At 69.8% G+C, this 49,846-nt stretch carries 55 protein-coding genes; 14 read left to right on the top strand and 41 right to left on the bottom strand.

The features are described 5' to 3' along the window. Positions 1–519: 519 nt before the first annotated feature. The 6 genes from P3T39_RS31640 (at position 520) to P3T39_RS31615 (ending at position 7,943) form a co-directional block, all read left to right on the top strand. Positions 520–1,344 (top strand): helix-turn-helix domain-containing protein, encoded by an 825-nt coding sequence (locus tag P3T39_RS31640; RefSeq protein ID WP_280702671.1) that lies wholly within the window; start codon positions 520–522, stop codon positions 1,342–1,344. A gap of 32 nt (positions 1,345–1,376) precedes the next feature. Further along, positions 1,377–1,736, top strand: a complete 360-nt coding sequence (locus P3T39_RS31635; RefSeq protein WP_280702669.1) for an SDR family oxidoreductase — start codon at positions 1,377–1,379, stop codon at positions 1,734–1,736. Between the two features lie 715 nt (positions 1,737–2,451). Beyond that, positions 2,452–3,705 (top strand): hypothetical protein, encoded by a 1,254-nt coding sequence (locus tag P3T39_RS31630; RefSeq protein ID WP_280702668.1) that lies wholly within the window; start codon positions 2,452–2,454, stop codon positions 3,703–3,705. 941 nt (positions 3,706–4,646) lie between these two features. Then, complete coding sequence (locus tag P3T39_RS31625; protein WP_280702667.1) at positions 4,647–5,423, top strand: cytochrome P450; 777 nt, start codon at positions 4,647–4,649, stop codon at positions 5,421–5,423. Positions 5,424–5,580: 157 nt separating this feature from the next. Next, entirely contained in the window at positions 5,581–6,459 is an 879-nt protein-coding gene (locus tag P3T39_RS31620) for an XRE family transcriptional regulator (RefSeq protein ID WP_280702665.1), read from the top strand. Between the two features lie 287 nt (positions 6,460–6,746). Next, on the top strand, positions 6,747–7,943 hold the full coding sequence (locus P3T39_RS31615) for an epoxide hydrolase (RefSeq protein WP_280702664.1): 1,197 nt from the start codon (positions 6,747–6,749) through the stop codon (positions 7,941–7,943). A 58-nt stretch (positions 7,944–8,001) separates the two neighbouring features. Here P3T39_RS31615 and P3T39_RS31610 read toward each other — a convergent pair whose 3' ends face one another. The 14 genes from P3T39_RS31610 to P3T39_RS31545 all read right to left on the bottom strand — a co-directional run bounded on the left by P3T39_RS31610 (position 8,002) and on the right by P3T39_RS31545 (position 21,020). Continuing rightward, positions 8,002–9,357 (bottom strand): cytochrome P450, encoded by a 1,356-nt coding sequence (locus tag P3T39_RS31610; protein ID WP_280702662.1) that lies wholly within the window; start codon positions 9,355–9,357, stop codon positions 8,002–8,004. A 55-nt stretch (positions 9,358–9,412) separates the two neighbouring features. Continuing rightward, positions 9,413–10,540 (bottom strand): selina-4(15),7(11)-diene synthase, encoded by a 1,128-nt coding sequence (locus P3T39_RS31605; protein ID WP_280702674.1) that lies wholly within the window; start codon positions 10,538–10,540, stop codon positions 9,413–9,415. Positions 10,541–10,782: 242 nt separating this feature from the next. Next, positions 10,783–12,168 (bottom strand): cytochrome P450, encoded by a 1,386-nt coding sequence (locus tag P3T39_RS31600; RefSeq protein WP_280702673.1) that lies wholly within the window; start codon positions 12,166–12,168, stop codon positions 10,783–10,785. Positions 12,169–12,814: 646 nt separating this feature from the next. Further along, the gene (locus P3T39_RS31595; protein ID WP_280702672.1) at positions 12,815–13,315 is read right to left on the bottom strand and encodes a cyclic nucleotide-binding domain-containing protein; all 501 of its coding nucleotides are present in this window, start codon (positions 13,313–13,315) and stop codon (positions 12,815–12,817) included. Between the two features lie 139 nt (positions 13,316–13,454). Next, complete coding sequence (locus P3T39_RS31590; RefSeq protein WP_280702661.1) at positions 13,455–14,234, bottom strand: hypothetical protein; 780 nt, start codon at positions 14,232–14,234, stop codon at positions 13,455–13,457. Between the two features lie 68 nt (positions 14,235–14,302). Continuing rightward, positions 14,303–15,559 carry an ATP-binding protein gene (locus P3T39_RS31585; protein WP_280702660.1) on the bottom strand — a complete coding sequence of 419 codons (1,257 nt, stop codon included), beginning with the start codon at positions 15,557–15,559 and terminating at the stop codon, positions 14,303–14,305. A 68-nt stretch (positions 15,560–15,627) separates the two neighbouring features. Continuing rightward, positions 15,628–15,759 (bottom strand): hypothetical protein, encoded by a 132-nt coding sequence (locus P3T39_RS31580; protein ID WP_280702659.1) that lies wholly within the window; start codon positions 15,757–15,759, stop codon positions 15,628–15,630. Then, on the bottom strand, positions 15,749–16,156 hold the full coding sequence (locus P3T39_RS31575; RefSeq protein WP_280702658.1) for a hypothetical protein: 408 nt from the start codon (positions 16,154–16,156) through the stop codon (positions 15,749–15,751). Before P3T39_RS31575 ends, P3T39_RS31580 begins: the two co-directional genes overlap by 11 nt. A 109-nt stretch (positions 16,157–16,265) precedes the next feature. Next, positions 16,266–16,850 (bottom strand): zf-TFIIB domain-containing protein, encoded by a 585-nt coding sequence (locus tag P3T39_RS31570; RefSeq protein WP_280702656.1) that lies wholly within the window; start codon positions 16,848–16,850, stop codon positions 16,266–16,268. Further along, complete coding sequence (locus P3T39_RS31565; protein WP_280702655.1) at positions 16,847–17,290, bottom strand: hypothetical protein; 444 nt, start codon at positions 17,288–17,290, stop codon at positions 16,847–16,849. The genes P3T39_RS31570 and P3T39_RS31565 overlap by 4 nt, the downstream gene beginning before the upstream one ends. Positions 17,291–17,292: 2 nt before the next feature. Then, a complete protein-coding gene (locus P3T39_RS31560; protein ID WP_280702654.1) occupies positions 17,293–17,463 on the bottom strand; it encodes a hypothetical protein in 171 nt (56 codons plus the stop codon). 800 nt (positions 17,464–18,263) lie between these two features. Then, on the bottom strand, positions 18,264–18,998 hold the full coding sequence (locus tag P3T39_RS31555; RefSeq protein WP_280702653.1) for a hypothetical protein: 735 nt from the start codon (positions 18,996–18,998) through the stop codon (positions 18,264–18,266). A 311-nt stretch (positions 18,999–19,309) separates the two neighbouring features. Beyond that, on the bottom strand, positions 19,310–20,092 hold the full coding sequence (locus P3T39_RS31550; protein ID WP_280702652.1) for a hypothetical protein: 783 nt from the start codon (positions 20,090–20,092) through the stop codon (positions 19,310–19,312). Positions 20,093–20,153: 61 nt separating this feature from the next. Then, entirely contained in the window at positions 20,154–21,020 is an 867-nt protein-coding gene (locus P3T39_RS31545) for a hypothetical protein (protein ID WP_280702651.1), read from the bottom strand. Positions 21,021–21,328: 308 nt separating this feature from the next. On the opposite strand from P3T39_RS31545, the gene P3T39_RS31540 reads away from it, so the two are divergent. The 3 genes from P3T39_RS31540 (at position 21,329) to P3T39_RS31530 (ending at position 23,222) form a co-directional block, all read left to right on the top strand. Further along, positions 21,329–21,499 (top strand): hypothetical protein, encoded by a 171-nt coding sequence (locus tag P3T39_RS31540; protein ID WP_280702650.1) that lies wholly within the window; start codon positions 21,329–21,331, stop codon positions 21,497–21,499. A 99-nt stretch (positions 21,500–21,598) separates the two neighbouring features. After that, positions 21,599–22,741, top strand: coding sequence for a hypothetical protein (locus tag P3T39_RS31535; RefSeq protein WP_280702649.1), 1,143 nt, complete (start codon positions 21,599–21,601; stop codon positions 22,739–22,741). A gap of 1 nt (position 22,742) precedes the next feature. Then, the gene (locus P3T39_RS31530) at positions 22,743–23,222 is read left to right on the top strand and encodes a hypothetical protein (protein WP_280702648.1); all 480 of its coding nucleotides are present in this window, start codon (positions 22,743–22,745) and stop codon (positions 23,220–23,222) included. A gap of 515 nt (positions 23,223–23,737) precedes the next feature. Here P3T39_RS31530 and P3T39_RS31525 read toward each other — a convergent pair. Next, complete coding sequence (locus P3T39_RS31525) at positions 23,738–24,091, bottom strand: hypothetical protein (protein ID WP_280702647.1); 354 nt, start codon at positions 24,089–24,091, stop codon at positions 23,738–23,740. A gap of 80 nt (positions 24,092–24,171) precedes the next feature. Between P3T39_RS31525 and P3T39_RS31520 the strand changes: the two genes are divergently transcribed. Next, positions 24,172–25,230, top strand: a complete 1,059-nt coding sequence (locus P3T39_RS31520; RefSeq protein WP_280702646.1) for an IS630 family transposase — start codon at positions 24,172–24,174, stop codon at positions 25,228–25,230. A gap of 1,146 nt (positions 25,231–26,376) precedes the next feature. On the opposite strand, the gene P3T39_RS31515 is transcribed toward P3T39_RS31520, so the two are convergent. The 22 genes from P3T39_RS31515 to P3T39_RS31410 all read right to left on the bottom strand — a co-directional run bounded on the left by P3T39_RS31515 (position 26,377) and on the right by P3T39_RS31410 (position 40,091). Beyond that, complete coding sequence (locus tag P3T39_RS31515) at positions 26,377–26,856, bottom strand: hypothetical protein (RefSeq protein WP_280702644.1); 480 nt, start codon at positions 26,854–26,856, stop codon at positions 26,377–26,379. Beyond that, positions 26,853–27,107, bottom strand: coding sequence for a hypothetical protein (locus tag P3T39_RS31510; RefSeq protein ID WP_280702643.1), 255 nt, complete (start codon positions 27,105–27,107; stop codon positions 26,853–26,855). The genes P3T39_RS31515 and P3T39_RS31510 overlap by 4 nt, the downstream gene beginning before the upstream one ends. Before the next feature lie 112 nt (positions 27,108–27,219). Continuing rightward, positions 27,220–28,542 carry a hypothetical protein gene (locus tag P3T39_RS31505; RefSeq protein ID WP_280702641.1) on the bottom strand — a complete coding sequence of 441 codons (1,323 nt, stop codon included), beginning with the start codon at positions 28,540–28,542 and terminating at the stop codon, positions 27,220–27,222. 58 nt (positions 28,543–28,600) lie between these two features. After that, entirely contained in the window at positions 28,601–28,966 is a 366-nt protein-coding gene (locus tag P3T39_RS31500) for a hypothetical protein (RefSeq protein ID WP_280702640.1), read from the bottom strand. Between the two features lie 320 nt (positions 28,967–29,286). Beyond that, positions 29,287–29,586, bottom strand: a complete 300-nt coding sequence (locus tag P3T39_RS31495; protein ID WP_280702639.1) for a hypothetical protein — start codon at positions 29,584–29,586, stop codon at positions 29,287–29,289. Positions 29,587–29,731: 145 nt separating this feature from the next. Next, the gene (locus tag P3T39_RS31490) at positions 29,732–30,088 is read right to left on the bottom strand and encodes a hypothetical protein (protein WP_280702638.1); all 357 of its coding nucleotides are present in this window, start codon (positions 30,086–30,088) and stop codon (positions 29,732–29,734) included. Beyond that, positions 30,085–30,549: a hypothetical protein gene (locus P3T39_RS31485; protein WP_280702637.1), complete on the bottom strand. Its 465-nt coding sequence runs from the start codon at positions 30,547–30,549 to the stop codon at positions 30,085–30,087. The genes P3T39_RS31490 and P3T39_RS31485 overlap by 4 nt, the downstream gene beginning before the upstream one ends. A 286-nt stretch (positions 30,550–30,835) precedes the next feature. Next, on the bottom strand, positions 30,836–32,017 hold the full coding sequence (locus P3T39_RS31480) for a hypothetical protein (protein WP_280702636.1): 1,182 nt from the start codon (positions 32,015–32,017) through the stop codon (positions 30,836–30,838). Further along, positions 32,017–32,484 carry a hypothetical protein gene (locus P3T39_RS31475; protein ID WP_280702635.1) on the bottom strand — a complete coding sequence of 156 codons (468 nt, stop codon included), beginning with the start codon at positions 32,482–32,484 and terminating at the stop codon, positions 32,017–32,019. Before P3T39_RS31475 ends, P3T39_RS31480 begins: the two co-directional genes overlap by 1 nt. Before the next feature lie 19 nt (positions 32,485–32,503). Beyond that, positions 32,504–33,490, bottom strand: coding sequence for a hypothetical protein (locus P3T39_RS31470; protein ID WP_280702634.1), 987 nt, complete (start codon positions 33,488–33,490; stop codon positions 32,504–32,506). Next, on the bottom strand, positions 33,487–33,618 hold the full coding sequence (locus P3T39_RS31465) for a hypothetical protein (protein WP_280702633.1): 132 nt from the start codon (positions 33,616–33,618) through the stop codon (positions 33,487–33,489). The genes P3T39_RS31470 and P3T39_RS31465 overlap by 4 nt, the downstream gene beginning before the upstream one ends. A 76-nt stretch (positions 33,619–33,694) precedes the next feature. Then, entirely contained in the window at positions 33,695–33,868 is a 174-nt protein-coding gene (locus P3T39_RS31460) for a hypothetical protein (protein WP_280702632.1), read from the bottom strand. A gap of 255 nt (positions 33,869–34,123) precedes the next feature. Next, the gene (locus P3T39_RS31455) at positions 34,124–34,363 is read right to left on the bottom strand and encodes a hypothetical protein (RefSeq protein WP_280702631.1); all 240 of its coding nucleotides are present in this window, start codon (positions 34,361–34,363) and stop codon (positions 34,124–34,126) included. 188 nt (positions 34,364–34,551) lie between these two features. Then, on the bottom strand, positions 34,552–36,498 hold the full coding sequence (locus tag P3T39_RS31450; protein ID WP_280702630.1) for a hypothetical protein: 1,947 nt from the start codon (positions 36,496–36,498) through the stop codon (positions 34,552–34,554). A gap of 134 nt (positions 36,499–36,632) precedes the next feature. After that, on the bottom strand, positions 36,633–37,088 hold the full coding sequence (locus P3T39_RS31445) for a hypothetical protein (protein ID WP_280702629.1): 456 nt from the start codon (positions 37,086–37,088) through the stop codon (positions 36,633–36,635). A 65-nt stretch (positions 37,089–37,153) separates the two neighbouring features. Then, positions 37,154–37,615: a hypothetical protein gene (locus P3T39_RS31440; protein WP_280702628.1), complete on the bottom strand. Its 462-nt coding sequence runs from the start codon at positions 37,613–37,615 to the stop codon at positions 37,154–37,156. Position 37,616: 1 nt separating this feature from the next. Continuing rightward, complete coding sequence (locus P3T39_RS31435) at positions 37,617–37,865, bottom strand: WhiB family transcriptional regulator (RefSeq protein ID WP_280702627.1); 249 nt, start codon at positions 37,863–37,865, stop codon at positions 37,617–37,619. Between the two features lie 145 nt (positions 37,866–38,010). Beyond that, entirely contained in the window at positions 38,011–38,166 is a 156-nt protein-coding gene (locus tag P3T39_RS31430; RefSeq protein WP_280702626.1) for a hypothetical protein, read from the bottom strand. Between the two features lie 85 nt (positions 38,167–38,251). Continuing rightward, the gene (locus P3T39_RS31425; protein WP_280702625.1) at positions 38,252–38,428 is read right to left on the bottom strand and encodes a hypothetical protein; all 177 of its coding nucleotides are present in this window, start codon (positions 38,426–38,428) and stop codon (positions 38,252–38,254) included. Between the two features lie 888 nt (positions 38,429–39,316). Continuing rightward, positions 39,317–39,487 carry a hypothetical protein gene (locus P3T39_RS31420; RefSeq protein WP_280702624.1) on the bottom strand — a complete coding sequence of 57 codons (171 nt, stop codon included), beginning with the start codon at positions 39,485–39,487 and terminating at the stop codon, positions 39,317–39,319. Then, positions 39,487–39,714, bottom strand: coding sequence for a hypothetical protein (locus P3T39_RS31415; RefSeq protein WP_280702623.1), 228 nt, complete (start codon positions 39,712–39,714; stop codon positions 39,487–39,489). The genes P3T39_RS31420 and P3T39_RS31415 overlap by 1 nt, the downstream gene beginning before the upstream one ends. Continuing rightward, entirely contained in the window at positions 39,711–40,091 is a 381-nt protein-coding gene (locus tag P3T39_RS31410) for a hypothetical protein (protein WP_280702622.1), read from the bottom strand. The genes P3T39_RS31415 and P3T39_RS31410 overlap by 4 nt, the downstream gene beginning before the upstream one ends. A 367-nt stretch (positions 40,092–40,458) precedes the next feature. Here P3T39_RS31410 and P3T39_RS31405 point away from each other — a divergent pair, with 367 nt between their 5' ends. The 4 genes from P3T39_RS31405 to P3T39_RS31390 all read left to right on the top strand — a co-directional run bounded on the left by P3T39_RS31405 (position 40,459) and on the right by P3T39_RS31390 (position 46,730). Next, positions 40,459–41,205, top strand: coding sequence for a GntR family transcriptional regulator (locus tag P3T39_RS31405; protein ID WP_280702621.1), 747 nt, complete (start codon positions 40,459–40,461; stop codon positions 41,203–41,205). Between the two features lie 176 nt (positions 41,206–41,381). Next, positions 41,382–42,614 carry a tetratricopeptide repeat protein gene (locus P3T39_RS31400; protein WP_280702620.1) on the top strand — a complete coding sequence of 411 codons (1,233 nt, stop codon included), beginning with the start codon at positions 41,382–41,384 and terminating at the stop codon, positions 42,612–42,614. 1,066 nt (positions 42,615–43,680) lie between these two features. Then, positions 43,681–46,200 carry a hypothetical protein gene (locus tag P3T39_RS31395; protein ID WP_280702619.1) on the top strand — a complete coding sequence of 840 codons (2,520 nt, stop codon included), beginning with the start codon at positions 43,681–43,683 and terminating at the stop codon, positions 46,198–46,200. A 2-nt stretch (positions 46,201–46,202) separates the two neighbouring features. Further along, on the top strand, positions 46,203–46,730 hold the full coding sequence (locus tag P3T39_RS31390) for a hypothetical protein (protein WP_280702618.1): 528 nt from the start codon (positions 46,203–46,205) through the stop codon (positions 46,728–46,730). A gap of 52 nt (positions 46,731–46,782) precedes the next feature. On the opposite strand, the gene P3T39_RS31385 is transcribed toward P3T39_RS31390, so the two are convergent. From P3T39_RS31385 to P3T39_RS31370, 4 genes are all read right to left on the bottom strand, one after another. Beyond that, positions 46,783–48,105, bottom strand: coding sequence for a competence protein CoiA (locus tag P3T39_RS31385; protein ID WP_280702617.1), 1,323 nt, complete (start codon positions 48,103–48,105; stop codon positions 46,783–46,785). Positions 48,106–48,124: 19 nt separating this feature from the next. Beyond that, complete coding sequence (locus tag P3T39_RS31380) at positions 48,125–48,349, bottom strand: hypothetical protein (protein ID WP_280702616.1); 225 nt, start codon at positions 48,347–48,349, stop codon at positions 48,125–48,127. A gap of 32 nt (positions 48,350–48,381) precedes the next feature. Then, a complete protein-coding gene (locus P3T39_RS31375; protein ID WP_280702615.1) occupies positions 48,382–48,765 on the bottom strand; it encodes a hypothetical protein in 384 nt (127 codons plus the stop codon). A gap of 436 nt (positions 48,766–49,201) precedes the next feature. After that, positions 49,202–49,480 carry a hypothetical protein gene (locus P3T39_RS31370; protein ID WP_280702614.1) on the bottom strand — a complete coding sequence of 93 codons (279 nt, stop codon included), beginning with the start codon at positions 49,478–49,480 and terminating at the stop codon, positions 49,202–49,204. Between the last annotated feature and the right edge of the window lie 366 nt (positions 49,481–49,846).

The raw sequence follows: 49,846 nt of genomic DNA, 5'->3' as shown, positions 1-49,846 counted from the left end.
CCAGCGCCCACTGCTCATCCGACAGATCAGATGGATACCCGCCCCCAGCACCGCTCACGGTGAGCTCAACGAAGGCCTCAGCAGCGGGACACGGCTGATCTCAAACGCGGTCTGAGCGCTCCAGGCGTGGGTACTGGCGGGGAGCCGGGTTCATCAGCGCGGCGACGTCGGCCTGGCTCAGGCCGTCAGCCTGTCGGCCACGCCCCTGCTTCCTGGGCGGCAGGCCCACGTCTTCAGGGTTCAACCTGGCGCGCTGCCTGATCAGGAGTTACTCAGCTTTGTCGTATTTGTCTGGTTGATAACATCTTGTCCGCTCATGTCCCCACCCCACGCCCTCACTGTCAGCTGACGGGCGCCGTTCACTCCTCACTCTGATTTAGGTGTACGCGAATTGACTACAAAAACATGTCCTCTAAGAAACCTTCCGTTCGGTCCGCTCCGGTGGCCAGAATCGGACCTCCGGAGGCAAGTGGATCACTAGCCGCCGTGTCATGTCCGTGCCGCAAGGGGGATTGCGCCATGCTGCAGCCTGCACAAAAACCGACCACGACCAACCGTCGGCTCACGCTCACCCTGCTGCGCACTCTCGGCGACCTCGGCGAGGGAGCTCACTCGCTCCGCGAGATCGCAAGCCAGTCCCGCATGCCATCATCGACCGCTCATCACATCCTGCGGGACGCGGCCGACTTCGAGATGGTTGAGCAGGTCGGCCGGGGCCAATATTCGTCAAGACTCGTCCTCGTCTCGCCATCGGCCCCCCGGGCGGTGGGCGCCCCCCTGAACGTTCCCGCGTCTGCCTCACAGGCAACACGCGACGCGCTCGTCACACTCCAGTCCGAGTCCTCCGGGATTGCCCTGCTCAGCATGCCCTTTCTGGTCGGCGAGCCCGTCCGGGTCTGCATCGACCGGACGATGGGCGACCACGAGCGCGAGCGCGAACTCGCCGCAGCCACGCCCAAGGCCAAAGGCGCCCTGTGGCGCGCCCCGCTGGGCGCCGACGCCGCAGGAAAAGTGATCCTCGCTCACCTCGACCCGTCCGGCCGCTCGGTCGGCCTCCCACCCGGCACTCCGCCGGCGGGGATGGCACGCATCCGCGAGGAACACGCCGAGATCCGGGACCGCGGATACGCCCGTGGGCCCGCACCGATTGACAGCTTCGAGCTGGTCGCCGCGCCCATCTGGTGCGGCCCCGCCTGCGCGGGCTCGGTCGCGGTGCTCGTCCCCTCCTACCGTCTGGCATCGACCGTGCGACGCAACCGCGTGGCGACGGCAGTCATGCAGGCGGCACACATCCTCAGCCTTCAGTCCATCGGCGCAGGCGCACCGACCAGCCACGCCAGTTGAGCCCGTACGACCCCGCAGAGGAGCACCCCGTCATGCAGCGAACCGTCCTCGTTACCGGCGGAAGCCGCGGCATCGGCCTGGCCACGGCCGAAGCATTCGCCCTCGACGGCCACAGAGTGGCCGTCATCTCGCGAAATGGAGACGCCCCCGCCGGCCTTCTCGGCGTCAAGTGCGGCGTAGGCGACATCGTCATCCCTGGCCTCGTCGGCATCGACATGTCCGCCGGAACGACCGCGGACGCCCGCGCCCACGTTCTCGGCCAGTCACCACTCGGCCGCACCGGCACCCCAGAGGAGGTAGCGGCCCCGATCGCCTTCCTCGCCTCCGACGAAGCGTCCTACATCACCGGCGCCGTGATTCCCGTCAACGGCGGCGCAGGCATGGGGCACTGACCCGTGGCAGCTCAGCTCCTGTCAGCCGGACACGGCCAGGCGCAGCCATGCCGCCAGCCGTTGTGACGTCTGCTCTTCCGCTGAGCTCCGATGGCGAGCCGCTGGGCGCGGGAGGGCTGCGACGCCGTACTCGCGCGGTCTTCGCGGACTCAGTTGGAGAGACGAGTCGCGCCGCGAACCGCCAAACGGTGGGAGTTAGGGAGAGCGCCTGATCATCGGCCCCCGGTGCGCTACCGGGGGCCTGCCTGACAACTGCAGAACGCGAGGCTTCAGCGCCAGCACCCCACGGCGACCAAACCAGTCGTACTGAACGAGGCTCGCTCTTGATCCCAGATGCCTACCCGCCACGCGGGCCTTTCTCATGCCTGGGACCGCATCCCAGACCTCGGAGCAGATCATAACAACAGCGCCGTCGGTCGATTCCGTTGTGCCCTCGAACGGCGTGTTCACCTACGACCGAGGGCCGGACTTCGACTGTGCCCAGAGCCATGTGACGCCCTCGCGCGCCCCTGTCCCCCGACCACGGCGCCGCCGGGCGGGACCTCGGCCTGTCCAGGCCGCGCCGCTTCGAGGCACCTGTGACTTCCTGGTGTGGGACGAAGAGCTGCAGCAGGTTAGTACAACGGCATCGCGACGCCTGGCACCAGCCGAGTTCCGCTCCTGCGTCCGCTGGCTCGTCGAGCGACGAATGCACCCCCGTGCGAACGGCACGACGATGCGTGTCGCCGACTCGCTCGCGGGCGGCATGGGCCGCCGAGGCCACGTGGCCTACTGCAAGGTGGCCCGGGCTTCCCTGCTGGGCATCTCCGAGCGCACCCTCGCCCGCCACGTCCGCTACCTGCGCGAACTCGGGGTCCTGGTCTGGATCGAACGCGGATCAAAGAGGAACACCCGGACACCCGATGAGGGCGGGTACGCCGGCACCGCCACCATCTACGCAGCCGCTGCGCCGCGTTGCTGGGACGAGGCGATGGGGAGGCGTATCGACGGCGAGGGTTACGAGGCCCGCTTCGTCGGGGTTGACGAAGCCGGCCGTCAGCTGGCCGTCAAGGAGGCCAGGCGGAAGGCTCGTGGTCGACGTCGTGTCACCCCTTCCTTTCGGGTGGTTAAGAAACTCACTACAGCTGATGACGATGGTGGTTTAACTACACCTGCGCGAGCGCGGGCTGGCCGAGGTACTTCCCGTCCGAGGGACACCCGTCCCGCCAACCGGTCGTCCGGGCAGCGTCGTTCGAGTTCGGTGACGCCTGCCCAGGCCCGGTTCGGCATGACCGTCGCCCAACAGGTCCAGGCCACGGTGCGGTGGACCCGCTTCAGCGACGTGCGCAGGATCGCGTTCGCCATACGTCCATGGCTGCAGGCAGGTTGGGGCCCTGACGAGATCGTCACCGAGCTCTGGTCATGGCACCTGTCCCACTTGCCGCCAGCGGATCCCGCGGCCTACATCATCGGCCGCCTGAAGGCTACGAATCCCACTGCTCCCCGGGTCGTCTCCGATGCGGACGAGCTCCCGCCCCGCCGATTGCCCGTGCCCACGCCATGGTTGGAGGGCGGACGCAGCGACCTTGGCCTCAGCTCCGTTGAGGAAGACTTGCACCAGTGGCGGGTCCGGGAGCTCGTCTCGGTGATGGGACGCCAGATCAGGACTTCGTCCCTGCACCACAGCTCGTGTTCGGTCTCGCATCCGCAAGTGCCGTGGTTGCGGGAGTCCGAGCACGACTTCGCCACCTACCTTCAGCGTTTGCAGCACCAGGAGGTCGCGGATCCACTGGCCGTCTACCGGGCCCGGGCGGCGGGCCACGCCGTCGTTCCCGGTTGTCCAACGTCCGAGGAAGCGGCAGCCGCCACCTTGGAAGCGGCACGGGCGGCGGACCATGCGGCGGCGAGCATCGCCTTTCGGGTACTGCGGGAGGAACTCGACCAGTACGCCCGCGCCCACATCACCGCAGGGTGGTGGGCTGTCGGGTGAAGCTTCCCCGTAGACCTGGGCACCTGGAGACTGGGACGTCAGGTTTCAGAGGAAGTGGAGCCAGGTGAGCAACAAGCAGGGCAAGCGGTACTCGGGGGAGTGCAAGCGGGTTACGCGATGGAGTATCTCAGCCCCCGCGACCAGGAGTGGGCCCGATCCTTCGCGGCCGGTGCGGGCATCCTCTGGGACGAGGGCGATTCCTCGCTGGCGGATGGTCAGAACCGGCTGTGCGCGCTGCGCGCGGCGGGTGTGCTGGTCGTTCCCGTCTTCGGCCGCTATCTGCCATGCGGTGACACGGCCGGGAGGACCACCGCTCGACCGTCCCGATCCCCCGCCCAGGAGACTGTGGACCGCTTCTGGGTCCAGTGGACGTCCGACCACATCGGGCCAGGCGCGTCGGCACGTTGGCTCGGCTGGGTCGTTGCCCGTTGTCCCTGGTCGCGGAGATTTCTCCCCCGGCCGGACAGGGATCGTGACTGACTGTGGTCCAGGAGGGAGAGCGGGCGGGCCCGGGCGTGAGGTAAATGTCGTCGCACTGCTAGGTCGGACTTGGCAAGATCGGCTGGAGCCAGTAGGTTGCCGTGCCAAGAACGGCGAGCTGGCGAATCGTAGACCGTCGATACTCGCTGCTCACGGAAGGCGCCATGGACCTTACCCGCCCACTCTTCTCCATCAGCCTTGGGGCCAGTGATCCTCACTGCGAGGGCCGGCGGCTGAGACAGGCTGGGCCGGTGGTACCCGTTGAGCTTCCTGGCCTGGGCGCGGTGTGGGCGGTCACCACCGATGCCACAGCACGCGCGGCCATGACCGACTCGCGCCTGACCTCCGACATCCGGTGCCGGGGTGGCAGCCAGGGCACCGGGACTCTCTCCGACCGAGATCTGATAGCCCGGCCTGGGAACGCGGGGGCGCTCCACCCTCACGGTGGCGACTACGAACTGATGGGCCGGCCACTCACAGCCAAGCAGGTCGAGGACCTGCGCCCTCGCATAGAGGCACACGTCGAGCAGGCTCTTGATGGCCTGGCTGCCCAGCCTTCCGGCCTGGTGGACCTGAAGGAGTTCTTCGCCTACCCGCTGTGTCTGCGGATCCTCGCAGAGCGCCCCAGCCTCCCCAACCTGACCGCGGTCAGTCCGCTCGTACCCGTGTCCAGCACCGATGGTCAGCCCGAGGCTGCCACTGCTGCCGACGCCGATGCCACATCGCGGCTCATCGTGAACGCCGTTCGGGGCCTGCTGAGATTTCCCTACCAGCTTGAGCTGCTCACCACCGGCCGGTACTCCTGGGCAAGCGCCGTAAAGGAAACGCTGCGGTGGGATCCACCCGTCGCCCACGTGCTCCGCTACGCCACCGAACACCTCGAACTTGAAGGCGCGCTCATCCGCAAGGGCGACCCCGTACTGATCTGCCTGGCCGCCATAGGCCGTGACGAGGCCCACTTCGACGCCGAGCGCTTCGAAATCACCCGCAGCCCCAACCCCAACCTCGGCTTCGGCCACGGAACCCACGGCTGTCCCGGGGCGCCTATTGCACTGCTCATAGCCACGGTTGTCTTACCTGCCCTCTTCACCCGGTTTCCCCGCCTCGCTCGCGCGCCCCGCGCCCAAGGCCTGCCCTCCATGACCGTCGACACCCCGCAGCCTTGCCTCGTGGTTGTGAACGCGCACCTGCGTGACTCGCTCGACGAGGAGATCGAACGGCTTCTGCGTGACGTGTAGCCACCGGCGGCAGCCTCGCCGGGCCGTTCATCGAAAGGGGCGCCATCGGGTGGCGGATGCCGTCGACGAGGCCCAGGGCTGCCACCGAGGCGGGCGGGACACCCAGATAGCGTGTCAACGAAAGCATGGGCCGAGCGCCCATCATGAGGGGGTCGACATGACGACAAGTGGACTGCAGGAGCTACTGGCCTACCACCGGTCGCTGATCGATCCGACCGAGTACGGATTCGAGGCGAAGAGCGGGGGGCGCGGTCGTCCGGTAGAGGGTCTGCGCCAGGGGCAGATGGACCAGTTGCTAGTGCGCTGGCCGGCCGGAATGTACGGACGCCTCGAACGCGGCAAGATCGCCTGCCCACCTACCGAATTCCTTGATGACGTCGCACGGATTTTGAGGCTATCCGAGCAGAAACGGAAGAAGGTGTGGCAGCTCGCCCTTGACGGCGCGGTACCACCACACCCTCTGGACCCAGACGCAGCTCCCGACGTCAGCCTGGGTTGGCAGCGGGTCCTCGACGGCTTCTCCCACATGGCGTGCATCACGGATCTGGCTGGGAACGTGCTCGCGCACAACGAGGCGTTCCCGAGGATGTTCCCCGGTCAGGCCCCTACCAACATCCTCGAGTGGGCAGTCCTGACAGATGTCGTACGCAGGGACTGGCTTCCGCACTGGAAGGAGTGCTGGGGTCCCTTGGAACTGGCCCAGCTGCGCGCCCGGCTGCGTCAATATCCCACTTCCACCCACCTGCTAGACCTCGCGGCCCGGGTGAAGGCCGATCCGTTCACCCGGGCCATCTACACCGACCCGGCACTCGATCTCGTGGAGCCTGAAGGTGACGACTGCCGCCCGCTGCGTCACGCCCAGCTCGGCGAGGGCATGGTCACGGTATGTTCCTCCAATCTGCCGGACGATCACCTCATCCTGGTGAATCTTCCGTTCCAGCCCGGTCCCATGCACGTGCCTGAGAACTCCTGGACCGGCAGCGGGTCTGGCGCCGACAACGATCTGTATGCGGGGTGGTCGCCGACCGGCTGGTAGATCCTCCACCCCCACCCCCAGCCCCAGCCTCGCCTTGCCCGCGGCAGCCGGACGGTGCCCATCAGAATCGTGGCTAGTCAGCCAGGCGCTACACCATCACGAGCGATTAAACCGCAAGCGTTTGCCTGTAAATAGATGCCCCTTCAAAACCCTTCCGCCGGTGTTCGAGGGGCCGGAAAATCGGACATCCAAAGACTGTTCGATTACTGAGCCTTCGGGTCTGTCCATACCGTGAAGGGGACGCGCCGTGCACAGTCTGCGATCAGACCGATACTGAGGAGAAGCCCATGGAATCGCGCTACCCAGGACAATCCCTGCTGGGGGCCGGTGCCGACGAACCTGGCAAACCCGACGCGGACAGGAGTGTCCAGCCCTTCCGCAAGAGCTTCCCTCAGTCACAGATCACGGACCTGAAGCAGCGTCTGAAGCGAGTGCGCTGGCCGCATGAGGTCAACGTCGGCGACGACAACTGGAGTCAGGGGGTTCCCCTCAGCTACATGCGCACGCTGGTCCAGTACTGGACGACCGAGTACGACTGGGAGATCACACAGTCCAAGTTCAACTCGATCGCCCAGGTGCAGACACGCATAGACGGCCTGATGATCCACGCCTTCCACGTCCGATCGCGCCACGCCAACGCGATCCCGCTCATCTTGACGCACGGGTGGCCCGGTAACGTCCTGGAGTTCCTGAACGTGATCGGACCGCTTACCGATCCGACCACCTACGGGGGCCGCGCCGAAGACGCCTTCCACCTCGTCATTCCCTCGATCCCTGGATTCGGGTTCAGCGAACGTCCCACGGATCCGGGCTGGACGGTGGAACGCATCGCTTCCGCGTGGGCGGAGCTGATGACTCGCCTGGGCTACCCGAAGTTCGGTGCTCAGGGCGGGGACTGGGGGTCGATCATCTCCACCAGCCTGGTCCAGCAGGTGCCGGAGCGGATCATCGGCTTTCACACCAACATGCCGTGGGCGCCGGGCGACCTCAGCTACACGGCCGACCTGAGCGCGCGCGAGCAGTTCGGCGTGAACCGTTTCACCGATTACATCGCCACCGGGTCCGCATACGTGGCGTTGCACAACACGCGACCGCGGACCGCTGGCCTACTGCTCGCGGACTCGCCGGTCGCGCAGGCCGCCTGGATCGTCGAGAAGCTGCACGAGTGGGTGGACCCCCGCAGCAGGATCGAGGCCGACGACCTTCTGGGGATCATCACACTTACGTGGCTCACCAACACCGGCGCCTCGTCAGGACGGCTGTACCACGAGAGCCCGGTACCGAACATGGACCCAGTTCACGTGCCAGCCGGCTTCTCCATGTTTCCCTACGGGGTCATTCAGTTCCCCCAGTCGTGGGTGGAGAACCGGTTCAAGGACGTCCGGCTGTTCGAGGAGGTTGAGCGTGGAGGACACTACGCCGCCTTCGAGGTACCGGATTTGTTTGTCGACGGAGTGCGCAAGTTCTTCCGGCTTGTGCGCTAGCTAGAAGCGCCGTTCAGCTGCCCGGGCCAATCGACCAGTTGGCCCGGGCAGCGGGCGTTCAGGCCACCACCGGCGCTTTTCGCGGAACTACTGTCATGGGAACGCGGTCGGGGTGGGGCATCGCGGCGACTGCCTCCCGGGGGGCACGACCAGGAACGGGTCGCAGTCGCCAGCGGGCCAGAATCGTGGCCAGCGTGATGGTCATCTCCGCGGTGGCAAAGGCGTCGCCGATGCATTTGCGGGCACCAGCGCCGAAGGGGAGGAAGCCTTCGCGGGGCAGACCGACGCGCCGGTCCGGTAGCCAGCGGTCGGGGTCGAAGTGGGCGGGCTCCTCGTAGACGCGCGCGTCTTGGTGCAGGGCGTAGAGGCTGAATGCGACCTCGGTACCCGTGGGGATAGTGACGCCACCGAGGTTTACCGGCGCGATGGCCCGGCGCATCAGGAGTGTGACCCCGTGCAGCCGGATCGTTTCGTCCAGTACCTGGCGCGTGTAGGTCAGCTTGGCCACGTCTTCGAAGTCAACGGGCCGCTCCCCCACCACCGCGTCGATCTCAGCGAGCAGACGCTCCTCTACCTCGGGATGCCGCGCGACCTCGTAGAAGGCCCAACTCAGGGTGGAAGCTGCGGTCTCCGTGCCGGCAAACAGAATTGTGACCAATTCGTCCCGAACTTCGGTGTCGCTCAGCCCCTCACCGCTGTCCGCATCACGGGCTGCCAACAGCGTCGACAACAAGTCGGCCTGCTCGGCGTCACCCGAGCTGCGGGTTGCGGCGACCACGTCGTCGATGACCCGACGCAATCGCGCTGCTGCCTCATCGAATCGGCGGTTAGGACCGAGCGGCAGCCGGTCCAAGACCTTGGGAGAGACGGCGCGCAGCAGCAGAGTCTTCATGATGATCGGCACATCCCGCCGGACCGCCTCCACAGCCGGCCGGCCAAACTCGGCCGAGAACATCGTCTCCGCCAGCATCCCGATCGAAAGCTCTCCCATCACCTGGTTCACGTCGATGCGCTGGTCCGGGCGCCAGCTCTGCGCCAACTCCCAAGCCCGCGTGCTCATGATGCGGCAGTAGCTGGCGACCCGCTCCCGATGGAAACTCGGCTGCATCAGCGTGCGGTGCCGACGGTGGACCTGCCTGGTGGCCGTAGCCAAGCCGTCGCCCACCAAGGGGCGTACACGGTCGAAGAGCCGGCCCTTCTCGAAGCTGCGCCCGTGCACGACCATCACATCGTGGGCGAGTTGAGGACTGGTCACGACGACCACAGGCAGGGTGCCCAGGTCGAGACGGACCAGATCGCCCGTCGCGCTGAGGGACTTTAGCAAGCCCAGCGGATCACGCCACAACGACCAGACATGGCCGAGAAACGGGAACCCTCCGGGCGCTCGTGGGATTGACTCCAGTGCGGCTGACATCCCGCCACTCCTCTCTATTCACCGCAGAACCTCCGCGTTGCTCTGCGGTCTTCTGCTACGCCGATCGAAGGAGCGCGGAGCCCCGGAGTGCATACACCCTCGACTGCTCGTGCGCGCCCGCGATGGCAGAGTTCCGGGGAAGGAGGTCCCACCACCAGGAGATCGCCGGAATGGGCAGGGGCTCCTGGCTGTCGTCCGTAGGTGAGTCACCGAAGGTCGTGGGGAGGTCTGCGGGGTCATTGGGCGTGGTGTAACGCGGAGAGTCGAGCTCCCAGTCCTGGGCGGCGCGGATGAACGCCGCCAGGCTGTCGAGGTACTTCCGCAGCTCCGGGCTGCCATCCGTGCGCATGTAGTCGCAGTGGCGGACGAAATGGCACACCACGCGGTCACGTTGGGCGATAGCCATGGAGATGGCTTGGTCGGAGGTGATGCGGTAGGTGTGTTCAAGCACCCGGATCACGTTCAGGTAGTAGCCGCCCTTCCTGCTCTCCTTGTGGTGGGAGAGCAGGTCGTTGTCCCAGCCGATGACGAAGTGCGCCATCTCTTCCACAGCGCGCACGGCTGGCCGGTCCCGTTCGTGCGGCGGGAGCTCGTACGCATGGCCCATCTCCAGAAGCGGCAGGACGACCGACGTCGCGCCGTTGTAGAGGCGCATGAGCGCGTAGTCGTTCAGGTCGGGCACCGCCTCCCGACTGCGATGCTCTGCTTCCCAGGTCACCGCGAGGAAGTACTCGCGCAGGGCGTCCACCCACCGCCGGATCTGTCCGTCCGTCCCGTACCGAGACATCCGTCGCTGCAGATCACGGACGCCCTGTGCCAGCGGATCGCCCAACAGCATCGGGGCGTCGGGATTCTGAGCGACTCGCAGCAGTCGGGAGAGCACGCCGAGGAGCTCTCCCGGGCGTCTGCCCAGCTCGCCCTCTTCGCAGTAGCCGTCGTCGACGCCGAAGAGCCAGAGGACGAAGTCAGCGAGTATCGCGACTACTTCCTCGTCGCCCGTGGGTAGTATTCGTGCGGCAAAGGTGCCGATCTTGTGGGTAACGAGTCGGCTGCGCAGCTCGGCGGAACCGATCTCGAACTCGGCGGCCCAAGCGGCCGTGCGCCGGTCGAGGGCCTCGTGTCGTGGGTGGATGGCAGGGCGGAAGGGGGAGAAGAGCGGCGGAACCGCACACAGCTGATTCATCGTCACCTCGGTCGCATCGGAGCTCCCACTGGCGCCCTTGGCGTCCTGTCGCGAACACCTCAAGCCAAAGTGGATCACGCGCAGATATCATCGGGAGTCGCCGATTCCGTCAAGGGTGCAAAATGCGCCAGTGGCTCAAACGCGCACCCTTGCACGGTCTGTTCGATGACTGTTCGATCGGGTCGTCCCGCGCCGGAGAGGTGCGACCCCGGCACGGGACCTTCGCCACTCCATGCCCTGCTTTACTGACGCCGCAGCAACCCAGTCAGCACGTCCCACAACGTCCGGCGTGGTTCCGAGCCGATCCGAGTGGCAACCGTGTCCGGCGTAGCTGCGGGCTCCGGGGCAACGGCGTATGCCGACTCGGGCTTCCCGGGCGGGGGTACGTCGCCGACCCCAGCGGCCCCGCGCGCGTCCTTCGACTTCCGCGGGCGCGGCGTGAACTCGACTGGGAGCTCGCGGAGGTGGCTGGCCATCCAGGTGGCGGCAACGCTCAGGTCGGTCTCGTCGACAGCCAACTGCAGATCGGGCAGCCGGACCAGCACCCTGTCGATCGCCTCCTGCGCGATGGCGCGCCCGATGTCCTGGCCCGGACACTCGTGCGGGCCGGCGCCGAAGGCCAGGTGCGAGCGGTTACCGTACAGGGCCCTGTCGCCGTCCGGACGAATCTGGGGGTCGACATTTCCGGCCGCCAGACCGAGTACCACCATGTCGCCCTCCTTGATCCGCTGGCCACCAAGGTCGGTATCACCGGTGGCGTAACGGCCCGGAGCCAGCAAGAGCGGAGGAGAGTCCCACAACACACGTTCGAGAGCGTCCGGCAGGGTCATCTGGCCGCCGGTCAGGTCCAAGCGGAAGCGGCGGTCGGTGAGGACCATCCGCAACCCGTCCGCGATGAGGTTGACGGTGGTCTCATTCCCCGCCACGAGAATGAGCCGCAGGTGTTCCACCAGTTCGTCGTTGTTCAGGCCGGCCTCATGCTGCAGCAGCCACGACGGGAGGTCCTTGCCCGGATTGATCCGCTTGCTCTCGATGAGCTCCTCGAGCATCTTCACGATGTAGCCGTTGCTGGCGACGGCGGTTTCGGTGCCCTTCAGCAGGTCCCGGACGGCCTCCACCATCCGGGACCCGTAGTTCTCGGGCATGCCGAGAAGCTGCGTCATGACAAGCAAAGGCAGGTGCTCTGCGAACTGACTGACGAGGTCGGCCGTCCCGGCGGCGGCGAAGTTGTCGACCAACTGATCAGCGAACCGCGCGACATAGCGCCGGATCCCCCGGCGGTCGAAGGCCTCCAGGCTGTCGGTGACCGCCCTGCGCAGACGCCTGTGCTCCTCGCCGTCCGCGAACGCAACCAGTTCCTGCCAACCGACCACCGGCAGCAGCGGGGAATCCGGCTTGACCCACCCCTCCCTGAATGCGTTCCAGAGGCGCGAGTCCTTGCTGAACCGGGACGGAGTGCGCGCCACGACCAGGTTCTCCTGGTAGCCGAGCACCAGCCAGACAGGTATTTCACCATGCAACAGCACAGGTGCAACTGGGCCATACTCAGCGCGCAGCTTCTCGTAGAGACCCCTCGGATCGGCTTCGGCCTCTGGACCGTACAACCGGCGCGGGCTTCCCGAGCCCAACCCGTGGGCAGGGCACTGAGGAGGGGAGACGGGCGCGGAACCGCTGTGGGCCTGAGGGGTGGTCACTGTTCCTCCGTGGTCACGGTGAGGGGGAGCGGCCAGCGCATTTGCAGTCGCCAGGCATCCCCGCCGCAGTCGTCCTGGCGAGATCCGCGGTCCACGCCGGTTCGCTGATACATCCTCAACAAAGTCTTAGAACGAGCAGGTTGCGGCACTGCTGGCAACCGCATGGCTGCCCACAAGAACCCATCTGCGGCTGCAGGGCGGAGCCTTAGCCATAGAACTGCCACCCGCGCTGATCGGGAAATAGCATAGCCGTTCGCCCTCCAGCCGACGCCCAGAGGACTCGCTCACCACGGTCCGGAGTGGCAACCCATCGGCAAGCAGTGAGGTGACGCAGTGCAGCGCCGGCGACTGAGGCGGATAGGTTCGCGGGTGCACACCAAGCGAGGATGGAAAGGCCCTGAGTATCAGTCAGATGACGCAGGCGCAGGGCCCTGCAGCAGCACGTTGCCCGTCGACCTCGCGGTAGGCAGGTTCGTTGCCGGGATGGCCGCTGCCGCCGCAAACCGTACAGGCGGCATCGGCGCCGGGGTCGCGGGCCCAGTCCTTCTCGCAGTCCAGGCACCTCACGCAGTCCACGTAGTCATCGGGTGCCGGTGATCGCGTGCCCGTACTCCTCGACGTTGGTCGAGCCGCAGTGCGGGCAGGTGATCACGTACGCCTTCTTTGGGTAGGTGCCCTTCGTCTTCTTGATGGCGTCGTCCCGCTTCCTCACGGTCTGGCGGGCCATTCGTGCGGATTCGCCGAGCTTGGCGAAGTTGCGGTGCGCGGGGTCGTTCCACGCCAGGATCTGGTCGAGGCGGGCGTTGACTACGGCCTCGGCCAGCCTGGCGGCTTTCTTCGCGGCGACCCGCTGCCGCGGCGCGTGGCGGCCGCGTTGCCGCGCCCTGGCCGACGGTGGCCGGGTCCTGCCGGTGAGCGCGGCCTGCTCCCCGATGATCTCGGGCGGCTCCCGCAGGGTGAGGACGATCTCCATTCCGTCCTCACCGCGCAGCAGCACCTTGGCGGCGCCGCTGCGCAGGGCCAGCACGTGGTCCGAGAGGTCGTCCTGACGGATGATCGTCTCACCGGCGCCGAAGCGCAGCAGGGTGCCCTTCTCGGCGAAGAACTCCTCCAGGACGGCCTCGGTGCTGGTTCGGTCACGGGTGGCTTCCTCGTGGGGTTGGTCGGGCGCTCGCCCACAACGTAGAGCACCGCGCGGACGGCGGGCGGGTGAATGCTGCTCACCGCGTCGCCCAGGGGTCGTCGTCGGTGCCGGGGAAGTCGGCCGGGTCGGCCTCGATGTAGCCGAGGCACGCGAAGGGTTCGCCGGCGTTGTCGGTGCCCCGGCCGGTGCCCCCGCAGGCGCAGCCCTCGGGGTGGGGCGCGGTGGGGATGCCGCGGTCGCACTCGTCCGGCTCCTGGTGGACCGCGGTGCCGTCCTCGTAGTCGTAGGTCATGACGATGCCGGTGCCGCCGCATCCGCCGGGGCAGTCCCAGCCGTGGGGGCCTTCGTGCAGCCAGGTGCCGTAGGTGACCCGCAGCCAGGTCCGGGCCCTCTCCTGCTCGGCGACGCCGATGCCGTCCAGCAGCCGCAGCTCGTTGGCGGTCGCGGCGCACTGGAGGGCGCTGTGGATGTCGCGAGGGCTCTGGAGCGCCACGATGTCCAGGGCTACCGCCCGGAAGAGCAAGGCGGTGTACTCGTGCTGGCGCAGCCGGTCCTGGTCCACGATGCCGGGCGTGCGGCTGTTGGCGGCACGGGCCTGCTCCCACTGGTGGTACTCGATCGCGTAGTCGGTCATGAGGCGGCCCACGGACGGCGTGTCGGGGTAGGCGTGGCGCACGGCGGCGCAGGCGAGGGCCTCGGTGATGGGGTCGCTCTCCGGGTAGTAGCGCACGGCGACTGCCGGGCTGCCGAGAACCAGGGTGATCGGTTCGCGGCGGGCGGCGCGGGTGCGCACCGTGTAGGCGAGCTGGCGGTCGTCGGTGTCGCTGGTGATCGGGTCGGTGGTGAAGGCGGTCACGGGAACTCCCTTGATGGCTGGGCGGGCCCGGGTGCGGCCCTGGACGGGGCCGCACCCGGGGGGGCAAGTCAGGGGCAGAGGCAGGTCGACTGGACGGGGTAGCTCCCGGCACGGGCGTCCATGAGGTCGGTGGCGCAGTAGACGCCCACCCACGCCGGTCCCCCGCAGTCTGGGCAGGCGATCTTCATCTGGTGGACGATCTGGTCCGGGTCGTCCTGCTCCACCCACCGGATCGTCAGCTCCTGGCCGCCGATGGCGAAGGTGCCGTTGCCCAGGCCGTTGTTGCTCTCGCCGTCGCGGCGGGTGAACAACCGGGCGAGGTCGCGGCCGAAGGCCCGCTCGACGTGCAGCGCCGGGTTGGTCTTCTCCTGTTCGGCGCAGGCCCTCAGGAGGACGTCCATCACCGGCAGGTCGCGGCTGTGGTGGACGGCGGTGAAGCCCTCCGCGAGCAGGCCGGACAGGTCGCGGGTGAGCTCGGCGTGCTGGGCGGTGACGACCTGGTCGCGGACCCGCAGGGCGGCCGGGCGCGCCGCGTTGCGGGCCAGCGCCTGCTCCAGGGTCGCGTCGACGACCAGAGCGACGACCGGCATGCCGTGCAAGTGGCCCGCGGCGATGAGCTTCTTCCTGGCCCAGGCCTCGGAGTTGACACCGTCGACGACAGCGGAGCGGTGCTCGCTCAGCATTCGGTCGAGACGGCGGTGGAGGAGGTCCCAGGCGGTGGTGGAGACGCTCTGGTCGAGCGGATCACCGGTGAGGGCCTCACGCAGCCGGTCGGCGTTCAGCACCGATCCGGCCGGGAAGAGACCGGCGAGAGTGGACTTACCGCTGCCGGAGGCACCGATGAGAACCACGAGACAGATTTCGGGCAGGCCCAGTGCGGCGAGCACCTGCCGGGTCGCGGCGACGGCTGGCGCATGGTCCTGCTCCACCTTGCCAAGGGGGCGCAGGAGTTCCATCGTCTGGCCCTGGAGCTGGGTGGCGGCCCACGCCCGGGCTGCCTCCGCCTCGACGTCCTCGTCGGCGTCGCGGCGGTACTGCTCGGCGACGGCGGCGCAGACGTCGGAGTCGCACAGCACGCGCGCCACCGCGTCGGCCCCTCCCGTGGGGTGCTCGGTGACCTCGATGTCGGCGTCGGTCAGCTCGGCGGCGACGCACTCGGAGACCATGCGCAGACCCCGACGGGCGTTGTCCTCCAGCTGCGCGAGGTGGTCGGGGGTGAGCACCGGCGAGACGTTGGGGACGCTCCAGCGCACGCGGTGGACGTGGACGGTGAAGTAGCGGTCCGGGTACCCCGGACGGAGGACGAGCGGCACGGACAGCGGCATGGGTCAGCCCCTCTGGCGGGTGGTTGCGGTGCGGGCGAGCTTGGTCAGGAGGTCGAAGTCCTCGTCGGTCAGCGGGTGTCCGTCGGGGCGGCGGGGCCGATGGTGATGCGCGGGCCGCTTCGGGCCGGGAATTCGAGCCGTCCGGGGCCGGGGCGGGTGGCCGGAGCCGGGGACGAGTAGTGGAGTTGGTCAGTTCTCACGGCGCTTGGCCTCCGCCTCGTGTCGGTGGAGCGCGCCGGCGGGGTCGGTGTCGGTCGTGCGCCAGCGCCGGTGGTCGTAGCCGCTCTGATCGGCCCAGGGCCGGGCGGCTTCGACCAGGCAGTTCCAAGCGCGGTTGAGCCTGTAGAGGCGGCTGGTCCAGAAGTCGTCCTGCCGAGGAACCTCGGAGAGGGTCTCCAGCCAGATCGTCGCCTGGGCGACCTGGTCGGTGATGATGGACATCAGCGCGCTGGCGGCCCGTTGCTCCTGGCTGCCGTCGGGGTGGTGGTCCAGTTGGAGCACCTGGCCGCGCAGGAACGCGTGGATTCGCGCGATGTCGGTGGCGGTCAGGTCGACGGCGTAGTGCAGGGTCTCGCTGGATGGGGTGGCGGCGGTCACGGGCAGCGGGTCCTTCCGGGAAGGGATCAGGGGTGGAGTGCAGTCGGATCGTTGGCGGCCGGCTCGCTCAGCGCCCGCCCGGCGTACCGGGCTTCGGGCCCTGCGCGGCTTAGTACGCGTCTTCGTCGTCCGGGTCCGGGCCGTCCTGCGAGGCCAGCTCGGCGGTGGCCTCCAGGTCGACCTCGCCGTTGCCGTGGTAGATGAACACGGTGCCGTCGGGTTCGGTCTCCGTGTACGACGGCAGGTCCACGTCGTCCTCGTCGCCGGTGCCGTAGGTGCGGCGCCCGCACGCGGGGCAGCGCCAGATGTCCTCGCCCTGGACGGTCAGCGGGAGGGTCGGGCCGGAGCACTCCGGGCAGGCGGGAGAGGAGACCAGGAGCGAGAGGCGCTGGTTGTAGTGGATCTCGCGGACCGACCAGCCAAGCTGCCGCAGCAGGTCGGCGTAGGCCGAGGCGAAGACGTGAACCTCGGCCTCCGCGTCGGCGAAGGTCAGCCCGCTGAGCACGCCCGGGAAGCGGGTGTGGTGGACCACCCGGGCCTGCGCGCGGCCCGGGGCACCCGGGCCGGAGCTGAATCCGGCGGTGGCGACCATGCCCGCCGGGTCGTGCTGGGCTTCGGGGTACCGGGTCAGGAGGACTGCGCGGACTGCGCCGGCCACCGCTTCGTCGAGGTCCAGAACGCTGGGCTCTGTCATCCCGTCTCCTCGGTCAACCGGTCCACGGCGGCGGCCAGCTCGCCGTTCGCGGCGGCTTCGTCCGCCTCGACCAGACGGCTCAGGGCGTCCACCACGGTCACCTTCGGGTCGATGCCCGAGGCGTCGCGGAGCGGCCCGTACAGAGCCTCGTGGCCGGTGACCCAGCCCTGGTGGTAGCGGCACAGGTCCCCGGATTCGTGGCAGGCCGGGCAGTCCTCCCAGTCCGGGCTGTAGGGCACGATCTCCATCGGCGCGGTGCCGCCGGGCGGCAGCTCCAGCGCGGCGTGCGCCCGGGCCAGGCCGAGGGCACGCATGGTCCAGTTCTCCGGCAGCGCCCGCAGCTGCATGGCGATCGCGGCGGCGACGGCCGGCTGGTACTCGGTGAGCTGCTGCCACAGCGTGTCCGCCGTGGCCACCGGATCGTACGCGGGGGTGGCCACGGCTACTCCCCCTGGGCCAGGTGGGCGCGGGGGCTGCCCGCGCACCGGGCGCCTGGCTGGCTGTCGTAGTCGGCCTCGCCGATGAGGGCAGCGGCCTTGCGCAGCAGCTGCTCCGCCTCGTTCAGCCTGCCGAGCGGTTCGTGGCGGTCGGCGGCGAGCAGGTCGGTCTGCATGTCGGCGAGCAGGTCGGCGAGGGATTCGTCCGGCGGGTTCGTTGGCCATGCCGTCCATCCAGTCGGCCAGGCGGTGGGCGGCGTCGTCGAAGGCTCGGGTGTCGGGCCGGCGCGGCTGCCTGCCCGTCGGCCGGGTCGCCCCGGCCGGGGCGGGCCGGGGCGTGCGCAGGGTGGTCATCGGAGGTGGTCCTCTCGGCTGGGCCGGTCGCCCGGGGCGGAGTGCCCCGGGCGCTGGAGGGGTGATCGGGCGTCAGGCCTGCTGCTCGGCGGCCCGGGCCGCCGCCTGCTGCCCCGGGGACGGAGCGGGGTGCCGTGGTGGTGCCGGCCTCTGTCGGCACCACCACGGGCTCGGCGGCGGGGTCGAGCTGCCGCCGCCTGCAGAGCCGGGACGGGCGTGGTGACCGACTGGCCCCTGCGGCTGGGAAAGCGCTGCGGGCGGGTGGTCTGGGCTGCGGCGGTTCCGGGCGGGTGGTCTGGGCTGCGGCGGTTCCGGGCGGGTGGTCTGGGCTGCGGCGGTTCCGGGCGGTGCGCGGAGCACAGCCTGTCCGGGGAAGGGGCAGCCTGGCGGCCGCTACGGGGTCCGGATGGGAGCGGTTGTGGTGGTGCCCGCATCGGCGGGCACCGCCACTTACTCCTGCGGCGTCCGCTGCCGCTGTCGTTGTGGGCCGGGTCGTCGGTATTCCACTGCTTCAGCCGTCCGGGTACGTTCTCGCCGCTGTAGCCGGGGCCGGTCCGGTCTGCCAGCTACAGGGCTCGGCACGCTCGGAGGCCGCGGCTTGGCGGCTTGCGGTTCGGCCGGTTCAGCGCCGGTGGGCTCGCAGGTGGCGGATCTGCGCACACGGCCCGGCCGTGGAGCAGCGCGACTCCCAGGTGACCACCGGGTTGTTCACCCCGTACTTTTCGTTGGCGACCGCCGTGACGGTCTCTACGATGCGGGGATCGATGGGGCGGCACCGCTGGTCGTGCTGGCGGATGTGCACGCGGGCGTTCCGTGCCGTCCAGCGACGGTCTTGCGGCTCGCGGTTGGCTTGAGCGCTCTCGTGATCACGCTCGGGTTCGTTGTGGCAGTGCTCACAGTGGAAGGCGACCATCGGGGTCTTCTCGCCGTCGGCGCCGGCCTTGAGGTACTCGTACACGGTGACCTTGCCGCCGAGCGGGTGGTCGAACTCGGTGACGATGCCCTCCCCGCCCGGGTTCCAGGTGTTGGCGGGCAGGTACTTGTCCCAGCCCTCCCCGTGCGGCCAGAAGGCGTACGTCACGCCCTGGGAGATGTCGAGCACGGCGGTGCCGTCGGTGTTGGCGGCACGGTACTCCTCGATCTGGTGGACCGAGCCGATGTAGGTGGCCGAGTGCTCCTCGCTTTCCAGGAACACCAGCCCGTACCCCTCGGGGCACCGGTGCTCGGGCAGGACGTACTCCTGCATCTCCTCGAACTGCGGGTGCGTCGGGGTGAGGATGCCGACGAACGGCATCCGGTATCGGTTTGCGCCGTTGACGTAGGTGGGGTTGGTCTCGCTGACGGTGTGCCCGTTCATGCAGAGCGTCCTTCCGGTCCATGGGCGAGGGATCCCGCTGCGGCCTGGTGGCCGCCTCCTGGTGGTAGTCGTACCCTCGCATTTCCGAACCTGACTTGTCAACCTAGCTTCGGAAGTCAGGTTGTGAACTTGGATTCGATATCGCCATACTGGGGGTATGAGCAGACAGAGCGAGCAGCCCGACTTCCCGGCGGTCGCCGCCGCCCGGAAGCAAGTCGAAAAGCTGGAAGGCGACCTCAAGGACGCCCGGGAGGCGCTGGTGGAGGCAGCCATTGCTGAGGTCATGGCCGAACCCGGCGCCTGGGGCCGGATCACGAAGGTTGCAACAACGGCCGGCTTCTCGGACACCTACCTCGGCCAGCGGCTCTCCGCCGAGCAACGCGAGTTGATCGCCAGCGCTCGGGCGGCCGCGAAAGCTGCCAAGAACCGCTGACCGTATGGGTTGGCGCGGTACGCCCGAGTGCTGGCCGGGCCCGGCCGACCGGAGGCGGTGTTCTGTCAGCTGCGGTCGGGATGCGCCGCGAGCACGATGCCGGGTGGCACCCACAGCCTCCACGATCACGGCTCTCCGGCTCCCGACCGGAGGTGTAGCGCAGCCAGGCCAAGGCCTCGCGCGCGTCCTCCGGGGCCAGACCCGCCAGACGGCGCAGTCGGTTGGCCGCCGCCACGCACTCGGCCTCCGTACGGGGATCGCCGCCGTCGCGCAGTGACGCCAGGTCCAGCGCCACCGCCTGCGGCAGGACGTAGGCCTGCTGCAGGGCCGCCAGGCGCCGCTCGACGTCACGCTGCGGGTCTCGTCCGCTGTCGGCGATCGCGGTCTGCCAGAGGTGGAAGGCGGCAGCCGACTGCCGGATGAGCAGCGCGATCGAGGGGAATTCGCCGTAGGCGTCCAGGACGGCGCGCTCCCCCGCGTCGAGTGGCCGGGCCGGGAGGGCGGTGGCCGGGTGGTAGACGACCTCCGTGCCGTCGGCGAGCTCGACGGCCAGGCCGAGCCGCGCCTCGGCCAGGAGGATCACGGTGTCCCTGGCCTGTTCGGCCGACGTGGTGAGCGTGATGGAGGCGGCGGTGACGGGCAGGTCCTGGTCGTCGGTCACGGAGGCTCCCTTGGGGTAGTGGCGGGGCTGGGCTTGTGGGTGGGCGGTTACGCCTCGGCCCCTACTCGCCGATGACCGTCCGCGACGGCCTGCGAGGGGGGCGCTTGGAGACTGTCGGCTCGTCGGTGTCGGGAGCCGGAGCGGCGGGTGCGTGGTCCTCCAGCGGCCAGCAGCCGGGCTCGGTCGCCGGGACGAGGGTGAGGTCGAACAGGGTCTTGCCGTCGGCCAGGCGCTGCACGTAGGCGAACAGCTCCGCGCCGGTCGTCACCACGGCTTCCTCGCCGCCGGCGGCGAGGACGAACCGCCCCTCCAACTGCTCGCCGGTGCGCGGGTCCACCAGCAGCTGGTTGGGCCGGTAGTGCAGGACGGCACCGAAGGGCAGGTCGTGCGTGGCCGTGCCGTCCGTCGCTCCGGTCCAGCCCCGCCTCTCCCACAGTGGGCCGCTGTTGCCCAGGATGTTCCAGGAATGCAACTGCGCCTCGTACGCCGCCGCTGACGCGGCCGCGGCCTCGACCTCCTGCATCGGCGTCAGCTGCGCCGGGGCGGCGGCGCCTTCGGCGGCGGGAGCCGGGGCCGGGGGCAGCGTCGCGAACTGGGGGCCGTGGCGGTCACGGATGCGCCAGCGCAGTCCCTCCAGGGCGGCGTCCAGGGTCTCCTGGAGGAGCACGGCCGTGCCGATCGCAGCGACGGCGGTGGCCGCGTTTCGCCCGTCGGCCGGCAGCCGGCCTCGCAGAGCGCGGTGGGCGGCGAGGCCGGCTGCCGTCGCACCGGCAGTGGTGACCAGGCTCTGGGCACTGCCGAGCGCGACGAGAAGGACGTCGAGGCGGTGCAGCTGCCAGCCGGTGCTGGGCGGCGGGCCCCGCTCCGGCGGCCGGCAGGAGCCGGAGGCGTGGTGGACGGTGCGGCCAGACGTCCTATGGGCCCTCATACGCGACGGCCGCACCTTCGAGATCACCGCCCCGCCCAGCCGTGCTCGGCTGACACGCTCACAGTGAGTCACCAGACGGGCTTGACAACCTCATTGGGAATTCTTTCCTGCGGGGTGACCCAGCTTCTGCAGGCCAACAGTCACGCTAACTACCGCTACCGCACCTGCGGCGACGGCCCCGATGATGGCGCTTCCTGCCTCTGGCGAGCCGGTGGTCCGGTCGGTGTTCGCCGGAGCGGACATCGCCGCCACCGCCCGCCTCGCCTGGCGGGACGGGCACCCGCGGCCCCGTTTCGAGGACGACGTGTTTGCACGAGCGCCGGATCACCACGCTCGCCGCCGTCACCCAGGACCACTGCGAGGCGTTCCTGCGCGAGCACGGCGTCGTCCGGGACAGGGATTCCGGCGCCGTCCTGCGGGACAAGGCCGGTGGCTCGCTGCGGTCGGTGGTGTCGGCCATGCAGGACATCACTGACTAGGGCGAGCTGCTGTCCGCGGACCGGCACCGTCCCGGGTTCCGGCCCTGGGGCAAGCGTTCACCCCGCGTCGTCACCGGGGCACCGTCCCGGCCTCACGTGGTGATCAAGACGGAGCCCCTGGACGACGAGATGCTGCGGCCGCTGCTGACGGCCTGCTTGCACCTGGTCGACGTGCTCGGTCCGCACATCGTGGATCTGTGGACCGAGCTGCAGGCCGAGCGCGAGGCCCGGCGGAAAGTCGAGTGGTCGCGGAATCTGCGGGACGCCGACAAGCTCGCCGCACTGGTTGACGCACATCTGCGGACCGGCCAGCCGCTGCCACGGCTTGAGGACTCACAGGTGACCAAGCGCCTGCGGTCCGGATGGAACCCGAAGGATCCGTTGCTGGATGCCAACTTCCAGCACCTGCTTCGGCCGACGGGACACCGTGACATCGGCAAGGCTCTCCTGATCCAGGCACGACCGCTGCTGGAGGAGGCGGTCGCCGAGGTCGGCACCGAGTACGTGTGGTGCCGCAAGCCCGCCGAGGTCCCTCGCGCGGACACCGGCGAGATGATCCCGTGGTCTCTGCCCCTGTCGAACAAAGGCGCCGATGCCCTGATCCGGGTCGCCGGCCACGCCTGCAAGGTCGCCACCTCCGCGCTGACCGGCATGCGGTCCAGCGAACTGATGGAACTCACGGTCGGCTGCCGCCGCACGGACGACGCCGACGGCACCGGCCTGGCCCGGCACCGGCTGGTCAGCAAGGTCGTCAAAGGCCGAACCGTCGAGGCATACCGGCAGTTCGAACAGGGACAACTGCCCGTCGGCCCTGGAGCCGACGCTCTACTGGCCGCCTTCCGCGCCGTCGAGGACGAGCTGACCGACCACGAGCCGGGCCCGGCGAAGGTGGTCACCGACCGGCAGATCGAGTTGCTGCTGAAGAAGAAGGCGTCGGTGCTGCACCTGTCCGCGGCGAACTACTGCTGGTTCGAAGACCCCGCGAAGGCGCTGTGTCTCAAGCTCGCAGGCGCCAAATCCACAGCGGCTCCACTGGCCGGGCTGTGTGACAGCTCCCGCTGCCCGCAAGCAACCCACCACCTCGTCCACCGCTCCGTCTGGCACGCCGCGGCCAACAACGGCGCCGTCCTACTGGCCAGCCCCCGCATCCCGGCCGGGGAGAAGGAACGGATGCGGGCCGAGCACGAGCGGTCCATGCGGGTCCTCCAGGAGATCGACAAAGCAGCCGGAAAGGCCGGATGACATGGCACTCAGCCACCAGCAGCGCGACCAGCTCGAACGACGCATCCGCGCGGCCATCGACCGGCTGCTGGCCGGGCAGATCCCGCCCGGCGGCGCATGCGACATCAAGACGCTCGCCCGCGAGGCGGGCATCTCCCGCGCCGCTCTCTACCGGACCTGGGGCCACCTCAAGGACGAGTTCGAGAAGCGGCGGGCGGCCGCCCAGGCTGCCGGCCAGCAGCCCGACCCGCGCGAGGCCCGCATCGCCCAGTTGCGCGATCTGAACCAGCGGCTCACCGGCAAACTCGCCCGCACCCACACGGAGTTCAACCAGCTCAAGGAACGCCACCGAATGCTGCTGTCCGCCCTCGCGGCCAAGGACGACGAGCTCCAGCGCCTCCGCCGCGAGCGAAGTACGTTCAGCCGCGAACTCGCCACCCTGGCAACCGACATGGAGCAAGGGGACGATGCCGGGAGCGTCATCCCCCTGCCCCGCCGCTGAGCGCCTATGTCCTTCAGGGCGTGGTGGCCTAGCGAGTGGCATTCGAAGCACCCGGGGTGTTGATCAAGCGCATGCGGATGCGGGGCGGCGGGTGAGCATGGGCGAGCGGAGCTTGGGTAGTCATCCACGACCCCATCGGTAGTCACGATGCCGATGTGCCGTCAATTCTGTTGAGTGACAACGGGAGACACGCCTCATGGCCAGGTGGACTTGGGTGGAGATCTACCCTCCTTGGGGCAGGCTCGATGCGAGCGTGTTCACGCAACGCCATCCCATACCTTCACTCCCTTATGGGAGGTCGTTCACGACCTTCGAGACCGCCAGCGAGGCCATCATCGACCTGCGGGACTGGCTGTTGGACGTTGGTGGCCGGGTGCACTATCAAACGGACAGCCTGCCGCAGGTCCCACTAGGTGAGTTCGTCATTTGGTTCGATGATCACCGGGCCTGGATGGTTTTCACGGTGCCGGAGGGGGCGTCCCCGGTTCAGAGTGCTGCTCTAGTGCTGCACCGCGTTAGATCGTTGAGGGTGCGTTTGTCCAGGCAGTGGGGTCGTTGAGGTAGAGGCCGCACGCGCAGTCGAGGGCTTCTTCCGGTGATCCGGCAGGGTAGCCGCTGGGCAGGACGTTGTCCTGGTAGCCGTCGCGGCTGGCGAGGTAGATGGCGAAGCCCCAGGTGTGCAGGACCCCGCCGAAGCGCAGACGGCACAGCGGCAGGGCCTGACCGCCGGGCAACGTCCCCGTGACGTAGGCGAATCCGGCGCGAAAGCGCACGTCGACACCGGCCAGCTGCGGCCAGCGCGAGCGAGCGTGCTCAGTCAGGCGCTGGCGCAAGTGGTGCTGCATCGACTCCGGCGGATTCTTCGGCATGGCGCCCATCGTGCCTGCTCCTGCCGATGTTCGCCATGATCCACTCCTGTCGGTGGGAACTGGGGCGGAGGGCGGTCGGGGTGGCACGGACGCACGCAGTGCAGGTGGTACTGGAGGAGGTGGTGCGCGCGAAGCTGGAGCGCACCGCTTCCTCCGCCGGGGCCCAGGTCCGGGAGGCACTGCGGGCCAGGATCGTGCTGGCGGCGGCCGGGGGCGACTCCAACGCGGCGATCGCCCGGGCCCAGCGCGTGAGCGTGAACACGGTCCGCAAGTGGCGCCGACGGTTCGCGGCCACCGGCCTGGCCGGGCTGCTGGACGCACCGCGCCCCGGGCGGCCACGCGTCCACGGGCCCGAGGTCCGCGTCGCCGTCGTGGCCACCGCGACCAGCGCCCCGCCGCACCCGGAGTCGACGTGGTCGCACCGGGCGATCGCCGCACACCTGGCAGCGCAGGCGATCTCCGCCTCCCAAGTCGGCAGAATCCTCGCCGACCTGGACCTCAAGCCCCACCGGGTGCGCGGCTGGCTCACCCGCCGCGACACCCCCGACTTCTGGGTCCGGGCCGAGGACGTCTGCCGCCTCTACCTCTCCCCGCCACCGGGAACGGTCGTGCTGTCCATCGACGAGAAGACGGCCATCGCCGCCCGCTCCCGCCGCCACCCCGGAAGGGCACCCGCACCCGGCCGACCCGCTCTGCAGGAGTTCGAGTACCGCCGGCACGGCACGGTCTCCATCGCTGCCGCCCTCAACGTGCTCACCGGAGAGGTCCTCACCCAGCCGATCACGCGCAACGACTCCGCGACCTTCGTCCGCTTCCTGAAAATGCTCGACCGGACCATCGATCCCCGCCGGGAGATCCACGTCGTCCTGGACAACGGATCGGCGCACACGGCCAAGAACACCAGAGCGTGGCTGGCCGCCCACCCACGCTGGCGCGTCCACTGGACCCCGCCCCACGCCTCGTGGCTCAACCAGGTCGAGCTGTACTTCTCCGCCCTGGCCCGCCGCGTCCTACGGCACGGCGACTTCCCGAGCCGCGAGGACCTCATCGACAAGATCGACACGTTCGCGATCCGGCACAACACGACCGCCAAGCCCTACCGCTGGACCTACGACGGCACACCGCTCAAGGCCGCATGACCCTCAACGAATCAACGCGGTGCAGCACTAGCGACCTGGCAGCTCTGGCAGCACCGGGCACGGGAGGTCTGGATGAAGGACTCGGTTAGCCGTAAGAAGCGGCACAACGGCAGGATGGGACTCTGGCAGCCGAAGTGAGCAAGAGAGGCCCGGCCGAAGGTGGCCGGGCCTCTCTCATGCTCACGGGCCGGACTGTGAGGCGACGACGGTGTCCGTGCCGTCTTCCACTCCGGGGTCGTCCGTGCGGACCGCTGGTCAGGGACTGCATTCCAAGGGAGGCAGCATGGAAAAGTGGACCTGGGTTCAGGTTTCGAGCCCCTGGGAGGCCGGGGAGCGTGGGTCAAGGGACTTCTCGCAAGTTTTCATTGACGGCTCCTACGGTGCCGAGCACTTCAGAACGTTCGACACCGCCAGCCAGGCGAGCTCCGATCTGCGCACCTTTTTGCTAGGCGAGGGCGACGGCCAGTGGCCAGGCTTTGCGGCTTGCGCGGCGCTCTTGACCAGCGATGTCACGGGCGGTGAGTTCATGCTGTGGGGCATGGAGCCACCCCGGGCATGGCTGGTATTCCGAGTGCCCGACGGTGCACACCCAGCCGTGGTCGGGGCGGCTATGCACAAGCGATGGAAGGCGCAAGCTCGTGACGAATTCATGAAGTCGTCATTCGTCTACCGAAGGGGAGAGCTCCAGGGCTATCGCCCTGGTGTTTGGACTCCCGCCAGGCGTCGCCCTTCTCCGCCAACAACTCCCGGCAGGCGTAGTGCTTCTCCGCCAACAAGCGGAGGATGCGCGACCACCCTCGTGCTGATCATCTGCGCAATCGTGTTCCTGCTCTCTTGAGAACCTTGCTCTCAAGCCCTCGGGCCGACGGGCTCGGTAGCCTGGGTATCAGGTGGGCCCCAGGGCAAGTTGGTGGCCACCAACTTGAGAACGATCAAGGCCGAGTCGGTCCGCCGACCGAGTTCGCCGGCCTCCGGGTGAGAGGTCTCCCTGGAGACCGCCCCGTACTTCGCACCCACCCCGACACTCCGGTCGTCGAACGGTCGCAGTGACCGTTCGACGAGCACTTCCACGAATCCCTCATTCCGGACATTCGCGGGTTGACCTGTGGCTTCGGGGATTGGAAATAGGTAGTCATTTAGCGGAAATCACAAGCGGGTGATCAGGAGCGCGGAGACAAGCAGAGCCAAGGCGTGCAGAGCTTGATCAGCCAAGTACATCCCATTGAGCCCGGCCGTCCGCAGGTTGGCGAAGTCCGGCGAGCCGGTGTGCTGCAGCAGCCATCGCACCGGCCAACGCCGGTCCAGCACAGCATGGCTGGCCGCCGACCATGCAAAGCCGGCGGCCAGCCCGGTCACGGACAGCGGGAGCGGGATGAACAGCCATACCAGGGCGAGAAGCGCGGCCATGACGAGGTGGTACTGGCCAACATGGGCCAGGCAGGCCATCCAACCCCGGCGCGGACTCACCCCGGCGGACACATCATCGGCGCTCGGCGCACCCTTGTTCGCGGCCTGGTGATCGCTCTGGCCGAGTACGTGGTCCGCGACGTTGTGACCAACGGCCAGCACAGCCCAGACGGAACCGAACGTCGCCAAGGTGGCGAGCTGATCGATCGACGTCGTCATGCCGTCACTCCCGAGAGTGCATTCCGAGGCGCAATGTCGACGCCCGCCAACCGAGACACCCGAACGGAATCTCGGGCGGACCGCGCTCGGCGAATGCCCCTCGAAAGCGAGACGCCGAGGAAGGTGGACACGGCCTTTGCCGCGTTAACCCACAGGTCGAACAGCGGGTGCAGCTCTCCGAAGAGCGCGAGCAGCGAGCCGAGCAGGGCGAGCCGCTCCACGCGTCGGGTGTGGCGCAGACGTCGGGTCATGGTTTCCTCGAGGTGGTCCGGTGGGTGCGGTCGGCAGCAGCCGTGCGCGTCATGGTGTCGGGAACTGCGGCGACTGGCTGCCCACCGCTGGGCAGCCGGCGTGTGGCATGGGTCACTTGACGGTCTGTCCGAACCACCGTCGGCGGCGCTCCGGCGAGGCGGCGCGCACCAGGACGACCGGCACCCAGCCGTCCCACGCCTCCACCCCGCCGATCCGGGTGCGCAGCAGGGCCACGGCCTCGGGGCTCATCCCGGCGAGGTCGCCCAGGCGCTGGTCGCGGTCTTCGGTGCCGTCGGCCGGGTCGTCCCAGCCGTCGATCGTCAGGAGCAGGCCCGCGACCGCGCGGCGCCGTTGCGGGGTGCTGTTGTGGGTGGCGAGGCCGGCCAGGCGGCGGAGTTCAGCGCGGGCCTGCTCGCGCTGGAGGGTGCGGCGCTGGGTGAGGTAGGTCGGCAGGCCGACCAGCCGCACGCCCGCGTTGGCGGCGGTGCGCTCCTCGTCGGGCTGCAGGAGGTTGGCCAGGTCCTCGTCCGTCCAGCCGGGCTGCATGCGGGCCTCGACGCCGGGGTGGTCGGCGTACCAATCGGTCGCGTCCACGACCCGCAGCCCCTCGGCGGCGTCCCGCCGGAACTCGTGCAGGCCGATCCGGGCGCTGGTGACCAGCAGCGTGAACGGGCGGCCCACGGACTCCGGGAGCAGCAGGTCGTGCCCGTAGCTGCCGTACAGCCTACTGGTGACTTCGCGGGCGGCGGCGTCCAGCTCGGCGTCGCCTGCCAGCGCGAGCTCGCCGGGGGCAAGGTGGGGGTTGAGCTGGTGCAGCTGGCTCCACGTGATGTAGCGCTTCTCGGTGCTGGCCCGCTCGTCCAGCGCCCGCTGCAGGTTGTCCTTGGCCGGCTGGCCGTCGGGGAGGTAGTAGCGGATGCCCTTGACCAGGGTGGCGATGAGGCGTGCGTAGGAGGCGGCGGTCGGCGTCCAGTCCAGGCACCCGGGCCGGCCGGGGACCGGCGCGTAGGCGTCGAGCATCGTCGGGATCAGCCGCGCCAGCAGGGTGAGCATGGTGTTCACCTCGACGGCGTTGGCGTAGCCGGAGACGAGCCAGTCGTAGCGGGTGATCAGCTCGGGCTCGCGGTCCGGGCACTGGCTGCCCGCCGAGACCGAGACCCCGGACAGGGCCTCCTTGCGGAAGTCCTCGGGCTCCTTGGGGCCCCAGCTGCTGCGGTAGCGGCTGTCGTAGCTCTCGTTCCAATCGGCGGTCAGTTCGCCCGACGCGGGGGTGAAGGAGACCTTGATGTACTCGTGGGTCTTGCGCCCGCGGCCGTACGCCTCATTGTCCTCGGGCGGGCCGATCCAGGTGCCCGGGTCGACGGGGCGCACAGAAACGCGGCTGTCGGCGACGCCGGGTCCGTTGGTGCTGCGGGTGGTGACGGTGGTGGTCATGGGCTTGCTCTCCTTGCTGGTCGGCGCTGCGGACAGGTGCTGTCCGTCCCGCAGCGGCTCAGGTCCAGGTGTGGCAACGGTCCGGGCAGGTGGCCAAGGCAGCGAGCTGCAGGGCCTCGGCGGCCTGGCCGGTGAGGTAGACCGCCCAGTCCAGGGCCTCCAGTAGCTCGCGGTTGTCGGGGTGGTCGCTGGTGTCGCCGCTTCGGGCCGTCCGGGCCAGGCGGCTGACGCGCTCCAGGACCAGAGCCTGGTCCAAGTGCACTTCGGTGAGGGGACGTTGAAGGTCCTGCGCCTCGGGCCGCCGGGGCGGGCTGGTCACCGGGCAATCCGGCTGCCGACGGCTGCTGCGCATCTGCTCGTTGAGGCGCAGCGTCAGGTCGACGGCGGTGAGGGCCTTCGCCCGGCGGCTGCGGCGTCTGAACACGGTGCTCTCGCTCTCCGGGTCGGTCGGGCTGGGCAGGAATCTGCCTCGAACCTGGGGTCGGTGTCGGGTGGGCACCGCCGGTCCACCGGCGGCGGCGGTCCGGCGGTGCCCACCCGGGGTTGATACGTGGACAGATCTTCGCGGCGGCCGTGCTCCGGTGTCTCAGGAATCGGTGGTCCGCCCCACCGGCGTGTGGGACGTAGCGGGTTTTCTCGACGGTCCGCTTCCCCTCGAAGGGATCGGCGCGCGCCGGGACAGGTGGCTGATGTCGGCCGCCCCGGCGGTGCGGCGGGCAGGCAGGGCCGGTGGCCAGGCGCGGTTCAGATCCCGTACAGCAGGACTCCGGCGGCAGCGAGGACGAAGCCGAGCAGGGCCGTCAGGTCGCCGCCGATGGTGAAGCAGGCGATGCCGACGACGACGGCGCCGCCCAGCACCCGCCGGGGCAGGTGAGGCGAACTGGTATGCCCTTCGCGTGCCTCGGGCAGCCACGGAAGGGCGGCGGCACGCAGCGCCCGAATCGGGCTGGAGCGGCGGGTGACCGGCAGCATCAGCAGGATGAGGAGGCAGGCGAGGAAGAGCAGGAGGAGTACCCGCAGGACGGGGTGGTCGATGACCGGCATGGACGCCTCGATCAGGGTCGGGGTGCCGCCCGGCCGGGCGGCACGGTAAGCGGTGAAGGAAGTCGGGGCGGCCCGGGGCAGTTCCTGCCGCTCGCGCGGGCAGGACCGCCCGGGGCCGCCTGGGCTCGGACATTGGAGGACTTCGCTACGGCGCCCCCGGCCCATCCCGGCCCGGACGGGCACCGGCTCCCGGGGACTGCGGCATAGCCGGACTGCCACCGGCGTCGTCGTCACCGTCGTGCCCACGCCGGGCCCGCAGGAGGTGGAGCTCCTCCTCCACCTCCAGGAGCCGCAGCAGCAGGAACGGGGCCCTCTGCCCCAACACCCCGAGCTGGTCGTCGCAGTGAATGTCGTCCCGCTCGTGGTCGTGGTCGCGCATCTGCTGAACCGCCGCGGCGATCCCGGTGACGACCGCAGCGCTGGCCGGTTCCACGCCTTTCAGTTCCTCCAGCAGCGCGCGGCGCAGCTCCGCCGGGATGAGCGAGACCGAAGGCGCGTTCACGCCGGGCCGCCGAGCGCCAGGACCTCGTCCGGGGAGTACGGGAGACCCGCCAGCGCGGTCGTCCATCCGCCGGCCGCCAGGGTGAACCGGACGGCGTTGTCGTCGACGTACGCGACCGCGCCGGGCTTCACGTTGGTCACCAGGATCTCGGGACCGTGCCAGTAGGCGTGCCGCTGCGCACACACGACCGTCGGCAGCGCGGTGTGCTTCTCCACCCACCGCGCGACGTCGTCGTGCAGGTCGTGGTGACGGGCAGTGACGATCGCCAGCGACCATCCGCCCGCGGACCGGCGCTGCAACTCCTGGACGGCGCCGGGGATCGGCGGGCCGTAGACCTCGCCGCCGCGCCATCCGTCGTTCTGGTCGTGGACGACCCCGTCGAAGTCGATCACGAGGGTTCGGCGGGACGGGGAGCCGGCGAGGGCGAGGGTCCTCGCCCGCTCGAGCAGCCAAGTGGACACGCTGATTCCAATCTGAGGTAACGCCCAGTCCGACCTGCCCCGTTCGCCCGGGCAGACTCCGGGAGGGGCGCGGCAGCGGGTGCTGCTGCGCCCCTCCCGGGGCTGGTAGGGCGGTGGTAGGTCGTCGGTAGGGCTGGTAGGGCATCCGGTATTTGTGCAGGTCAGAGTGCTGGTAGGGCGCTGCGGTAGGGGGCGGTTGTGGCTATGTGGAGATGGGGGAGCGGCGGGCCGCGTCCGGCTCGGGCAGGGCTGGCTGGACGGCTGTTCGCGGGCCTGCCGGCGGGGGTCATCCGGCCCTCTGGCGGGGGGTGTGGGCGGGGGTGGGTTGCCGGTCTTCCCGGCGCCCCTGAGCAGGGCTCGCGGAGGGGGTCGAGGGGGCTGGTTCGGGGTCCTCCCGGGGGGTCAGATCGGGGACCGGACAGGGGGGCAGTCGGGGCTCTCGGCCGAGGGCCTGGGTAAGTTCCTTGAAGTCGACCCCGATCCGGTTCAGCTTCTTGCCCGCTACGGTCAGTGGCAGGGGGTCCCGGAGGGGGATGCCGATCCGGCGGAGGTAGGACGCCAGGGCGCTGGTGTTCCAGGCCGGGTCGGAGATCAGGTTCTGCGTCTTCAGGTCGGCCAGCATGTCCTCGATGTGGACGCCCTGCTTGATGCCCCGGACACCCTCGGCGTACCGGGCGGCGACCTTGTGCTCGACGTACAGTCGGAACGTGGCCTCGACCTCCTCGGCGGAGAGGACCCGCTGCCCCCCTGCCTCCTGCTCCGCCGACAGGCCGTCCTCCTCGTCGTCCCAGTCCGCGTCCTCGTCGTTGGCCTGCTCCTGCTTCGGCTTGGCGGCCTTCGGCTCGGCGACCGGCGCGTACGTCCAGGCGGCGACGGCCCACGGCACCAGCACCAGCGGCATCCAGACCGCCGGGTTGTCCGGCATGTAGTAGACGACCAGGGACACACCGAGGCCCAGCCCCATCAAGCGCAGCAGCGGCGCCGGAATCTCCTTGCCCTCGATCCCCTGGGGCTGCTCCTGCGGAGCCTTGTCCTCGACGGGGACCGGCTTCGCCGCCCGCCGCTTGCCCGCACCCGCTTTCGGCCTGGGCGTCGGCTTGCCGGGCACCGCCTTCCCCTTGGCCTTGGCCGTCGCGCGCTGCGCAGCCCGCTGCGCCGTGGCCTTCGCCTCGCGCCTGCGGGCGATCCCGGGCGCGAACAGCTCCATGCCGTTGCCGGACCAGACCCAGATGACGGTGTTCTTGACGATGACGTAGGTCCCGGTGACCAGCGACAGCGTCCCCCGGACGCCGATGACGTAGGGCAGTGCTGCTCGGAATACCTCGGACAGCACCCGTGCGACCCGCTCGGGGACGTCCTCCCCCGCCCTCTCGTCGTCATCCTCGACCTCGGCCTCAACACCGTCGTCAAGGTCGGCCGGGACAGGCGCCGGAGGGTGCTCCGTGGCCACCGCGGTGTCGATGGCCATCAGTGCCCCAGGTGGGGCAGGTGGTCGGCGAGGTAGGTGATGGCCATCGTCCCGATTGACCACCAGCCGTCAGCGGCCTTGTAGAGGACGCCGGCGGTGAAGCCCAGGATCGAGGCCCGCCACTTGCCGTGGGTGCGCAGCCAGAGGACGCCGGTGATGGCGAGCGCCACGCAGCCCGATCCCCAGGACACGGCGAGCGGCGCGGTCATGCTGTTGATGGCGTCGCTGGGGCCCGCCCAGCCGGCAGTGCCGTAGAGGGTGGCGTTGACGTAGCCAGCGATCGCGAGGTGCTCCCACTTGAGCTTTCCGGCGATCCGCGGGTTGGCGCCGTTCTTCAGGATCGCGATCTGCACGACGGTCCCGACACCGGCCAGACCGGCGGTGGTGATGGCGCCGAGGCCGGAGCCGTGCATGGAGGTGGCGGGCACGGCGGCGAGCTGTACGGCGGCGTTGACGAGGTCGGACATGGGTGGGTGACTCCGATTCTCAGGTGAGGTGGATGACGACGGTCAGGGCCGCGACGAGCGCGGTGGCGAAGGGGATGCGCAGCACCCAGGCGAGCGGCGGGTACCAGCCGCGGGTGCGCCAGCCGATCCAGGCGCCAGCTCCGACGAACGTGACGGACATCCAGAACTGCCCGCCGGGCTCGTGGAACCAGAGAATCAGGTGCTGCATTTTGGGCAGGATGTCGAAGCCCCAGGCGGGGACCACCGGGCCGATCCAGTTGGCCGTCCAGAGCAGCCGGGCACGGTGCCAGCCGTTGCCGGTGTTGTTGGGCGTGGGCTTGAGGGCCTCGCGCAGGGTCGGCGGTTTGAACTTGGACTTCGGCGCGTCGTTGTTCTCGCCGACCCTGACCTCGACCGTGACCTCCTGCTCGACCTCCTCGGTCTCGTCCTCCTGCGGCGGGGCGGCCTGTGCGGGCGGGGTCTGCGGCGTCTTGTGCAGGGGGCAGGAGCAGGAGGTGAACTCTCCGCCGCAGTTGGGGCAGGTCGAGTGGTGCGACGGCGGGTCCTCGGGGGGCGCTCCGGGGCCGGGGCCCCGGCCGTTCCAGCCCCCGCCGCTGCCGTTCCCGGCCGCGGCGGACGGGTTGCCGGGCGGCCGGCTGGGGCGCCTGGGCAAGGTGGTCTTCACCGTGACGGTGGCGGTGACCGGGGGCGGCTCGGCCGCCGGCGCGGGCGCGGTCGGTGCCACCACCTCCTCGGTCTGCGTACCCATCGCCTTCGTGGCCAGGTCCCGCCACCACGCCGGGTTGGGGTCGTGCCGCTGCTCGAAGACCGGCGGCCGGGCCGCGGCGGGCGCCGCGTCGGTGATCGTCGCGAGGCCCGCGCGGTCCTGCTGGTTGAAGGGCGGGAAGTCGGGCTTCGGCGGCTGGTCGGCGGCGGGCAGGACCCGGGTCGGGATGATGACGCGGGACTCGGGCCGGCCGCTGTCGCCCTGGTCGGCGGCGCCGGGGGTGAGGGTCTGCTCGGTCATCCCGTCACCTGCCGGTCGAGGAAGCGGACAATCAGCGCGCTGAGCAGCACGCCGTAGGCGACAGCGGCGGAAAGGAACAGGACGACGAGCACGGCGTGGAGAAGGTACTGCGGGATCTCGGTGATCATGGCCTGGCCTTCCGGATCGGGTGGGGTTGTCAGCCCGGGCGCGTGGTTCTCGCGGCGCGGTCGGGTTGACACGGGGTCAGCACAGGTGGCGCAGCGTCGTGGTGGCCAGGTCGGCGATGACGAGGTGCAGGCCGAGGTAGAGCCCGAGGGCCCAGCCGGCGCGGGGTGGCCAGGACCAGCGGTCGTTGACGGGGCCGATGCGGACATCGCTCCGGTCGGGGTGGCTGATGCGGATCTCGTGAGAGGGCATGGCGAAGCTCCGGTCGGCGGTTGCTCGGGCGGATGGAGGGTGGCGCGAGCCGTCGGCCCGGGCCCGGCCGGCGGGTGCCCCTCTCCCCTCCTTGGGGTCGGGCATCGCCCGCAGGACCGGTAGGCAGCCGGACAGATCGGTATTCATGCAGTTCGCAGCGGTAGGCCGGGGGCTACCGCGAGAAGGCAGCAGGCGCTCGGAGGGCGGCTTCCGCAGTGGCCGGCCAGCTCGGCCGGCCACCACGGGATGGGCCCGTCAGGCTGCTCGGGCCGGGTGCTCTGTGTCGCTGTGGGGCAGCGGCAGGGCCTGCTTGTCGGCCTTGTTGGCCGTTGGGACTGGCAGCTCGGGCACCGGGTCCTGGTACGACTCCGCCTCGTCGGCGGCCTCCTGGCGGGCTCGGACCCGGTCCGATATCGGCCGGATCACCAGGACGCCCAGCCCGGTGGATCCTCCGGCTACCCCGGCCGCGATGAGGATCTGATACAGGGTGGTCATAGCGATTCCTTCACTGTCAGTGATGGATCAGAGTGGCGGCCGGGCGCGCCGGGCGAGTGCCCGGGGCCCGTGTTCCGGCCGCTCAGGAGAGGTGGCCGCTGCCCGTTCGGAGCGCGGGGACGGCGGCCCAGCAGGTCCAGGAGCCGGGCCCGGGGAACAGGACGGTCGGTGCGCTGAGGCCGGAGCAGTCAAGCGGCATCGACCAGCTCCTTCGGGCGCGGGCCGGAAACGGAGGCCGGCTGAGCGGAGTGCGCCGCACAGCCCGTGGCGGGCGCGGTTTCGGCCGGCTCCCCGAGGCCCGGCTCGGGCTCAGGGGAATCGAGCAGGGTCGGTGCCAGTTCCATGACGCGCCGCGCCACCTTCTGTCCGGCCTGCAACAGCTTTCTGACATCCCGGATGCTCAGCGAGACCTTGCCGTCCTCACCGACGTAGGGCAGCAGCATCCTGGCCAGCGTCAGGTCGTCCCGGTCACCGGTCTCGTCCGTACCCGCCTCGTCCGGGTCCGGGTCGCTGCCCGTACCCGCGTGCTCAGCGGCCGTGCCGGTCTCGCCCTCGTAGGCGCTGTCGAAGCCGGGGACGTACCCGTGCTCGTCCTCCGCGACATTGCCGAAGACGCCGGGCGTACCCGAGGCGGGCGGCCGTGTACCCGCGTCGGAAGCGGATGTACCTGCGTGCAGGACGGCCGTACCCGCGCCGAGGAAGGGCGTACCCGGGTTGACCTGCGGGTTTTCCACGGGTACGGAGCTAGCGGGTGCCTGCGGACTGGGCCGGACCGTACTCGGGTACGGCGGCAGCGGCGTACCCGTACCCGCCCCGGGCGTACCCGGGTACGTCTCGGAGAGCTGCCGGGTACGGTCCGCCGTACCCGGGTACGGGGCCTGTGCCGTACCCGTACCCGCTTCGCCCGTACCCGAGTACACCTGAGCGGGCTGCCGGGTACGGTCCGCCGTACCCGAGTACACCGACTGCGGTGCACCCGTACCCGCCCCAGGCGTACCCGAGTGCACCCCGGCGGAGAGCGGGTACGCCTCGCCTGCACCCGGCCCGTACCCGGGTACACCGGCTTGATGCCCAGCCACCGCGTCCGGTGCTGTCCCCGCACCCGGGTACAGTCCGGACCCGCTGTCGGCCGTACTCGCCGGATCGGCGACGAACGTGGCCAGCACCGCCTTGACCGCCTGGCGCTTGGTGAAGTCAACCGCGGCGGTGTCGGGGGTGCGCACCAGGCGCTCGAGGTGGGCCAGGATGTGGATCTGGTCGGCCAGCGCGACCCGCGTCTGGGCCTGCTGCGCCCGGCGGATCGCCCGAGCCAGGCCGCGAGCCTGCCATCCGGTCGACTTGGCCTTGGTCTGGCCGTCCCTGGCTCCGTCCAGGAGCCGCACCCGGTACAACTTGCTGGCGGCCGTCTGGATGCGGACCCGGCGAGTGGCGTCGGCCTGGGAGAGCGTCTCGTCGGCGGCCAAGGCCAGCGCCACCTTGATCCACTCGATGGGGTGGAGCATCCGCACCATGCGCATGCGGCGGTCCAGCCACTCGCCGGCCCGGCGGGCCAGCTCGCGGGCTGCGGTCCGCTCTTCCAGGCTGCCCAGCTCGAACAGCACGGCGGCGATGATCGACCACGGGGCCCGGGAGATTGCCTCGCCGAAGTTGGCTCCCTCGGACGCGGAGAACGACGAGCTGATCAGAGCGAAAACCCACACGAGGACGCCGGACAGGCCGGGCGGTTCCCCGTTGCGGGAGCGGCGCCGGGCCCGCATCCCGCACACGTATGCGGCGACGTCCAGCGCGATGAACGGCAGCCAGTCCCACGGGGCCGTCAGCCCCATCATGTCCCGGCCCATCTTGCGCAGGCCGGTCGCGGACAGTCCGGCCGCCGCGGAGGCGACCAGCACGGTCCAGATGTCCTCCAGGCGGCGGCCGCGGGCGTCGATGTGCAGCTTGCGCTCCGCGATGTCCTTCGCGCTGAGCTGCTGTTCCTCCTGATAGTCGCGTTCGGCCTGGCGCCAGCGCCGCAGCAGCAGCACCGCCGTGGCGGCCGCTACCACGGCGCCGGCCAGGATGTCGGAGTGGGCGACCAGCCACTGCTGGGAAGGGAGGATGCCGCCGATGCCGTTCAGCAGGCTGGTGATGGACATTGTTCTCCTGAGTCGGGGCCCGGGGGCCGGAATCGGATAGCCCGGGCCCGGGCCGCCCGTGCGAGGGGCGGACCCGGAGATCCCGGGGCGGGCGGAGCGGTGCTGCGCCCGCGGCCGGACTCGGCGGGGCGTCGTCAGGAACTGCTGGGGCGGTGCTCGCCGGGCAGTTGCCGCCGGGCGGTGTCGCGCTGGTCTTCGGTGCGGGCTTCGATCACACCCGGGCATTGCTGCAGGCCGTCGCCGGGGCGCGGGCAGGAGCACAGCTCATTGGTGTGCGCGAAGTGCGCGAACTCGACTGCTGTCATGTGTAGTTGCGCCACTGGCTCAGCGGTCGGCTGGTCCTCCTGGGCTCGGAGGCTGGCCGCTTCCACCGGCCCCGGCGAAGGGGGGAGGTTCGGGCGCTGATCGGCACGGAACCGGACGGTTCCGGCCCGGGCGCACCAGGCGCCGAGCGCGAAGCCGAGCCGCTCGGCCGCGTCGGCGGCGGATCGCCAGCCGCGTTTGCCGAGCAGTTCGGCCACGGCCAGGGACAGCAGCGCCCCCGAGGCCGCTGCGCTTTCGATCGCGGAGGCGACGGCGTGGAATCGCATCAGGGTCCTTCTCCTGTGATCAGCGGGCGGCGTCGGCCGGTAGCGGCCGCCAACCGCCGGAGGCATCAGGCGGGCAGGTCCGAGCTGCTGAGGAGGTGGTGGACCATGCCGAGGGCCAGCCGGGCGTTTCCGGCGATGCCCTCGTCCCGCCGGTTGCTGATCAGGTCCGTGCCGTAGTCCTCCAGGTGACGGATGAAGCGGTGAAGCTGCGTGTTGGCGACCACGCCCGGGCGCCCGTGCCGGAGCACCATCAGGGCCCGCAGGCGGAGCAGGGAGGCCAGGCGGCGCTCCGCCAGGAACACCGCCCGCAGCCGCTCGTGGACCCTGTGGAAGCCGGTGATGGAGTCCAGGTCCGCAGCCGCCGCCAGCAACTTCAGCGACGCCGCCAGAGTCTGGGACCGGAGACCGGGCCGCTCCAAGGCGGCACGCACCTCGGGCCAGTTGGGCTGGTGCAGCCCGAAACGCTCGGCGGCCATCTGCCCGCGGTCGATGACCCGCCCGGTGTTGAAGGTGACGAGCGGAACCATGTCAGCCCTGCCTGGCCCTGTTGCGAACGGCGCGGCGCTTCATCGCACGTCGCTCGTCCTCGCTCATGCCGCCCCAGACGCCGGCGTCCTGTGCGGTCTCCAGCGCCCACTGGAGGCACTGCTCCATGACGGGACAGCGGCGGCACACGGCCTTGGCCTCCTCGATCTGCAGCAGAGCCGGCCCCGTGTTCCCGATCGGAAAGAACAACTCCGGGTCCTCTTCGCACACCGCGCGATGGCGCCAATCCATGATCATTAACCTTCCTCTGGTCTCGACGCGGTGGACCGGACGGCCGCCGCGGATTGATGCGGGCCCGGCGGCGCATCGCGCGTCTCCGGTTCTGTGAGCTTTCGTCGACGAAATCCGTGCGTGATCGCGCGGTCTGCCCAAGCGGTCAGCGGCGGGTGGACCGCTCCGGGCGGGCGATGCCGCCAGCCCGGAGCCACTTGGCGGTGTCGGCGTCGATCTGACGGACCGACTTGCCCGGCTTGCCGAACGAACTGTCGGAACCGCGTGCCGCCTGGACCAGTCGGCCGATAACCTTGAACACGTCCTTCTCCTCATGCTGTTGGGGTCGTGACACCAAGGCCCTGGCCGGCGTTCTCACCGCCGCCAGGGCCGCTTCCAGTTCCGGCCTACGCGGCGGACGCTCGCTGGAGCTCGGTCCGTCCGCGGTACAGCGCCCCGTTCCGGAAGGGCGATCGCTCGACGAGGAGCCCCTCCTCCAGCTGGGACTGCGCGTCCTTGGGCAGGGCCGAGGCCTTCGAGGCCTTGCCCTGGGCCGTCTTCGAGTACTTCGAGGTCGTCGTCACCGCTGCTCCTCTCGGCTGCGCGGGGCCGGACGGCCCGACGCTCCCCTGGGCCGCCGCGTGCGTGCGGCGGCCCAGGGCAGTTCCGGGGTTCGAGCCAGGTGAGAGGGGCCTGTGATTGAGGCGTCGGAACCGGACCGCCCCACCGTCAGGGTGGATGCGGTCCGGGTCCGACCCGTCGTCTCTGGCCACGGACGCCGCCACGTCCTGCGTGGGGCGGATGGCCAGAGGCGGAGGCAGCCTCGGTGGCTGCGTGGATGCTCGCCGCCGCGCGGTCGCGGGGGCGGACAGCGTGCTGTGTCCCGCCGTGAGGGCGGGTTTGCCGGCCTTACGGAGCCGGTTCCCGGGTGGGCATCTCTCTGTCTGCTCACCACCAACAGGGCGACGTCGCGAGTCGGGTGGCACACCGGAAGGTGTGTTCTCCAGAGCCGACCGCGTTCGGCAGGTTCTTCGGTCAGAGCCGCAGCTCTGTTGTCGCCGACGGCATCACCCGGCCGCCTCGGGGGGCGATCTGTCTCATCTCGCCCTCATGCTCGGGACCCGCTGTACCTCCCACGCCCCGAAGGGCGGCGCCTGCCAGCGCGTAGGGGAGAGCAACTACAGCTCGACGGTTCGCCGTTGACCCCTCCTTGAAGGGACCGCTTGCGCCTGCCGTGACCGTTGCTCTCGCGTCAGTCCCGCAATGCACCACTGTGGAGTTCTCAAGGACCGAGCACTTCCTTCGAGCGGCAGTCGGGCCGTCTCTCCGGGCGCTGGGGTGGTACCGGTGGTACGTCAGGTGTTGGACCCTGGCGGGGCCGGCCGCACCACTCCCGGCGCCGTACGGGCATGGGCATGCCAGGACGGTTCCGAGGAGAGAGCGGCGGGAGAAGCCGATCTTCAGGGGGAGAGCTACTTCGAGGCGGCCGGACGGCCGGTGGTGCGCAGCCGCCGGGCGGCGGCCGAGTCCGGTCCCACCTTGGCGATCGGCTCACCGAACAGGCCCCGAGGGACCTCCGCGGTGGGTTCAAGCTCGACGACCTGGCCCTTGACGATGCGACCAGAGGCCAACGCCCTCGCCATCAGGACCACCAGAACTTCGAGGTCACCTCGGACGTCGAGGTCCCGAGCCCGAGGAAATCCCGCCGGCTCATCGGGGGATCAGCTACTGCCTGGTCTCCGACGGCCATGCTCACGCTGGCCGCGTGCGCGTCGATCTGCGCGTACAGGTTGTCCACCGCGTACGGCTCGCTCGTCGACTCCGAACTCTGCGACTGCTGATCGGAGTTGACCTGCGGCTGCTCACTCATGCCGCCACCTGCCCGCTGCTCTCGAGTTCCAGCATCAGGGTGAGCCGTCCCCCGGAGGTGAAGGCGACCACAGTCATCTGGCCGTCGCGCTCGCTGACGTCCTGGGTGTCCATGCTGTCGGCGATGAACGCGGCGTCGTCCCGGGAGCCGGTGCCGAGGTGGAGCTGACCCGCGGCGCCGAGCAGCTCCAGGTGGACGAGCAGCTTGAGGAGGTCGAGCTGGGGGTCCTCGGCGGACTCGCTGTCCTCGTCCTCGCCGGCGATCGCGGCGGCCAGCAGCTCCTGGGCCTGCGGCGACGGGAGGACGGTCAGGTCGGCCGAGCGGGACTGAGCAGGGCTGGTGTGGTCGGGCATGTCGGGATACGGCATGATGCTCACGGCGTGTAACTCCCTCAGATGCATTGAGGTGGTAGGGACTCGCCATCCGGCACCCCCGACGAGGGGCGCCAGCTGCGGGCCCAGGGACTACGACCCCTGGGCCCGCAGTGCTTTTCCGGGCTACGACTCCCAGAGCGGCAAGGCGAGGTTCAGCTGCCGCTGCGCGGTCCGGGCTACGACCCCCGGTCCGCTTGGCAACGAGACAACAATGGCACAGCTGTAGCGGCATCGTCAATGCTATGCCGACATAGAATGATGCTTGGCGGGTCAGAAGCGGCGTTGATGGGCCTGTGTCGGCATATCCCTGAATGTGGTTCACTATCCCGTAACACCACGACCGTACGATCACGAGAAGGGAGGTTCCGGAGTGGCCCTCAAGTGGGAGCTCCTCGCGGACGATCTCGCCCGGGCTTGCGCCGACCTGCCGGCTGGCGCCGTTCTCCCGAGCACGAAGCAACTCATCGCAGCGGGGCGGGGTTCGAGGACCACGGTCGGCGAGGCATTCAACGAGCTGACTCGCAGGGGCCTCGTGAAGGGGAAGCCCGGCAAGGGCTACGTCGTATTGCCGCGGAGGCGGTCGAAGATCAGCCTCATCCGGCAGGGAAGCAGTGAACTCGGACCCTTCGGCCTGGACGGCGATGGACGTCTCGTCTTCATCCGCCAGACCTTCGGGGAGCCCCTGGCCAACGTGGCCATGAAGCTGGCCTTGCCCGAGGACGCGCTCCAGGTAGTGGAGCGGCTCCACCACGTCGTAAGAACTGAAGACGGCATCGAGGACCAGGTCATCCTGATCCAAAACAGCTGGTACCCGTCCGCTCTCGCTGGTGCTGCTGGCCTCGACAAGGAGAACTCCTCTCCCGAGGACGTGGTCTCTGCCCTTATGGCGGCCGGCCTGGTCGGTTCGGCAAGCGAACACGTCCGCTTCCGGCCTCCCACCGACGCCGAGGCCCGCGCTCTGGGCCTTTCCCCGGCCCAGGCCGTGGTGCAGATCGAGCGGATCCTGGTCGACCAGGCCGGTCGACCGGTGGAGTTGATCCGACTCGTCGCACCTGCTGAGCGGACTGACCTCACCTACGCCAACCTGTCCGTCTTCGCGACTCCCGGCAGCGGCTAACACCGTGTTCCCCCTGAGCTCGTTCAACATCAGCCCGGTCACCGTGCCCCGAAGAGCCGCCTGCAGGAAGTGACATGAGGCGGTGACAAATCGAATGTCACCGCGATCTGTCACCTCCGTAGCACCGCCCTCAGGTGCCAGACTCGCCCCACCTGACGCTCATAGGAGGACCTGAAATGTCCGACGAACGTCCCAGCTGGGCTCGCCGCATGGTTGAGGAGCGGGCTGCCCGAGGTTGGTCGCAGCTCGATGCGGTGCGCGTGATGATCGCCTACCTACCTCCAGACGTAGACGTCCTGGAGCAGGACCTTCTGCGGCAGTGGAAGCGGTGGGAGGCCGGCGAGGTAGAGCCGAAGAAGTACAAAGCACAGATCGCCCGCACCTTCGGAACCACGACCGGCGCGTTCTTCCCAGAGCGCGGTCGACGAGACGGGCGCGCCGAGATCCTGCAGGTGAGCGGCTTGGATACGGTCGAGATCATCGCGCGACTTCGGGCGAGCGACGTCGACAATGCAACCCTGGACGCGCTGCGAATCACGGCGGATCGACTCTGCTGCGAATACGCTTATATGCCTGCGGACCAGCTTCTGGTAGAGGGGCGGGCCTGGCTCGGCAGGGTCGTTGGCCTTCAGCACCAGCGCGTCAGCCTTGCGCAGCACCGTGAACTTATCGCTCTCGCTGGCAAGTTGTCGCTTCTCGTTGGCTGCGTGGAGTACGACTCCGGTCGGCCTCGCGATGCCGAAGGCACGCGGCAGGCCGCCCTGATGCTCGGCCAGGAAGCGGGGGAGCCCGGCGTCCAGGGTTGGGCCCACGAGATGCGTGCGTGGTTTGCGCTGACCCGGGGGGACTTCCGCGGCGTTATCGCGGCCGCAGAGGCTGGCATCGCCGTGGCACCGAATGACTCGGTGGCTGCTCAGCTGTACGCGCAGCAGGCGAAGGCGTGGGCTCGGCTCGGAGACCGCCAACAGACAGAAGTCGCACTGGACAAGGGCCGACAGCTGCTCGAACGGCTGCCCTACCCCGAGAACATCGAGCACCACTTCGTCGTGGACCCGGCCAAGTACGACTTCTACCGGATGGACGCTTATCGCAAGGTCGGCGAGGACCGTCTCGCGGAGCAGTTGGCCGCCGAGGTGATCCGGGCGAGCACCGACTTCGATGGCACCGAGCGCGCTCCGATGAGGATCGCTGAGGCTCGGGTCACCCTTGGCGTCATTGCTGCCCGGGCCGGCGACCTGGACACCGCACTCGCCTTTGGCGAGAAGGCGTTGCAGGGCAATCGGCAGTCGCTGCCGTCCCTGGCGATGGTCGCTGGCGATCTCGGGCAGGTGCTGCAGAATCGCTTCGGGCACGCAGGGGAGGCGCTGGAGTTCGTCAACCACTTGCGTGAGCTGCGTGGTGGCCAGTGACGGCGCGTTGCACGTTCTGCACTGCGCCGTTCGCCGAATGCGCTGTGTTACCAGGGCGCCGACGCGGCTATGCCGACACACGGATCCCTGTGAGTGAATGGTGTGGCCAACGAGGCATACTGTGGGTTTAGGATCAGGTGCTGACCGCAACGGGCTGGCGGGGGGTGGAATCCCCGCCGGGTGGTGAAGGTCGCACAAAAGTCAACGGCCCCGTTGCAACCGCGGCGGGGTGGAAGACCCGCCGGTCTCGGTTACCCGGGGCCGGTGAGCCAGGAGCTGTGTGATGGCGGCTCGACTGGCTCGGTAGCGGTACACCTTTTAGCAAGAGGAGGTGTGCGCTGTGATTCAGCGTACCTGGTGGGAGGCCCAGCGGCGCAATAGCCGCCGGCCGATGTCGCGCGGCCTGCTGTCGCGCCCGGCTGCCTGCGGCCTGCTCCGGCCCGAGATTTCCCTGCTCAGCGTTGGTTTGTGCTGTGCGGGGTTCACCCGTCCGCGTGTCGCCCGTGAGGGCTTGATCCGGTCGGGTTCTGCCAGGCTCCGCGTCGTCAGGAGCATGGTGCCCGCTGCGGCCGCCTCGTGTGGCCGGCTTGGCGCGGGGGTGGTTATGACCTAGGCCTGCTGGGGCGGCGCCCCATTCCGCACTTCCTCCTTGCAGGGAGGTTGCTGCGGTAGCGCCGCCCGGGGGCCAACCGGGTTAGCAGCCCGGTGAAGCGCCCAGACAATCCTCGGTGTGAGGGACCGCCCCGCCTTGCCGGGCGTGTGGCCAGTCGTCTCGCACATTTTTCGGTTCTCGCCAGAACCGCATCCAGCCCGGTGAAGGCCTTTTGCGTACCCTCCCGGGCATCCAGGAGAGCACCGCCATGATGCAGCACAGCGCTGCCGAAATCCACTTCGGCATGCCCATGCGCCGTCGAAACCGCGCGTTTCCGGCCATTCCGGTACGTCCCGCGTCGCCGTCGGCTGCCCGCCGGGGTGGCCGGTGAGCGCCACCGCGATCGCGACGCAACCGCCCTGCACGCCTGATGCCGGGCCGCGTCCGGCGGCCGGCCGCCGCTGGCTGCGCGCTGTGCCTTCTCAGAAAGAGGCGCCGGACCCGCTGCTTCTGGGCGAGACCATGCGGGTGCGTCTGCAGACGGCGGTGCGTGCCCTGCTCGAGGACGAGTCGGTGGCTGGCCTGCCGGACGTAGCCAGGGCAGCTGCCGTGGTGCTGTTCGCCAAGGGCGGTGTGAAGCGAGCCCACGTCCGGACCTGGTCCGGTGAACTCGGACGGTGGCTCGGTGTCGGGGTCTCCACGATCAGCCACCGTGTGCTACCGCCGCTGCGGGCCCGGGGCGCGATCAAGACCTGGGTGGAGACCGACGACGACGGGCATCCGGTGGCCCTCGACATCGTGCTTCAGCCCGTGTGGCAGGTCCGCCGGGCCAAGGACAAAGGCCACCCGCTCGCCCTGACCCGTCGTGAGCTGGCGACGCTGCTGCGCCTTGTCGAGGCTCTGTTCGGTCCGGGCTGGGAGCCGAAGGGCAAGCCGGCGATTCCGGCCGGGCGGCTGGCGGAGCGGCGCGGCCCTGGTGCTGCGGCCGAGCGGCTCGCGCTCCTGCTGCTGGTGCTGTCGTGCCGCGAGACCGGCTGGCTGCGGCTTGCTCCCGGCTCGCTCAGGTCCCCGGAGCTGGGGCGGGGCGCAGCGACCCTCGCTCTGCTGATGCGCGGTCAGGCCAGCCCGGCGGACGCCCGGCACCTCCGCGTCGGCCTGGTGACGGCTGGTCGGCTCCTCGACCGTCTGGAAATGGGCGGCCTGGTCGCGGTGGAGCGGGACGGCGAGGGTGAGCTGACGGGTCGGGTGCGCTTGCTGCCGGTTGCCGAGCGGCACGCCGCGGTGCGGGCGGTCGGGAAGCCAGTCACGGGCGAGAAGGCCCGCCAGGGGGAGAAGCGGGGGATGCGGCTGGTGAAGCCTGCCCCGGCGCCTGCGTGCTTGGGCTCGGGCGGCGTTGAGGTGCCGGGGACGGCTTCTTCGTCGGCCGCGCACGGTGCCGAAGGGGATCTTGAAGCCCCGGAGTCGCTTGCTGAGCCGCTGGCAGGGCTGCGAACTGCGGAAATGCCCGCCGGTGAGGGAGTGTCGGCTGAGGTCGGCGGTGCCGACGTACACACTCTCCACGCTTCTGGTGTTGCTGTTGGTGGTTGTGTTGACGAAGTTGCTGGCTCTTCCGGCGCTTGCGCCGTTGGGGTGACCCAGCACGGGCCGGAGCGCGCGTGCGCACGCGAGATCGAGCACGCCGCCGACCTGCCGGAGCAGGCCGATGGCGATGCCGGGGCATGCCCGCTTCGCGGGGAACAGCACAACCCGACCAACCAGCACCACCAGGAGCAGCCGGAGCGTGAGGGCTTCCGGGCGCCGGCTGTCGACCTGCCGAAGAACCCTGACCTCGCCTGGGCCCTGGCTCCCGTCGCGGACCTCTGGCAGCGACTGGAGCGACCGTCAACCAGGAAGTTCCTGCTCAAGCACGCCGGTCTGGCCCTCGACGCCATCGCGGTGTGGACCGGCCGAGAGCACGCCCCGAAGGTCCTGGCCGACCGGCTCGCCTACCGGCGCGAGCGCCAGCGCCGACAGGGCAACCCGACCATCTCCGCCCCCGTCGCCTGGATGCTGGAGCGAGGCCTGCCGCAGGAGCAGGAGTGCAGGCACCCAGCCTGCGACAACGGCGTCCGGCTGGACGGCGAGCGGGAGTGCACCACCTGCGACCTGCGGGTGGAGGACCGCCGCAGCACGCGGCGGTCGGTGATCCGCCAGGTCGTCCGGGACCTTCCCGGCGCGACGTTCGAGGCGCGGCAGGGAGCCATCGAGGACGCGCTGCGCGGCCACGCGACCTCCCGCGCCGCAGTCCAGGCGGAGGCCGACCGCCGGACCGCAGAGGCCCAGGCACGGTGGGAGGCGCAGCGGCCGGAGCGGGAGGCCCGGGCGGCCGAGGCCGAGCGGGCCCGGGTGGCGGTGCCGTGTGCGGACTGCGGTGCGGAGCAGGCGGCTGGGTTGTGCACGCGGTGCGGGTGGCAGCGGGAGATCGCGGTGAGTGTGCACGCCGCCATCGACCTGGTGCTGGCCACCCAGGCTGACCTGGGCTCGCGTGCCTCGGTCCGGAAGGTGTGGCAGGTGGCCCGGGACGAGCTGCAGGCGCGTCGGACCCATGCCCGTACCGGCCTGGCGGACCCGGACGGGGAGATCGCTCGTGGGGTGGTGATGCTGGCGATGCAGCACGCCGTGGGTGAGTTCCGGCAGGAGGCACTCGACCACTTCGCCGCGTCCGAGCCGGCGGTGCGAGAGGCGGAGGCGGCCTACGACGCGGTGATGCGCTCGCGGCACCGGTACCCGACCGAGGAGGCGGCCGAGGAGACCGCTGTTCTGCGGGCCGAGCAGGCGCAGGCCCAGGCGGCGACGTGGCTGCTGAAGCAGCGGCTGGAGCAGGTGTCGGACCTGCGGGCCAAGATGGCGGCCCGGACCGGACCGGCCGCTCGGCCCGGAGGCCACCTCCAGGCCGTGGAAGGCACTGACCGGAGCACTGGAACCTCGACGGTCGCCGTCGGAGAGGGGAATTGATCATGACCGTCAGCCATCCGCCCGGCCCGCAGGGCCAGCACCCTGCGGTATGGGTCACCCAGGCCTACCCGCCCGTGTTGCAGGCCGCCCTCGCCCGTCACGGCGGCCTCCCCGCCTCCGTGCGCCAACTCGTCCTCCACGAGCTCCACCACCGCACTCCCGCCGAGCTGCGGGAGCGAATCGAACGCCGCTGGTACGCCCGCTTCAGCCACCTGCCCGCAGGTGAGATCGCGGACCGGGCGGACGAGATCGCCCTCGACCTGGCCGCCGCGCCCGCCTGCCTCGACCCGCGCTGCGAAGACGGCTGGCAGCTCGACGCCGACCACGGCTGCCCTCGCTGCCGCCAGCGACTCGTCAATACCAACGCCCTGCCCCTGGACGGTGAACCTGCCTCCACCGCGACGGCGGCCGCCGCCGTCGCGTCAATCCGCCGCACCATCCTGCTCAGCCGCACCGCTACCCACGCTCATCAGTCCAAGGCCGACCAGCGCAGGCAGCCTCCGAGCCCGCAATCGACGAGGGTGTCCTGAAGCCCGAGCGGCCGGACGGAGACAGTCGCAACGTTCGGCGGCAGGCGGCGCGTCAGGGGCCGGCTACAGGTCGGCACCTCGGCACTGGGGATTTGGGCGGGGCCTTCCCGGTTGGAGGGCGGGGTGGGGGTTCCGATTCGGTGCGCTGCATCTTCCAACCGTCGGCCGGCACCCGGCGACGGCGGGCGTTGCGGGTATTCCGGTCGAAGCGCTTCATGTCGGCGACGGTGGTGAACAGCAGCAGCATGCCGGCCAGCAGCAGGAACGCCTCGCCCTTGACGAGGGAGGGTTCCGGGTCGAAGACGGCGACCGGTACTCCGTCGGGCCCCACCAGCGGGGTCCCGGCAGCCCACCGCCGATCGGCGATGCTCCAGCCCACCTCCACCGTGATCCGGTGCTCGCGGGCCAGGTGCTCCACCGCCTGCCGGACCCCGCGGTTCATCCCGAGGACGTGCCGGCGCACTTCGGCGGGACCGCGCGGTGCGAGTCGGGCTTCCTGTTCAGCCGATGTCGCACTCTCCAGCGCATTCGCCCGGGAGATGGCGTTCTTCGCGTCGATGGCGGCTCGCTTCCTTGCCGCTTGCGCGCGGTACCGGGCCAGCTGCTGCTCCTGCTCCTGCTCCCTCCGGCGGGCCTCCACCAGGTGGGCGTCCTCGGCGGCGACGTACTGGGGCGCGGTCCACACCTGGGAGAGCTGCCGGTGGGGGTAGCGCAGATGCAGCCGCGGGGCGTGCGGAGCCACCTTGCCGGAGAACACCCAGCGCAGGAAGTCGGCGACGGGCACCTGCGGCGCCGCCTCCCAGCCTCCGCCGGTGAACTTCACCAGGCCCTCGGCAACGAGGACCCCGACGTCGGTCGTGGTCAGCCTCAGGGACGGCACTGTGCCGAGCCACGGCGGTCTCGGCCGGTCGCTGAACCAGCAAGAGGTGACGCCGTCGGCGAGCATCCGCCCGGTGCGAGCGGTGATGTCGGCGCCGGTGATCGGGGACAGCTGGGCCTCGAGCGCCATCCGCCAGGTCCCGGACGGATCGGTGGCCAGCACGTCCGCCCGCCAAGAGCCGTCGGGGGAGCGGACCTCCAGCTCGGCGTGGCCGCCGGCGTCCCGGGTGGCGCCGGCCAGCTCCAGCTTGAGGAGATGGTGAGCCTCCGACTCGCCCTGGAGGGCGATCTCGCAATTCGGCGGGTGGGGAGCGTGGGCGAAGAACCGCAGCCCGCTGTAGGAGACCTTCGCGTGCATCGGGTGGCGGCACTCTGCGCAGACCAGCGGCGGGGCTGGCTTCGCCTTCCACACCGCCTGCCAGCTCTGCCCGCACCCGAGATCGGGCAGGTGCGCGAAGACGGTGCCCCACTCGGCGTGCACGACACGGAACGCCATCAGCCCCCCTCTGGCAGGTTCAGTACTCGCCGTCCATGTCGATCCACAGGCGGCCGTGGTGGTCGGTGTGGGCTGGGTAGACGTAGCCGTCGACCACCGCCCCGTCGATCACGATCTCGATGTCGCCGTACCCGGACTCCAGGAACACGATCCCGAACTCGTCCGTGTAGGCGTCGTAGACCACGTGGTCGGACACCACCGCCTCGAACTGCGGCCCGTCCGTGCTGTCCCACAGCCATCCCACGCCGTTCCCCCTCTCCTCTGCCGGAACCGGTCTCAGATGAAGAGCGTGGAGAGCGCCAGGAACAGCAGCATCGCGCCGGCGGTGCTGCCCAGGACCCAACGCGGGCGAAATGTGCCGGGTTCGACGAGCGGCCAGATCGACAGCCCGAGGAAGACGGTCAGGAACACCGCCAGCGTGATCCGCCAGGCGTTGGTCTCCCCCGCGCCCAGTGCCCTGGCCGCGCCGTACACGCTGCTTGCGCCCGCTCCGGCAGCGAAGAAGCTGGCCGCGGCCCACACCGCCCGGCGGCCGCGCTTCAACTCCTCATCCGTACTCAGGTGCCGGTGGGCGATGGTGTGCAGCCTGTAGTGGATGCGCACGAACGCGGCCGCCGCGATCGGCGGTGAGATGGTGGTGGACCGGTTCTTGCCAGACACCCTGCGCTACTCCCGTTGGTTGAGAACCCGCCTACCGCAGGGTCCTCCTGGGAAGGAACCGGCGTGATGGGAACGGGCTGAAACGGCCGGAAATGGACCTCCCGCCACCGGATGCTCGCGGGGGTCGGTTCGAGGGAGCCCGGGGCTGGGGGATATTCAGGCGGCTTCTCCGCATGCACCTGGCCGAGGCATACGGGCCGAAGTGGCTCCGGACGGGGCCAGCGGAACTGCGGGTGATCGCAGGCAGCCCAACCAACTTCGATCCGAAACTCCTGCCCACGAAGTCGCCGGGATCTACCACCCCGGGACGTTAGCCGAGGTGCGGAGCCGCCGCGACAGCTGACGGTTCGCCGGACGGTCCAGTCGAGGTTCTCGGCCGCATTCCAGCGAGCGCCGGTCCGGTTCGACCGTGCGGTGGCCCAAGCCGCTGGCCTCGCTATATGCCGTCGATGGGAAACCCGGCCAGCTCCAGGTCATCGTCGAAGTCATCGTCCAGGTCGTCGTCCAGGCCGTCGTCGTGGTCCGGCTCGGCCGGTGCCGGACAGCCCTGCACGCAAATCGGCTCCCACACCGTCCCGGTCCACGGATGTCCGCAGGCCAAGGTGTTGTCGTTCAGGTCGGCGAAGGGCTCCGCGTCGAGGGCCTCGCGCTCGGCCGTGCAGTAGCCGTCGCAGTCGCCCTTGTCCGGATGCCCGCACCCCAGCAGGTAGCTCACCTGCTCATCGTCGTGCTGCCCAGGGGGTGTTGCGAGGCGGCGCGCCCGGAGCCGCCGAAGTTCTCGCGCGTGTTCGTGCCTGCCGTGCCCGGTGGGCAAGGCCCGACATACTGCCTGCATGACGACCACGTGTACCTGTGGGAGGCCGGTGTGCACGGGGCCCGGCATGCTGGCAGCGAACTACCTGTATCGCAGGCAGATCAGGGCCGAGCGGACTGCAGGCGGCCGCCGGTTCCGCTCGCGCAGAAGCGACTTCCCCATCCTGCGGACCTTGATGCCCCTATGGATGTCAATCGGCTGACGCTGGTGCAGGGGTCGGATTCCTGGCTGCGGTGATGAGTTGGTAGATCTCGCGGGCGACGTAGC

It is taken from the genome of Kitasatospora sp. GP82 (assembly GCF_029892105.1).
Taxonomy (GTDB): Bacteria; Actinomycetota; Actinomycetes; order Streptomycetales; family Streptomycetaceae; genus Kitasatospora.
This window is presented reverse-complemented; position numbering and strand designations above follow the sequence as displayed.

Bases quoted from the DNA above. Each gene is read 5' to 3' on its own strand.
- P3T39_RS31640 (WP_280702671.1), top strand. From the start codon at position 520: ATGCTGCAGCCTGCACAAAAACCGACCACGACCAACCGTCGGCTCACG.
- P3T39_RS31635 (WP_280702669.1), top strand. From the start codon at position 1,377: ATGCAGCGAACCGTCCTCGTTACCGGCGGAAGCCGCGGCATCGGCCTG.
- P3T39_RS31630 (WP_280702668.1), top strand. From the start codon at position 2,452: ATGCGTGTCGCCGACTCGCTCGCGGGCGGCATGGGCCGCCGAGGCCAC.
- P3T39_RS31625 (WP_280702667.1), top strand. From the start codon at position 4,647: ATGGGCCGGCCACTCACAGCCAAGCAGGTCGAGGACCTGCGCCCTCGC.
- P3T39_RS31620 (WP_280702665.1), top strand. From the start codon at position 5,581: ATGACGACAAGTGGACTGCAGGAGCTACTGGCCTACCACCGGTCGCTG.
- P3T39_RS31615 (WP_280702664.1), top strand. From the start codon at position 6,747: ATGGAATCGCGCTACCCAGGACAATCCCTGCTGGGGGCCGGTGCCGAC.
- P3T39_RS31610 (WP_280702662.1), bottom strand. From the start codon at position 9,357: ATGTCAGCCGCACTGGAGTCAATCCCACGAGCGCCCGGAGGGTTCCCG.
- P3T39_RS31605 (WP_280702674.1), bottom strand. From the start codon at position 10,540: ATGAATCAGCTGTGTGCGGTTCCGCCGCTCTTCTCCCCCTTCCGCCCT.
- P3T39_RS31585 (WP_280702660.1), bottom strand. From the start codon at position 15,559: ATGCCGCTGTCCGTGCCGCTCGTCCTCCGTCCGGGGTACCCGGACCGC.
- P3T39_RS31570 (WP_280702656.1), bottom strand. From the start codon at position 16,850: ATGACAGAGCCCAGCGTTCTGGACCTCGACGAAGCGGTGGCCGGCGCA.
- P3T39_RS31560 (WP_280702654.1), bottom strand. From the start codon at position 17,463: ATGCAGACCGACCTGCTCGCCGCCGACCGCCACGAACCGCTCGGCAGG.
- P3T39_RS31555 (WP_280702653.1), bottom strand. From the start codon at position 18,998: ATGAACGGGCACACCGTCAGCGAGACCAACCCCACCTACGTCAACGGC.
- P3T39_RS31545 (WP_280702651.1), bottom strand. From the start codon at position 21,020: ATGAGGGCCCATAGGACGTCTGGCCGCACCGTCCACCACGCCTCCGGC.
- P3T39_RS31530 (WP_280702648.1), top strand. From the start codon at position 22,743: ATGGCACTCAGCCACCAGCAGCGCGACCAGCTCGAACGACGCATCCGC.
- P3T39_RS31525 (WP_280702647.1), bottom strand. From the start codon at position 24,091: ATGCCGAAGAATCCGCCGGAGTCGATGCAGCACCACTTGCGCCAGCGC.
- P3T39_RS31515 (WP_280702644.1), bottom strand. From the start codon at position 26,856: ATGACGACGTCGATCGATCAGCTCGCCACCTTGGCGACGTTCGGTTCC.
- P3T39_RS31510 (WP_280702643.1), bottom strand. From the start codon at position 27,107: ATGACCCGACGTCTGCGCCACACCCGACGCGTGGAGCGGCTCGCCCTG.
- P3T39_RS31505 (WP_280702641.1), bottom strand. From the start codon at position 28,542: ATGACCACCACCGTCACCACCCGCAGCACCAACGGACCCGGCGTCGCC.
- P3T39_RS31495 (WP_280702639.1), bottom strand. From the start codon at position 29,586: ATGCCGGTCATCGACCACCCCGTCCTGCGGGTACTCCTCCTGCTCTTC.
- P3T39_RS31480 (WP_280702636.1), bottom strand. From the start codon at position 32,017: ATGGCCATCGACACCGCGGTGGCCACGGAGCACCCTCCGGCGCCTGTC.
- P3T39_RS31475 (WP_280702635.1), bottom strand. From the start codon at position 32,484: ATGTCCGACCTCGTCAACGCCGCCGTACAGCTCGCCGCCGTGCCCGCC.
- P3T39_RS31470 (WP_280702634.1), bottom strand. From the start codon at position 33,490: ATGACCGAGCAGACCCTCACCCCCGGCGCCGCCGACCAGGGCGACAGC.
- P3T39_RS31465 (WP_280702633.1), bottom strand. From the start codon at position 33,618: ATGATCACCGAGATCCCGCAGTACCTTCTCCACGCCGTGCTCGTCGTC.
- P3T39_RS31460 (WP_280702632.1), bottom strand. From the start codon at position 33,868: ATGCCCTCTCACGAGATCCGCATCAGCCACCCCGACCGGAGCGATGTC.
- P3T39_RS31455 (WP_280702631.1), bottom strand. From the start codon at position 34,363: ATGACCACCCTGTATCAGATCCTCATCGCGGCCGGGGTAGCCGGAGGA.
- P3T39_RS31450 (WP_280702630.1), bottom strand. From the start codon at position 36,498: ATGTCCATCACCAGCCTGCTGAACGGCATCGGCGGCATCCTCCCTTCC.
- P3T39_RS31445 (WP_280702629.1), bottom strand. From the start codon at position 37,088: ATGCGATTCCACGCCGTCGCCTCCGCGATCGAAAGCGCAGCGGCCTCG.
- P3T39_RS31440 (WP_280702628.1), bottom strand. From the start codon at position 37,615: ATGGTTCCGCTCGTCACCTTCAACACCGGGCGGGTCATCGACCGCGGG.
- P3T39_RS31435 (WP_280702627.1), bottom strand. From the start codon at position 37,865: ATGGATTGGCGCCATCGCGCGGTGTGCGAAGAGGACCCGGAGTTGTTC.
- P3T39_RS31420 (WP_280702624.1), bottom strand. From the start codon at position 39,487: ATGGCGAGGGCGTTGGCCTCTGGTCGCATCGTCAAGGGCCAGGTCGTC.
- P3T39_RS31415 (WP_280702623.1), bottom strand. From the start codon at position 39,714: ATGAGTGAGCAGCCGCAGGTCAACTCCGATCAGCAGTCGCAGAGTTCG.
- P3T39_RS31400 (WP_280702620.1), top strand. From the start codon at position 41,382: ATGTCCGACGAACGTCCCAGCTGGGCTCGCCGCATGGTTGAGGAGCGG.
- P3T39_RS31390 (WP_280702618.1), top strand. From the start codon at position 46,203: ATGACCGTCAGCCATCCGCCCGGCCCGCAGGGCCAGCACCCTGCGGTA.
- P3T39_RS31385 (WP_280702617.1), bottom strand. From the start codon at position 48,105: ATGGCGTTCCGTGTCGTGCACGCCGAGTGGGGCACCGTCTTCGCGCAC.